The sequence below is a fragment of the Alishewanella agri BL06 genome (assembly GCF_000272005.1).
Taxonomy (GTDB): domain Bacteria; phylum Pseudomonadota; class Gammaproteobacteria; order Enterobacterales; family Alteromonadaceae; genus Alishewanella; species Alishewanella agri.
In genome coordinates this window covers 115,344-173,014 of record NZ_AKKU01000017.1, presented here as the reverse complement: position 1 = coordinate 173,014, position 57,671 = coordinate 115,344, and the positions used below count along the sequence as shown (strand labels likewise).

Annotated in this window: 46 protein-coding genes and 1 tRNA gene (2 of these 47 cut by a window edge); 27 read left to right on the top strand and 20 right to left on the bottom strand. The window is 50.5% G+C overall.

All coding sequences use genetic code 11. The features are described from left to right. Both AGRI_RS10605 and AGRI_RS10600 read right to left on the bottom strand, forming a co-directional pair. On the bottom strand, positions 1 to 1,297 hold the 5' portion of the coding sequence (locus tag AGRI_RS10605) for a Z1 domain-containing protein (RefSeq protein WP_008984937.1). 1,445 nt of this gene lie to the left of the window's left edge; the window shows 1,297 of its 2,742 coding nt (coding positions 1-1,297); it begins with the start codon at positions 1,295 to 1,297; the stop codon falls past the left edge of the window. Further along, positions 1,294 to 2,796, bottom strand: coding sequence for an ATP-binding protein (locus AGRI_RS10600; RefSeq protein ID WP_008984936.1), 1,503 nt, complete (start codon positions 2,794 to 2,796; stop codon positions 1,294 to 1,296). The genes AGRI_RS10605 and AGRI_RS10600 overlap by 4 nt, the downstream gene beginning before the upstream one ends. 158 nt (positions 2,797 to 2,954) lie before the next feature. Between AGRI_RS10600 and AGRI_RS10595 the strand changes: the two genes are divergently transcribed. The 4 genes from AGRI_RS10595 to AGRI_RS10580 all read left to right on the top strand — a co-directional run bounded on the left by AGRI_RS10595 (position 2,955) and on the right by AGRI_RS10580 (position 8,144). Further along, on the top strand, positions 2,955 to 3,413 hold the full coding sequence (locus AGRI_RS10595; RefSeq protein ID WP_040291807.1) for a very short patch repair endonuclease: 459 nt from the start codon (positions 2,955 to 2,957) through the stop codon (positions 3,411 to 3,413). A gap of 153 nt (positions 3,414 to 3,566) precedes the next feature. Continuing rightward, positions 3,567 to 4,889 (top strand): ATP-binding protein, encoded by a 1,323-nt coding sequence (locus AGRI_RS10590; RefSeq protein WP_008984934.1) that lies wholly within the window; start codon positions 3,567 to 3,569, stop codon positions 4,887 to 4,889. Positions 4,890 to 4,921: 32 nt separating this feature from the next. After that, positions 4,922 to 5,395 (top strand): methyltransferase family protein, encoded by a 474-nt coding sequence (locus tag AGRI_RS10585; protein WP_008984933.1) that lies wholly within the window; start codon positions 4,922 to 4,924, stop codon positions 5,393 to 5,395. Positions 5,396 to 5,555: 160 nt separating this feature from the next. After that, on the top strand, positions 5,556 to 8,144 hold the full coding sequence (locus AGRI_RS10580) for a TonB-dependent receptor (RefSeq protein ID WP_008984932.1): 2,589 nt from the start codon (positions 5,556 to 5,558) through the stop codon (positions 8,142 to 8,144). A gap of 75 nt (positions 8,145 to 8,219) precedes the next feature. Here AGRI_RS10580 and AGRI_RS10575 read toward each other — a convergent pair whose 3' ends face one another. The 3 genes from AGRI_RS10575 to uvrA form a co-directional block, all read right to left on the bottom strand. Further along, positions 8,220 to 8,591 carry a helix-turn-helix domain-containing protein gene (locus AGRI_RS10575; protein WP_008984931.1) on the bottom strand — a complete coding sequence of 124 codons (372 nt, stop codon included), beginning with the start codon at positions 8,589 to 8,591 and terminating at the stop codon, positions 8,220 to 8,222. Between the two features lie 17 nt (positions 8,592 to 8,608). Then, positions 8,609 to 8,911 (bottom strand): type II toxin-antitoxin system HigB family toxin, encoded by a 303-nt coding sequence (locus tag AGRI_RS10570; RefSeq protein WP_008984930.1) that lies wholly within the window; start codon positions 8,909 to 8,911, stop codon positions 8,609 to 8,611. Positions 8,912 to 8,979: 68 nt separating this feature from the next. After that, a complete protein-coding gene (gene uvrA, locus AGRI_RS10565) occupies positions 8,980 to 11,802 on the bottom strand; it encodes an excinuclease ABC subunit UvrA (RefSeq protein ID WP_008984929.1) in 2,823 nt (940 codons plus the stop codon). Between the two features lie 232 nt (positions 11,803 to 12,034). Here uvrA and AGRI_RS10560 point away from each other — a divergent pair, with 232 nt between their 5' ends. From AGRI_RS10560 to AGRI_RS10550, 3 genes are all read left to right on the top strand, one after another. Beyond that, positions 12,035 to 13,399 carry an MFS transporter gene (locus AGRI_RS10560; protein WP_237713067.1) on the top strand — a complete coding sequence of 455 codons (1,365 nt, stop codon included), beginning with the start codon at positions 12,035 to 12,037 and terminating at the stop codon, positions 13,397 to 13,399. A gap of 22 nt (positions 13,400 to 13,421) precedes the next feature. Beyond that, on the top strand, positions 13,422 to 14,006 hold the full coding sequence (ssb, locus tag AGRI_RS10555) for a single-stranded DNA-binding protein (protein ID WP_008606349.1): 585 nt from the start codon (positions 13,422 to 13,424) through the stop codon (positions 14,004 to 14,006). A gap of 98 nt (positions 14,007 to 14,104) precedes the next feature. Further along, positions 14,105 to 15,088 carry a cation diffusion facilitator family transporter gene (locus tag AGRI_RS10550; protein ID WP_008984927.1) on the top strand — a complete coding sequence of 328 codons (984 nt, stop codon included), beginning with the start codon at positions 14,105 to 14,107 and terminating at the stop codon, positions 15,086 to 15,088. Here AGRI_RS10550 and AGRI_RS10545 read toward each other — a convergent pair. Continuing rightward, complete coding sequence (locus tag AGRI_RS10545; protein WP_008984926.1) at positions 15,085 to 15,720, bottom strand: NAD(P)H-dependent oxidoreductase; 636 nt, start codon at positions 15,718 to 15,720, stop codon at positions 15,085 to 15,087. The two genes, AGRI_RS10550 and AGRI_RS10545, sit on opposite strands and share 4 nt — an antisense overlap. A 240-nt stretch (positions 15,721 to 15,960) precedes the next feature. On the opposite strand from AGRI_RS10545, the gene AGRI_RS10540 reads away from it, so the two are divergent. Genes AGRI_RS10540 through AGRI_RS10530 form a run of 3 tightly spaced genes read left to right on the top strand, consistent with a single transcriptional unit; the run spans position 15,961 to position 23,293 of the window. Continuing rightward, positions 15,961 to 17,163 carry an efflux RND transporter periplasmic adaptor subunit gene (locus AGRI_RS10540; protein WP_008984925.1) on the top strand — a complete coding sequence of 401 codons (1,203 nt, stop codon included), beginning with the start codon at positions 15,961 to 15,963 and terminating at the stop codon, positions 17,161 to 17,163. Beyond that, entirely contained in the window at positions 17,163 to 20,237 is a 3,075-nt protein-coding gene (locus AGRI_RS10535) for a multidrug efflux RND transporter permease subunit (protein WP_008984924.1), read from the top strand. The genes AGRI_RS10540 and AGRI_RS10535 overlap by 1 nt, the downstream gene beginning before the upstream one ends. Continuing rightward, positions 20,234 to 23,293, top strand: a complete 3,060-nt coding sequence (locus AGRI_RS10530; RefSeq protein WP_008984923.1) for an efflux RND transporter permease subunit — start codon at positions 20,234 to 20,236, stop codon at positions 23,291 to 23,293. Before AGRI_RS10535 ends, AGRI_RS10530 begins: the two co-directional genes overlap by 4 nt. Here the strand turns inward: AGRI_RS10530 and AGRI_RS10525 are convergent. The 3 genes from AGRI_RS10525 to AGRI_RS10515 form a co-directional block, all read right to left on the bottom strand. Next, positions 23,290 to 25,596, bottom strand: a complete 2,307-nt coding sequence (locus AGRI_RS10525) for a putative bifunctional diguanylate cyclase/phosphodiesterase (protein ID WP_008984922.1) — start codon at positions 25,594 to 25,596, stop codon at positions 23,290 to 23,292. The genes AGRI_RS10530 and AGRI_RS10525 overlap by 4 nt on opposite strands. Positions 25,597 to 25,707: 111 nt before the next feature. Then, positions 25,708 to 26,469: a DUF481 domain-containing protein gene (locus AGRI_RS10520; RefSeq protein WP_008984921.1), complete on the bottom strand. Its 762-nt coding sequence runs from the start codon at positions 26,467 to 26,469 to the stop codon at positions 25,708 to 25,710. A gap of 2 nt (positions 26,470 to 26,471) precedes the next feature. Beyond that, positions 26,472 to 27,296, bottom strand: coding sequence for a mechanosensitive ion channel domain-containing protein (locus AGRI_RS10515; RefSeq protein WP_008984920.1), 825 nt, complete (start codon positions 27,294 to 27,296; stop codon positions 26,472 to 26,474). Positions 27,297 to 27,454: 158 nt separating this feature from the next. On the opposite strand from AGRI_RS10515, the gene AGRI_RS10510 reads away from it, so the two are divergent. The 3 genes from AGRI_RS10510 (at position 27,455) to AGRI_RS10500 (ending at position 29,527) form a co-directional block, all read left to right on the top strand. Beyond that, positions 27,455 to 27,530, top strand: a tRNA-His gene (locus tag AGRI_RS10510). A 58-nt stretch (positions 27,531 to 27,588) separates the two neighbouring features. Further along, on the top strand, positions 27,589 to 28,128 hold the full coding sequence (locus tag AGRI_RS10505) for a DUF1285 domain-containing protein (RefSeq protein WP_008984919.1): 540 nt from the start codon (positions 27,589 to 27,591) through the stop codon (positions 28,126 to 28,128). Between the two features lie 109 nt (positions 28,129 to 28,237). Then, positions 28,238 to 29,527, top strand: coding sequence for a metal-dependent hydrolase family protein (locus tag AGRI_RS10500; protein WP_008984918.1), 1,290 nt, complete (start codon positions 28,238 to 28,240; stop codon positions 29,525 to 29,527). Positions 29,528 to 29,544: 17 nt separating this feature from the next. Here the strand turns inward: AGRI_RS10500 and AGRI_RS10495 are convergent, their stop codons facing one another. The 4 genes from AGRI_RS10495 to AGRI_RS10480 all read right to left on the bottom strand — a co-directional run bounded on the left by AGRI_RS10495 (position 29,545) and on the right by AGRI_RS10480 (position 32,483). After that, positions 29,545 to 30,021, bottom strand: coding sequence for a DUF2489 domain-containing protein (locus AGRI_RS10495; protein WP_008984917.1), 477 nt, complete (start codon positions 30,019 to 30,021; stop codon positions 29,545 to 29,547). Continuing rightward, positions 30,018 to 30,602, bottom strand: coding sequence for a Der GTPase-activating protein YihI (yihI, locus tag AGRI_RS10490; RefSeq protein ID WP_008984916.1), 585 nt, complete (start codon positions 30,600 to 30,602; stop codon positions 30,018 to 30,020). Before yihI ends, AGRI_RS10495 begins: the two co-directional genes overlap by 4 nt. 35 nt (positions 30,603 to 30,637) lie before the next feature. Next, complete coding sequence (locus AGRI_RS10485) at positions 30,638 to 31,279, bottom strand: class I SAM-dependent methyltransferase (protein ID WP_008984915.1); 642 nt, start codon at positions 31,277 to 31,279, stop codon at positions 30,638 to 30,640. A 577-nt stretch (positions 31,280 to 31,856) separates the two neighbouring features. After that, a complete protein-coding gene (locus tag AGRI_RS10480; protein ID WP_008984914.1) occupies positions 31,857 to 32,483 on the bottom strand; it encodes a c-type cytochrome in 627 nt (208 codons plus the stop codon). A 182-nt stretch (positions 32,484 to 32,665) separates the two neighbouring features. Here AGRI_RS10480 and yihA point away from each other — a divergent pair, with 182 nt between their 5' ends. After that, positions 32,666 to 33,289: a ribosome biogenesis GTP-binding protein YihA/YsxC gene (gene yihA / locus AGRI_RS10475; RefSeq protein WP_008984913.1), complete on the top strand. Its 624-nt coding sequence runs from the start codon at positions 32,666 to 32,668 to the stop codon at positions 33,287 to 33,289. A gap of 795 nt (positions 33,290 to 34,084) precedes the next feature. Here the strand turns inward: yihA and polA are convergent. Then, a complete protein-coding gene (gene polA, locus AGRI_RS10470) occupies positions 34,085 to 36,877 on the bottom strand; it encodes a DNA polymerase I (RefSeq protein WP_008984912.1) in 2,793 nt (930 codons plus the stop codon). A 555-nt stretch (positions 36,878 to 37,432) separates the two neighbouring features. Here polA and AGRI_RS10465 point away from each other — a divergent pair. Together AGRI_RS10465 and AGRI_RS10460 are read left to right on the top strand one after the other, a co-directional pair. After that, the gene (locus AGRI_RS10465) at positions 37,433 to 37,828 is read left to right on the top strand and encodes a c-type cytochrome (RefSeq protein WP_040291831.1); all 396 of its coding nucleotides are present in this window, start codon (positions 37,433 to 37,435) and stop codon (positions 37,826 to 37,828) included. Positions 37,829 to 38,008: 180 nt separating this feature from the next. After that, entirely contained in the window at positions 38,009 to 39,877 is a 1,869-nt protein-coding gene (locus tag AGRI_RS10460; RefSeq protein ID WP_040291802.1) for a sensor domain-containing diguanylate cyclase, read from the top strand. Positions 39,878 to 39,899: 22 nt separating this feature from the next. Here the strand turns inward: AGRI_RS10460 and rep are convergent, their stop codons facing one another. Continuing rightward, positions 39,900 to 41,915 carry a DNA helicase Rep gene (gene rep, locus AGRI_RS10455; RefSeq protein WP_008984909.1) on the bottom strand — a complete coding sequence of 672 codons (2,016 nt, stop codon included), beginning with the start codon at positions 41,913 to 41,915 and terminating at the stop codon, positions 39,900 to 39,902. Positions 41,916 to 42,032: 117 nt separating this feature from the next. On the opposite strand from rep, the gene ubiK reads away from it, so the two are divergent. Further along, positions 42,033 to 42,320, top strand: coding sequence for a ubiquinone biosynthesis accessory factor UbiK (gene ubiK / locus AGRI_RS10450; RefSeq protein ID WP_008984908.1), 288 nt, complete (start codon positions 42,033 to 42,035; stop codon positions 42,318 to 42,320). Between the two features lie 46 nt (positions 42,321 to 42,366). Here the strand turns inward: ubiK and AGRI_RS10445 are convergent, their stop codons facing one another. Both AGRI_RS10445 and AGRI_RS10440 read right to left on the bottom strand, forming a co-directional pair. Further along, positions 42,367 to 43,296, bottom strand: coding sequence for an SPFH domain-containing protein (locus AGRI_RS10445; RefSeq protein ID WP_008984907.1), 930 nt, complete (start codon positions 43,294 to 43,296; stop codon positions 42,367 to 42,369). 20 nt (positions 43,297 to 43,316) lie between these two features. Then, the gene (locus AGRI_RS10440) at positions 43,317 to 43,757 is read right to left on the bottom strand and encodes an NfeD family protein (protein WP_008984906.1); all 441 of its coding nucleotides are present in this window, start codon (positions 43,755 to 43,757) and stop codon (positions 43,317 to 43,319) included. Between the two features lie 141 nt (positions 43,758 to 43,898). Here AGRI_RS10440 and AGRI_RS10435 point away from each other — a divergent pair, with 141 nt between their 5' ends. Next, positions 43,899 to 44,768, top strand: coding sequence for a matrixin family metalloprotease (locus AGRI_RS10435; protein WP_193353435.1), 870 nt, complete (start codon positions 43,899 to 43,901; stop codon positions 44,766 to 44,768). On the opposite strand, the gene AGRI_RS10430 is transcribed toward AGRI_RS10435, so the two are convergent. The 3 genes from AGRI_RS10430 to AGRI_RS10420 form a co-directional block, all read right to left on the bottom strand. Continuing rightward, a complete protein-coding gene (locus AGRI_RS10430; RefSeq protein WP_008984904.1) occupies positions 44,761 to 45,828 on the bottom strand; it encodes a M20/M25/M40 family metallo-hydrolase in 1,068 nt (355 codons plus the stop codon). The genes AGRI_RS10435 and AGRI_RS10430 overlap by 8 nt on opposite strands. A gap of 116 nt (positions 45,829 to 45,944) precedes the next feature. Beyond that, on the bottom strand, positions 45,945 to 46,292 hold the full coding sequence (locus AGRI_RS10425) for a RidA family protein (RefSeq protein WP_008984903.1): 348 nt from the start codon (positions 46,290 to 46,292) through the stop codon (positions 45,945 to 45,947). Positions 46,293 to 46,418: 126 nt separating this feature from the next. Further along, positions 46,419 to 47,201, bottom strand: a complete 783-nt coding sequence (locus tag AGRI_RS10420) for a DUF2884 family protein (RefSeq protein ID WP_008984902.1) — start codon at positions 47,199 to 47,201, stop codon at positions 46,419 to 46,421. A 297-nt stretch (positions 47,202 to 47,498) separates the two neighbouring features. Between AGRI_RS10420 and AGRI_RS10415 the strand changes: the two genes are divergently transcribed. The 9 genes from AGRI_RS10415 to cysQ form a co-directional block, all read left to right on the top strand. Then, positions 47,499 to 49,313: an assimilatory sulfite reductase (NADPH) flavoprotein subunit gene (locus AGRI_RS10415; RefSeq protein WP_008984901.1), complete on the top strand. Its 1,815-nt coding sequence runs from the start codon at positions 47,499 to 47,501 to the stop codon at positions 49,311 to 49,313. Beyond that, the gene (cysI, locus tag AGRI_RS10410; RefSeq protein ID WP_008984900.1) at positions 49,313 to 51,031 is read left to right on the top strand and encodes an assimilatory sulfite reductase (NADPH) hemoprotein subunit; all 1,719 of its coding nucleotides are present in this window, start codon (positions 49,313 to 49,315) and stop codon (positions 51,029 to 51,031) included. Before AGRI_RS10415 ends, cysI begins: the two co-directional genes overlap by 1 nt. A 27-nt stretch (positions 51,032 to 51,058) precedes the next feature. Continuing rightward, the gene (locus AGRI_RS10405; RefSeq protein WP_040291829.1) at positions 51,059 to 51,796 is read left to right on the top strand and encodes a phosphoadenylyl-sulfate reductase; all 738 of its coding nucleotides are present in this window, start codon (positions 51,059 to 51,061) and stop codon (positions 51,794 to 51,796) included. 78 nt (positions 51,797 to 51,874) lie between these two features. Continuing rightward, a complete protein-coding gene (locus tag AGRI_RS10400) occupies positions 51,875 to 52,648 on the top strand; it encodes a substrate-binding periplasmic protein (RefSeq protein WP_008984898.1) in 774 nt (257 codons plus the stop codon). A gap of 297 nt (positions 52,649 to 52,945) precedes the next feature. Next, positions 52,946 to 53,512, top strand: coding sequence for an alkyl hydroperoxide reductase subunit C (gene ahpC / locus AGRI_RS10395; protein ID WP_008984897.1), 567 nt, complete (start codon positions 52,946 to 52,948; stop codon positions 53,510 to 53,512). Positions 53,513 to 53,690: 178 nt separating this feature from the next. After that, positions 53,691 to 55,235 (top strand): alkyl hydroperoxide reductase subunit F, encoded by a 1,545-nt coding sequence (gene ahpF / locus AGRI_RS10390; protein WP_008984896.1) that lies wholly within the window; start codon positions 53,691 to 53,693, stop codon positions 55,233 to 55,235. Between the two features lie 227 nt (positions 55,236 to 55,462). Then, the gene (gene cysG / locus AGRI_RS10385; RefSeq protein ID WP_008984895.1) at positions 55,463 to 56,884 is read left to right on the top strand and encodes a siroheme synthase CysG; all 1,422 of its coding nucleotides are present in this window, start codon (positions 55,463 to 55,465) and stop codon (positions 56,882 to 56,884) included. A gap of 58 nt (positions 56,885 to 56,942) precedes the next feature. Next, the gene (gene cysC / locus AGRI_RS10380; protein ID WP_008984894.1) at positions 56,943 to 57,566 is read left to right on the top strand and encodes an adenylyl-sulfate kinase; all 624 of its coding nucleotides are present in this window, start codon (positions 56,943 to 56,945) and stop codon (positions 57,564 to 57,566) included. A gap of 15 nt (positions 57,567 to 57,581) precedes the next feature. After that, positions 57,582 to 57,671, top strand: the 5' end (the start) of a protein-coding gene (cysQ, locus tag AGRI_RS10375) for a 3'(2'),5'-bisphosphate nucleotidase CysQ (protein ID WP_008984893.1). Its footprint extends 675 nt past the window's final position; 90 of the gene's 765 nt are visible here — the first part of the coding sequence; its start codon is at positions 57,582 to 57,584; its stop codon lies beyond the right edge, outside the window.

The window sequence follows — 57,671 nt, the reverse complement described above, 5'->3', positions numbered from 1 at the left end:
ACATTGAGCAGTGTTTGTGCTCCTCTCCCCTTAGATTACGAATAGTTCTTGCAAGCAAAAAAGATCTCACTGCTTTTATAAGTGAATTAGGTACACCATTTAAAATAAAATCTTGTTTGTGGTTTATCGGGAGAATGTCTTCGTTGTCTTGTATGGTTCGAAGCCATTGCGGCTCATCGTCATCAGGAAGACCATCAATAAACACTTTAGTAGCCCCAAAGTAGTTATCTGGTGCATCTAAGCCAATAATAAAATCTGCAGGAAATAAATCCTCACCATGCATATCATCGTCTTGGTCAGGATCTATAAAGATATTTGCGAAAGGTGTTGCAGTGTATGCGACATAACAGCTTCGATGAAAAAGCTTAAGAAGGTCACGGATTTGACCGTTTATTGTCGTTATGAGCTTCTTTCCATATTTAGTATTAATGCTTGCGTTATCAGCTTCATCGTCAATCAACAGCATAGGCTGTTCTATCATTTGCTGGTCACCAGAAGCACTATTGTCTTTTAACCAATCAAGCAAGTTCTGCAGGGTACGATGATTCTTTTTGATCACTAAAACAACTGGTTCGACATAATCACCAATTTGACTGCGATCACTATCAGCTCTGCTTTTATTAAAGTCATGTATTCTTGTAGTTAGCGTTACTGGCCTCCTTTCTGCACCAAAATTGCCTGCTCCAATAACATACTTTCTGCCACCAACCACACGCCCCCAGTCTTTACCTGAGTCGAACCCAATAAAACCTTCATCTATTCTTTCTTGAGTCTGATTTCTAAGGTTTGTATGGATACCAGCAATAATAATGATTAAGCGATAACCAGCATCTGCTGCTTTACAAATCAATCCTGTGTAATTCGCTGTTTTTCCGCTCTGAACATGCCCAACAACCATGCCACGACGATCCCATTGTTTTTCTAGGTAAGGATTTCCCAATCGGCTTAGAATAGTGTCTGTGACTTTGTCAGTGGTTCGAATTACGTCCTTAGGTAAGCCATTTTGAAGTAGCAGTTTTTCATATCTTGACCAGTAATATGGCGTTATCGAAGCTTTCGCATCATCCAACCACGGCTCGAACCCCTCTCCATCGACAACCGCTCCCAGCCCTGCCTTGATGCCCTGCTTAAACTCTATCTCCTTTGCTAGCTTTTCTAGCTCTTCGTCATTCAATCCTGGCGGAAAAACAGTCGCTACACTTTTAATAAACTCACGTAGCTCAGATTCGGATTTTCTAGGTTGGCTGAATAGCCCCATTTCCACCATATCTTTAACAGTATCAAAAATCGAACTCATGATTTCTTCCCTAAAAACTCTAAAAGTAATTCATTCGCTGATTCCCAGCGGTCACGAAGATACGGGTTAGCTTGCATGACGTTTTTAATGACGTCAGTGCTAACACCATTTTTTAATAAGGTTTCTGCAAGTGAATACACAAGATCCCGTAAATCTTCTATTTCCGCCTCAGCTGATACTACAGCTTCCGGGTTGCCTACTAATTCGGCATGAAGTGTATCGATAGGTAAGCCTGAACCTACCAGACGCAGACAGCGATAAAAGCCATCTTTAAGATCTTCGGGCAATTGATTGGCATAAGAGCTAAATACCGGGTGGACGAGATTGGGTTTAAAGCTTATTTGACCGTTGGCGATTACGCGATTCCATAGGGGGTGCAAATCCTCATCAACTAACTTTTTACCTCTGGCACTGTAGGTTCTTTTAGATGTACCAACAAAACGCTCAATGATCCGCTTTAATCGGTCGCGTACTTGCGGCGGTAACTGAGCTGAAGCTTTTTTAACATCAATCTTCCACTCTGAATCCATAGTGTTGGGAATATCAATAGCTATTCTGCAGAGTTTGGTAAGCTCCGTTTGCTTTGTAAGTCCAAGCCAGCCACCGGCAATGATTAATCTGTCTTCCCTGTATATATAAAGCCCCTGCGATTTAACATGACCTTCAGGCCCAGCTAATTCATCCCAGTCATCAGAATCCATTTTTCTGTGATGCGGCAATGTATGGCAGCGAATTCTGACATTACCCTTGTTAAGGGGAATTACCTCTTCAGGATCTTTTTGGGTTGCCGGGTGATCACTACAAAGTGGATCAAGCGGCTTTAGTTTTCGATCATTGAGGTACAAAGACAACCGTGGTTTGGTGCCTTCAAGAAAACGGTGGAAAACCTGGCATAAATGCCTTTCTGCTTTAACAAGCTCAGCGTTTGCATGTTCAATAGATTTACCCTGAGGCAGACTTGTCTCACCAAGAAGTCTGTCTAGCTTTTCCCAAATAACAGCAGACCCATTTGAAGTTAATAGTTGGTAATGAGTCAGTTTTTCGGGATTGTCTATGATGGTTAGTGTCCAGTCGTTTCTAGATGCAACGTGATCAAGATCCCACCTGGCACAGGTATCTTTACCATCTTTGCGGCTAATTACTGTAAGTTGTCTGCACTGTGAGAAACTGGCGCTTTTCATACCGAGACCAAAGCGGCCAAGATCCTTTCGTAACCTTGCGTGCGTAGGGTTTTTAGCTCCAAGCTTCATGGCCTCCACAAGCTCGGCTTCGGCCATACCACTGCCATTGTCAACTATCGCGATATAAGGTGAATCTGAGGAAGTGATTGCCGTAATTCTTATCTCTGATGCGCCCGCCGTAATTGAGTTATCTACGATATCAGCTAATGCGGTTTCAAGGCTGTAACCAAAATCTCTGTGCCCCTCAATAAGTGAAGATGCATAGGGTGCAGCCTGAATTTCTCTTACTTGGTATTCTGAATCAGTCACTAATTCCATTTATAACTCCGAAAGACCGTCCCAACTTCCATTTAATCGAGAGATTTATCCTAGTTAAGCTTGTCCTAAGTACTAAGCTCTATAACCTAACACCGAATTTAGAAACAATCTAGTCTCTTAGATATTTTGAAAAGTAGCTGAATTTAATCAGGATTAGTATGGCAGATGTCCACTCCAAGGCAGTCAGAAGTAAAAACATGACTGCCATCAAAAACCGGGATACCCGACCTGAAATGTTGGTACGCAGGTCCTTGCACCGGGCGGGATTTCGCTACAGGTTTCATGTCTCCAGCTTGCCGGGTAAGCCGGATTTGGTATTTCCGCGATACAAGGCAGTGCTCTTTGTGCAGGGCTGTTTCTGGCATCAGCACCAGTGCGCTATGTTCCACTGGCCGAAAACCCGCGCAGGTTGGTGGCGACAGAAAATCACTGCTAATCGTGCCCATGACGAAGCAGTGCAGGATAAACTGCGGGAGCTGGGCTGGTGGGTAATGTTGGTTTGGGAATGTGCGTTAAAAGGGAAAAATAAGCTGCCCAAGGAGCAGTTGGTCTTGGAAGTTTCAGACTGGCTGCGCACTGGTGGCAGTTTTGCAGAGGTCCCTGAAGTATTAGTATAAAGGTCTATTTTTTGAATCATTCTCGTATCTATTCACTTTTATGCGCACAAAAGTGTGGTTTTTAACATTTTTATGCGCACAAAAATGTTGATTTGTTTGTTTTTATGCGCATAAAAGTGTAGTGTTGCTGTGGTGTCCCAGCTGGAGCCTGTTATGCAACGTGAGCTACTGACGACCTTACTAGACTGGAAAGCCCGGCCTGAGCGCAAGCCACTGCTAATTGACGGCGCCCGGCAGACCGGTAAAACCTACTTACTGCAAACTCTGTTTGGTCAGCATTTCCCTAGAGTACTGCGTATCGATTTTTTGGAATCGCCACAGATGGCTGATGCCTTTGCCAGCTCTTTAGTACCGCAAGATGTACTGACCAATATAGAGCTGTTAACAGGCCAGCCGTTTAATCTGCAAACCGACTTATTAATCCTCGATGAAATTGGTGAATGCCCACGTGCTGTTACTGCCTTAAAGTACTTTGCCGAGCAAACCCCGCAGGCGTTTATTGCTGCTAGTGGCTCTAATATTGGTTTGCTGAATACTTTCCCGGTGGGTAAGGTGGAACAATACAATTTACGCCCTTTAACCTTTCGCGAGTTTTTGTTGGCCGCCAATGAGCCGGCCTTACTAAAGGTGTATGACGCAGCGCAAAACTCCGCGGCTGCGCACAGCAGATTGTTTGATAAGTTAACTGATTATTACTTTACTGGTGGTATGCCGGAGGCGGTGAGCCTGTGGTTTAAATTGGTTGACCAGAGCATCTTGCAGCGGGTTAAAGCGGTTTCAAAAGTACAGGCGGATCTGCTGGCTGGTTATCGTCGGGATTTTGGTAAATATGCCGGTAAAACCGATGCGGCGCTGATAGAAGCTATTTTTACAGCTGTACCGTCACAGCTGGCAGCTGTGGTAGATGAGTCGGTTAAGCGCTTTAAATTTAAAGATGTTTATGCGCGAAAATCACGTTATCAGGATCTGGAAACCGGCATTGCCTGGCTGGAAAAATGCCGTCTGGTATTAAAAAATTATCCGCTTGAAGGGTTGCCCCGCAGCCCGCTGGCTGCTTATAAAAAGGATAATATGGTAAAGCTGTTTCTGTTTGATGTCGGTCTGCTAAACCACATGCTTGGTGTAAGTTATCTGGAGCTTAAGCAGCAGAATTTTGAGTATAAAGGCTATATTGCAGAAAATTTTGTACAGCAGGAGTTGGCTGCGCTGGGGATCGATCCATGTTTTTCCTGGAATGATGCCAGAGCGGAAATTGAATTTATTCTAACTGATGCGACCGGCAATATTATTCCGCTGGAAGTGAAAAGCGGTAAGCGCACCCGTGCCCGATCGCTGCAATCCTTTATTGAAAAATGCCAGCCGCTAAAAACGATCAAATTAACGGGCACTCAGGGCTCTTCAGCGCTGGAACAGCAACATCTGGTGTACCCACTTTATTACACCGCGCATGCCGTTACTCAGCATCTGTTGACATAAAGGTTAGACGTTATCGCTACAGGGAGCCAACTATGTCATTTTTAGAACTTAAAATCCCACCGCTGCTTTTAATGTTGTTATTTGCGCTTGGGATGTGGCTGCTGGCACCACTTACTGCGCCATTCTCTGTGCAATTGGCGCTACCGGCGCTATATACCACAGTGTTAGCACTTTGTCTGGCGATGACCGGCATAGCGGTGGCATTGGCTGGCGTGTTGGCGTTTCGGCGCGCTAAAACCACGGTGGATCCGCGGGTGCCGCAACAAAGCTCCAGTTTGGTGCTGGTGGGCATTTACCGTTACAGCCGCAATCCGATGTATCTGGGGTTTTTATTGTTGTTGGCAGCCTTTGCCTGTTATTTGCAGAGCATACTGGCTTTGGCTTTGCTACCGCTGTTTGTATTGTATATGAACCGCTTTCAGATAATGCCGGAAGAGCGCTTTTTGCGGCAAAAATTTGCTGCTGAGTATCAGGTTTATTTACAAAACGTTAGGCGTTGGTTTTAAGCTACTACCTTTGTATTAGTTTATGTTGTTATATAAAATATATTTATATCAGTTATTTATATATATTTCTGTCTCGGTTCCTTGTTTGTTGGTTATTCGTATGCTAATTTTTTGATGGCTAATATGTGGCCATGTTAATAAGCATAAGAGAAGGATATCCATGAAGATCCCATTTAAACTCTCACTGTGCGCTGTGGCAACAGGTTCCCTACTATTACCTTTCGCTTCGGTGGCACAACAGCAAAGCACTGAAAACTCAGAACTGCAGCAAGTTGAACGGATTGAAGTAACCGGTTCCAGGATCAAACGTAATGATTTGGAAGGCGCTGTGCCGATTGCCGTTATTGATCGGGATGCTATTTCAAAATCGGGCTTTTCCAATTTACAACAACTATTAGAGCGGACGCCTGTTGCCGGTGTTGGGACTTTTTCAACCCGCGGCAATAACCAGGATTCCACTGCCAACGGTGGTGCAGCTATTAGTCTGCGCGGCTTTGGTGCTGATGCTACCTTAGTGCTGATTAATGGCCGGCGGGTGGCGGTAAGCGCTTTTGCCGAGAATATTGCTAATTCTTTCGTTGATATCAATAGCATTCCGGTTGCCGCTATTGAACGAGTAGAAATCCTGAAAGACGGAGCATCGGCGGTTTATGGTTCTGACGCTGTGGCGGGTGTAGTAAACGTAATTCTTAGAAAGGACTTTGAAGGTACCGAGGTAGCAATAAGCCATGGCGGTACGACGGGGCCAACTTATGATGAAACCTCTGCCAGCCTGGTTTGGGGTGCTCAGGCAAAAGAAGCAAGCGCGACATTAATTCTGGATTATTTTAAGAATACGACCATTTTGGGGTCAGAGATGGGGCGTTTCGGTACGGCCAATCAGGCACCTTATGGTGGTAATGACTTACGGTCGTCACGTGGCTATCCTGGTAACTTTATTGTCAATGGTGTTACCCGTATTGACCCGGGTTGTCCGGGAGATCAAGCCTTTGGTCAAACCTGTGTTTACGATTATGGTCCAGCGATTATGGCGGTTACGCCAGCCGAGCGGGTCGGTGCCGTATTACAGGCAAGTCAGAATATTGGTGCTCATACTCAGGCTTATGTCGAGTTGTCAGTACAGCATAACCGCTCAAAAGCTCAGGGCGCAGCGACGCCGCTGGATGGTGACGCTGGTTTGACCGTTCCCGCTTCTCACCCTAATAACCCCTTTGGCGTGGATGTTGGCATTAACCGCTACCGTACCGTTGATGCCGGACCCCGTATCTGGGATATTGAATCAGACTCGTTACGGTTAGTGCTGGGGGTTAAAGGCCAACTGAATGAGTTAGATTGGGATATTTCAGCGCAAAAAGGCCGCAGCGAATCGATGCAGACTGGCAGTAAGTCGCAAGGTTGGGTGCGCACCGATTTTCTGCAGCAACAAATCAATTTAGGTAACTATAACCCTTTTGGTGGCGTTACCAATTCACCTGAAGTGATTGACGCCATTACCACTAGTCTGGTTCGTCGTGGTGAATCCCATCTGACCGCTTTTGATGCCAGTATTAGTGGTGATGCCTTCCAGCTGGGTGACCAGATGGTATCTTTTGCTGCCGGTGCTGAGTACCGTAAAGAGGATGCGTTTGACCAACCCGATGATCAATTTCAGCGCGGTTTGATTTTCGGTACTGAGTCGGTATCTGCCCAGGCTGAGCGTGATCAGTATGCAGCTTATATCGAGTTTTTGGTGCCGGTGACTGACCAGTTAGAATTTACGTTGGCTGGCCGTTACGATGACTACAGCGATTTTGGCTCGACCACCAATCCTCAGGTCAGTATGAAATGGCGACCACTGGATAACTTCACAGTTCGTGCGTCTTATGGTCAGGGCTTCCGCGCGCCATCACTGGCCCAGATTGGTTTAGGGCCATCACAGGAGTCAGTATTCTTTACTGATACTTTCCGTTGTCCTACCCCTGATGCCAGTAACCCAGCCTGTGCTGCAACCGACTACACCATCGTCTTTGTTGGTGGTGGCGATCTGGAGCCTGAGGAATCAGAGACCTTTAATGTAGGCTTTGTCTGGCAGGTGACCGACCAGTTTGATATCAGTGCAGATGTCTGGAGTATCACTCAGGATAATAAAATTGACCAGAACGACTATGAAAATGTCTACGCTGCGGAGTGTAACCGTCAAAATAGTACTATCTGTGTGCGGCTAGCGCCGCTGCCTGGTCAGACACTGGGCGAGCTATCCCGCTTGTTCAACAGCTATATCAATATCAGTTCGCAAGAGGCTACGGGGGTGGATTTATCCACCGCATACCGGATGGATATGCAGCAGTATGGCGCTCTACGGTTAAGCCTCGATTATTCTTACACGCATAAGTTTGAGAAAAATAATATTGATTACGCGGGTGAATATAACTATCCACAACATCGTTGGCTGGCGACAGCTGACTGGAGTTTTGGCGAATGGGGCTTAGTTACCAGTTTGAACTATGTTGGGGCATTCGAGGATTATGCCGCACCAAATGAAGTGATGACGACCAAAACCCGAACTGTGAGTGCCCAGGCGTTACTGGATATTCAGGGCCGTTATAACCTGAACGATAACACTACGCTAATGCTGGGGATGAACAATGCGCTGGATAAGGATCCGCCATTTGCTATCGGTGATGGCGATGCCGACTTGTATGGCTATGCTTCTAAAGTGCACAACCCACGTGGTCGGTTTGTTTACGCAAAAGTGAGTTATCGCTTTTAATTCAGTGCCTGACCGAACTAAGGCAGTGCTTGCCGCCTTAGATTAATGACAAGCCCCGGTTTTTTGGCCGGGGTTTTAGTTTGAAAGGTTTACCGGCGGTTTGATTAGCGACTCTGCCGGAATGCCCAAGCCCTGATGCAGCCGCCATATCATTTTCAGGGTTAATGAGCGTTTGTAATTCAGAATCTCATAAACCCGGTTACTTTTGCCAATCATCGGTTCCAGATCTTTTACCGTTAAACCTTGGCGCTCCATTTCAAACTTAATAGCCTCAACCGGATCGGGTAAGTCCATAGGGAAATGTTTTGCTTCGTAGGCTTCGATCAGCGTAACCATCACATCAAGCTTTTCGCCCTCTGCCGTGTCTGGCTGCGCCAGCATGAGCTGCTCAACCTCTTGTAATGCCGCGCGATAGTCGGCTTCATTTTTGATAGGTTTAATATCCATCATTGCTACTCCGGCAGTTAAATGGTTTGCACATCAATTTCGTCATACTGACTGTGCGTACCGACAAACCTTACATAAACCACTTTGTAGGCATAATTTATCCACACGACCAGCCGGTACTTATTGCCGGCAATGTTGAAGACCACTCTGCCATCTTTGAGAATACTGGCGTGCCTGAAATCCAGTTTTACTTCTGCAGGCAACTGCCAGTTTGCGTTTAGTACGTGACGATGCCAGGCTAGAAGAGGCTCTTTGGCATCACTGTATTCCGGGTTATCTTGCCAGAATGCTTTTAACGTAGAGAGTGCAATAATTCTCATAGCGCGATCATAGTCCCGATTTGGGACTTTTGCAACAAGGCGCCTTTCGCCGTCACTATCATTGCGGTTTAACCCAACATCGGCTTTAAATATTTACCGGTATAAGACCGCTTACAGGCGGCTACCTGCTCCGGCGTGCCGGCAATCAGGATTTCGCCACCGCCGCTGCCACCTTCCGGGCCTAAGTCGACAATCCAGTCGGCGGTTTTAATCACATCCAGATTGTGTTCAATTACCACTATGGTATTGCCGTGATCACGCAGCCGGTGCAAGACATTCAGCAGCTGCTGGATATCGTAAAAATGCAGGCCGGTGGTGGGTTCGTCCAGAATATACAGGGTTTTACCGGTATCGCGTTTACTCAGCTCGCGTGCCAGTTTCACCCGTTGTGCTTCACCGCCGGATAAGGTGGTCGCCGACTGCCCGAGCTTAATATAGGACAGGCCAACATCCATCAGCGTTTGCACCTTACGCTTAATCGCCGGGATGGCGTCAAAGAAATCCAGCGCATCTTCCACCGTCATATCCAGCACTTGGTGGATATTCTTGCCTTTGTATTTAATTTCCAGCGTTTCGCGGTTATAGCGTTTGCCCTTACAAACATCGCAGGGCACATACACATCGGGTAAAAAATGCATTTCCACTTTAATGACGCCGTCGCCCTGACAGGCCTCACAGCGACCGCCTTTGACGTTAAAACTAAAGCGGCCGACCTGATAGCCGCGTGAGCGCGCTTCCTGGGTGCCGGCAAACAGCTCGCGTACGCCGGTAAAAATACCGGTGTAGGTCGCGGCGTTAGAACGCGGGGTGCGGCCAATAGGGCTTTGATCGATATCGATTACTTTATCAAAATGCTCCAGCCCGCTTACCGCCTTATAGGGCGCCGGATCGTCACCCTCGGCTTTATTTAATACCCGGTGGGCGATGCGGAACAGGGTATCGTTGATCAGTGTCGACTTTCCGGAGCCGGACACCCCGGTAACACAGGTCATCAGGCCAAAAGGAATGGCGAGATCGACGTTTTTCAGGTTATTGCCGCTGGCGCCGGTTAGCTTTAACCATTTATCATTCAGCGGCGTACGCTTCGCTGGCACCGCGATTTTGCGCGCCCCCGACATATACTGGCCGGTCAGCGACTCTTCTACTGCCATCACTTGCTGCAGCGTGCCCTGCGCTACGATATTGCCGCCATGCACACCGGCGCCGGGGCCGATATCAATAATATAATCCGCGGCCCGCACGGCATCTTCGTCATGCTCAACCACGATCACGGTATTACCCAGATCGCGCAGATGATTCAGCGTCGCCAGTAAGCGGTCGTTATCACGCTGGTGCAGGCCGATAGAGGGCTCATCCAGCACATACATCACGCCAACTAAACCGGCACCGATCTGGCTGGCTAACCGGATGCGCTGTGCTTCGCCGCCAGACAGGGTTTCGGCGCTGCGCGACAGGTTCAGGTAGTTAAGGCCAACATTCACCAGAAACTGCAGCCGATCCTGAATTTCTTTTAATACCTTTTCGGCAATTTTGGCTTTCTGGCCGGTTAAACTCAGTTGCTGGAAAAACGCCAGACAGTCGCCAATCGCCAGTTCTACCACTTGCGGTAAGGTGGTTTTACCGATAAAGACATGGCGGGCTTCGGTACGTAGCCGGGTGCCATGACAGCTGGGGCAAGGCTGGCTGGCCAGATATTTACTTAGCTCTTCGCGTACCGAGTTCGATTCGGTTTCGCGGTAGCGGCGCTCCATATTCGGCAAAATGCCCTCAAACGGATGGCTGCGCAGCACAATATCGCCACGGTCATTCAGGTATTTAAAGTCGATAATGGTATGGCCGCTGCCATACAGGATCACGTCCTGCTGCTTTTTGCTCAGGCTGTTAAAGGGCACATCCAGCTGAAAATCGTAGTGTTCAGACAGTGCCTTTAGCATCTGAAAATAATAGAAGTTACGTTTATCCCAACCCCGGATCGCCCCGCCGGCCAGACTCAGCTCATCACTGACCACCACTTTTTTTGGATCGAAGAATTGCTTCACACCCAAACCATCGCAGCTGGGGCAGGCGCCGGCCGGGTTATTAAAGGAAAACAACCGTGGCTCCAGCTCGGTCATGGAGTAACCGCAAGTCGGACAGGCATAGTTAGCGGAAAACACCAGCTCTTCAGCATCAGGCTGGTCCATCAGCGCCACCCGCGCCACGCCGCCCGACAGTTGCAGTGCGGTTTCGAACGACTCGGCCAGCCGCAGCTTAATATCATCCCGCACCTTAATGCGGTCTACCACCACTTCAATGGTGTGCTTTTTCTGTAAATCTAACTTCGGCGGATCGGACAGATCGCAAATCTCACCATCAATCCGCGCCCGCACATAGCCCTGTGCTGCCAGGCTTTCTAAGGTTTTAACATGCTCACCTTTGCGCTCCTGCACCACCGGTGCCAACACCATCAGCTTGGTGCCTTCCGGAAATTCGGTGGCTTTATCCACCATCTCACTAATGGTTTGCGCGGCGAGGGGCAGATCATGCTCCGGGCAACGCGGCTCGCCGACCCGCGCAAATAGTAAGCGCAGATAATCGTAAATTTCGGTAATGGTACCCACAGTAGAGCGCGGGTTATGGGAGGTCGACTTTTGTTCAATCGAGATCGCCGGTGACAAGCCTTCAATATGATCGACATCCGGCTTTTCCATCAGGCTTAGAAATTGCCGGGCATAGGCCGACAGCGATTCGACATAGCGGCGCTGGCCTTCGGCATACAGGGTATCAAAGGCCAGCGACGATTTACCGGAGCCGGATAAACCTGTTACCACGATCAGTTTGTCGCGTGGCAGGGTTAGTGAAATATTCTTCAGGTTGTGGGTGCGGGCGCCGCGGATCTCAATTTTGTCCATGGTGGTTCCATTTAGCCGGATAATGCTGTACAAATATACACTAGGCTGCGCAGTAATTGCCAGCTGCAAGCGGATTAAAGCTGCTTATACGCCGCCGATCTGGCTTTGGCCCGCCGCTGGCAGAATTTCACTGTCGCAATGGCAGCCATTGCTGCGGGCGCTGCCGCCGGCCGGCTTTTTTATGCTAAACTGCCGCCCTGTTTATTTTGAACCTCTGGTGTTAGCTGTTCGCATGCATCATTTGAATGCCCTGGAAAAGCGCGCCGCCGTTGCGCTGGCGCTGGTGTTTTCTACCCGTATGCTCGGGCTCTTTATGCTATTGCCGGTGTTTGCCCTGTACGGCGAGCAGCTGGCCGGTTTTTCCCCGCTGTGGATCGGGTTAGCGATTGGCGCCTATGGTTTAACTCAGGCGATTTTACAAATTCCTTTTGGTTGGCTGTCGGACAAAATTGGCCGGCATAGAGTCATGCTGCTGGGCTTAGCTCTGTTTGTGCTGGGTTCGGTGGTGGCAGCGCTGGCAGAGTCCGTTTATCTGGTGACGCTGGGCCGCGTATTGCAAGGTGCCGGGGCGATTTCCGGTGCGGTATTGGCACTGGCGGCCGATCTAACGCGCGAAGAGCAGCGACCGAAAGTGATGGCGATTATCGGCGCCACCATCGGCTTATCTTTTGCCTTGGCAATGGTACTGGGGCCATTACTGGCGAAGCTGGCCGGTTTAAGTGGCGTGTTCTGGTTTACCGCGGTAATGGCGGTGGCGGCCATGTTATTGGTTGCTTTCGTGGTGCCGAAAAGTGTCAGTAAGGCACCGGCTGCTGAAACCTTGGCCTTACCGCAAAGCCTGACTGCGATGTTCCGGCACCGGCAACTGTTACAGCTGGACTTAGGCGTATTATTGTTGCACCTGATGCTTACGGCGATGTTTGTTGCACTACCGCCGCTACTGGCGTCGCAGCAGTTCGCGGCAGAGCAGCATTGGCAGCTGTATTTACCAGTATTATTGCTGTCGTTTGTATTTATGGTGCCGATGATGATTATTGCGATGCGCCGGCAGCAGGAAAAACGGTATTTTTTAATAAATATACTATTATTAGTTATTGCGATGTTAATAGCTTGGCAGGCAAACAGCTTCTGGCTGTTGGCGCTGGCCCTGCTGGTATTTTTTACCGGCTTTAATTTTCTGGAAGCCAGTTTACCGGCAATGGTGTCGCGGGTGGCACCCGCCGGCCAGCGTGGCAGTGCGATGGGGATTTACTCCAGCAGCCAGTTTTTCGGTGCCTTTTTAGGCGGCTTGCTGGGTGGTGCTATCGCTCAGCACTTTGGTTTTATGGCGGTGTATGGCGCCCTAGCAGTAATTGGTTTAGTATGGCTTATCATAGCCAGCACCATGCAGGTGCCCGCCCGTGCCCAGCGCTTATCGCTACCGGTTGCTGTCAGCACTGAGCAGCAAGCAGGCCAGCTGGCAGCCAGGCTCAGTAGCCTGGCCGGGGTGCAGGAAGTCACGATTTTATTGGCCGATCAGCGCTGCTACCTGAAAGTCAGTTCGCAGCAGTTTGACATCGCACAGGCTCAGTCTTTGATTGCCGCTGGCAATCAGTAATAATTTTGCAGGAGAAATACGCATGGCGCGTGGAATTAACAAAGTCATTTTAATCGGTAATCTGGGCCAGGATCCGGAAGTCCGTTATATGCCGCAGGGCGGCGCCGTCGCTAACCTGAGCATTGCGACCTCTGAAAGCTGGAAAGATAAAGCTACCGGCGAAATGAAAGAGCAAACCGAATGGCACCGAGTCGTGATTTACCAGCGTCTGGCAGAAATTGCCGGCGAATATCTGCGTAAAGGCTCTAAGGTGTATATCGAAGGCAAGCTGAAAACCCGTAAGTGGCAGGATCAGCAAGGCGTAGAGCGTTACACCACTGAAATCGTTGCCAATGAGCTGCAAATGCTGGACGGTCGTGGCGAAGGCCAGGGTGGCGGCATGGGTGGTGGAATGGGCGGCGGCCAGCAAGGTTATCAACCGCGGGCGCCACAACAAGCCGCACCGCAGCAGGCAGCCTATCAGGGTGCACCACAACAGAATTTCCAGCCGCAAGGCAATTATCAAAAGCCGGCACAGCCACAAGGTGGCTTCCAGCAACAACCACCAGCGCAACAGCGCCCGCCGATGGAACCACCAATCGACTTTGATGACGATATCCCGTTCTAAGGTTGTTGACTAAGCCCCTGCTACGGGGCTTTTTTCTGCTTGCTATTCAACACCGTCAGTGTCTATAGTCAGAGTAGTGCTCAGCAGGAAGCGCCACTATGCCACCGCATTCACATCATCATTCTCACTCACATTCGCAGCACCCGCATTCGCAGCATCAGCACGGTCATGGGTCTCATCGGCATGGCCATGGTTTAGTATCGACAGAGGATAGCGGTAGCCGGCTCGGTTGGGCGTTTTTTCTGAATCTGGGTTTTACCATTATTGAGTTTATTGGCGGCTGGCTGACTAATAGCACGGCCATTATGGCGGATGCGATTCATGATCTTGGCGATAGTCTGGCGCTGGGCAGTGGCTGGCTGTTGTATAAGCTGGGTAAAAAAGCGCCCACTGCACATTACACCTACGGTTATCGCCGGCTTAGTTTATTTGGCGCCTTGTTAAATTGTTTCATTCTGATTGGTGGTTCAGTCTGGATCCTGGCCGAAGCCATTCCGCGACTCAGTGAGCCGGTGATGCCGCTGACTGAGGGCATGATGGCGCTGGCCGTGCTCGGCATACTGGTAAATGGTTTCGCCGCCTATAAACTCAGTGGCGGTAAAACCCTGAATGAGCGGGTACTGAACTGGCATTTACTGGAAGATGTGCTGGGCTGGGTCGCGGTGCTGCTTGCGGCGCTGGTGATGCAGTTTGTCGACTGGCCAATCATTGATCCACTGTTATCGATCGCCTTTACCTTGTTTATTTTGTTTAATGTACTGCGCAATTTACGCAGCACGGCGCGACTGTTTTTTCAGGCGGTACCCGATGCCGGCTTATTAGCCGGGATTGAACAACGCTTGTTAGCCCAATCAGAAGTACAAGAAGTGCATCATTTGCATCTGTGGTCACTGGATGGTGAGCAGCATGTGCTGAGTGCGCATCTGGTGGTGGCGCTGGACGATTTACGGCAATATCAGCAGTTAAAACGCCGCGTAGAGCAGCAACTGGTGGAGTTTAAGCTGTTAAATACTACGATTGAGATTGAGCTGGCCGGCGAAGCTTGCCGTGATCATACTCATCACGGCAAGCCGGCGCATTAACGATAGGAAATAAAGTCGTCTTTGGCACGACGTACTTTTTTCAGATTCACCAGCCAGTCGCCTTCAGCAGCGCGATAACCCAGCGGTAACAGTAATACCGACTTTAAACCCTGTTCGGCCAGACCAAGAATGGCATCGACTTTTTCCGGTTCGAAGCCTTCCATCGGCGTGGCATCAACTTGCTGTTCGGCAGCAGCCAATAAGGCTGAACCTAAACCAATATAAGCCTGGCGGGCGGCATGCTCGAAGTTTTGCTCTGCCGGGCGCTGCGGATAATAAGCCAGCAGTTTTTGCCGGTACGCTTCCCAGCCGTCGTTTTTAAAGCCGCGCTGTTCATTCACCAGATCAAACATCATATTGATCCGCTCGGCGGTGTAATTATCCCAGGCAGCAAATACCAGTAAATGCGAGCAATCTGTTACCTGTGACTGATCCCAGGCGACCTGGCGGATTTGCTGCTTTAACGCCGGATCGGTTATCACCAGCACCTGATAAGGTTGCAGGCCACTGGAGCTGGCACTCAGGCGGATTGCCTCCAAAATAGTGTCCAGTTTAGCGGCGGGGACTTGCTGCGCGGCATTCATCTTTTTCGTGGCGTAACGCCAGTTTAGTAATTGCACGATATTTGACATCATGTTCTCCGGTACGGGTTAAGCAATGGTGCTGAAATTGGTACTGCAGCGCGGGCTTTCAAGGTGCAAGCCCGAAACAAAACCTGCCGGGAACAAAACAGCAGCCGCCTACCGCTATAAAACCGCGCTTCGCCGAAAGCGTTGTCATCTTTACCAAATCTTGACGTAAAGCGCATTGAGCACTGACAGAGCGCGCATTATAGTGGCGCCAATCCGGATTTTCGTCGAAAAGGTTTTCTCATGGCATTGCAAAAAAAAGCCGTAACAATGGCAGTCGTAGCATTAATCGCAGCCGGTGCTGCCTGGTGGTTCTGGCCAACTGAACCCGCCCCTACAGCCGCTGCCCAGCGGCAAATGAATCCGTGGGCTATGCCGGTACCGGTGCGGGTGGTGCCTGCTACCGCTGCGGATTTACGGGTACAAATCAAAGCTATTGGTACCGTGACCCCGCTAAATAGTGTGGTGGTACAAAGCCGGGTTAGCGGCCCGCTACAGGCGCTGCATTTTAAAGAGGGCGATAAAGTCGAGGCCGGCCAGCTCTTAGCAGAGATTGATGCCGCTGATTATCAGATACAGCTGGCCCAGGCGCAGGGACAACTGGAGCAAAATTTGGCGCAGCTAAAAAATGCTGAGAATGACTTGGCGCTGTATTCGCGGTTGCGTGAGCAAAGCTCGATTTCTGCGCAACAATTTAACAACCAGCAGGCGCTGGTAGAGCAGTTAAAAGGCAGCTTGCGTAGTAATCAGGCGCAGCTGGATGCGGCAAAACTGCAATTATCTTATACCCAAATTAAAGCGCCAATTTCTGGCCGGCTGGGTTTACGCCGGGTTGACGTTGGTAATCTGATTCAGGCCAATAGCGCTGAAGGTCTGGTAACCATCACCCAAAGCTCGCCGATTAATGTGGTATTTGCTATCCCTGAGAATCAATTACAGCAGGTACGGCAAGCAATGCGCACTGGCGAGCCGTTAGTGGTGGAAGCCTGGGATCGCGCTGAGCAACAGCAATTAACGGCTGGTGTACTGACCACGCTGGATAACCAGATTGATATTGCTACCGGTACTTTGCGCTTAAAGGCCGAGTTTGCCAACCAGCAGGAAGAGTTGTTCCCGAACCAGTTTGTTAATGTGCGACTGAACGTGGCGGTGCGCAGTGGCGCTGTGACCATTCCGCAAGATGCCGTGCAATATGGCTCGGCTGGTACCTACGTCTATACCATCGAAGATAACAAGGCACAAATCCGCCAGGTGAAGCAGGGACCGGTCGACAATGGCATGGTAGCAATTGAAGAAGGGTTGAGCGTCGGCACGCCGGTGGTACTGGAAGGTTTAGATCGCCTGCGGCCGGGCCGCGCAGTAGAAATTATTACTGAACAGGGTAGCGCAGCTCCGGTAACACCGGCTGAGGACACGCCGCGGCGGCGGCCACAGAGGGCGCAATAATGAATTTTTCGCAGCCCTTTATTCTGCGACCGGTTGCTACCTCGTTACTGATGCTGGCGTTACTGGTTGCCGGTATTCTGGCCTGGCGGCAGCTGCCGGTGGCGGCCTTGCCACAGGTTGACTACCCGATTATTCAGGTATTTAGTTTTAACCCCGGTGCCAGCCCGGACATTATGACCCGCACCGTTACGGCGCCGCTGGAGCGGCGGTTAGGGCAAATTCCCGGTTTAAAGCAGATGTCATCCAGCAGCTCTGCCGGCGCTTCCGTCATTACGTTACAGTTTGCGCTGGAAGTAAATATGGGCGTGGCCGAGCAGGAAGTGCAGGCGGCCATTAATACCGCTTCTTCGTTACTGCCAAACGATTTACCCAGCCCGCCGATTTACCGTAAGGTCAATCCGGCTGATGCGCCGATCCTGACACTGGCCATCACTTCGTCCACACTGCCGTTACCGCAGGTGTATGACCTGACTGATACCCGGATGGCACAAAAACTGGCGCAATTACCCGGCGTCGGCATGGTCAGCCTGGCCGGTGGTCAGCGGCCGGCCATTCGGGTGAAAGCCAATCCTTCGGCACTGGCCAATATGAATCTGAGCCTGGAGAATTTGCGCGCTGCCATTGCTGCAGCTAACACCAACCAGCCTAAGGGCAGTTTCGATGGCCCCTTCCGCTCAACTATGCTGGATGCCAATGACCAGATCCGCGATGTCGCTGAGTACCGGGATCTCATTATCGCCTGGCGTGATAATGCACCGGTGCGGCTGCGGGATGTCGCCACTGTTGAGCAAGGCGCTGAAGATCGCTTCTTAGCCGCCTGGGCCAACGAGCAGCCGGCAGTATTACTGAATATCCAGCGTCAGCCCGGCGCTAACGTGATTGAAGTGGCCGATCGGGTACAACAATTACTACCGCAGCTGATGGCAACGATGCCAGCCGCGGTAGATGTGGTGGTATTGACCGATCGTACCCATAGTATCCGCGCCTCGGTGCGTGATGTGCAAAAAGAGCTGGTGTTTGCAGTCTGTCTGGTGATTTTCGTCACCTATGTGTTCCTGAAAACCATTCCGGCGACCATTATTCCGAGTTTAGCCGTACCCTTATCCTTAATCGGTACCTTTGCGGTGATGCTGTTACTGGGTTTCTCAGTCAATAACTTGACGTTAATGGCGATGGTAATTGCCACCGGCTTTGTGGTTGATGATGCTATCGTGATGCTGGAGAATATTGCCCGCCATCGCGAACAGGGCGCCTCGCCGCTGGAAGCCGCACTAAAAGGCGCGAAAGAAATTGGTTTTACGCTGATTTCACTGACTTTCTCGTTAATTGCCGTCTTGATCCCGTTGCTGTTTATGGCGGATGTGGTTGGCCGCTTGTTCTTTGAATTTGCGGTAACCCTGGCGGTAGCCATCCTGATTTCATTAGTCGTGTCGCTAACCCTGACGCCGATGCTGTGCGCCCGGCTATTAAAGGCAATGCCTGCCCATGATCAGCCGAATGATGTTATTCAGCGGCTGATTAACCGCTATGCATTAATGCTGCAGTGGGTACTGCGCCATCAGCGGTTGGCGCTGGCCAGTATGCTGGGTACAGTGGCGTTGACAGTGGGGCTGTATCTGGCGGTACCGAAAGGCTTTTTTCCGGTGCAGGACAGTGGCGTCATTCAGGTGATCACCGAAGCGCCACAGGATATTTCATTCCAGGCCATGGCTCAGCGGCAACAAGAGTTAGCTGCTAATTTACTGCAGCACCCCGATGTTGCCAGTTTGTCATCCTTTATTGGTGTTGATGGCAGTAACAGCAGCATAAACAGCGGGCGGATCTTGCTGAACTTGCAGCCGCATGCCAGCCGCAATAAAACGGCAGTAGAAATTATCCGCGAGCTGGAGCAACAGGTTACGGCAGTAGCGGGGATTAAAGGCTGGTTTCAGCCGGTACAGGAATTAAGTATAGAAGATCGGGTCAGTCGTACGCAGTATCAATTTACGCTAAGTACGCCGGACAGCGAGGTACTGAGCCTGTGGTTGCCGGAAGTCATGGCGGCACTGCAGCAGCGGCCGGAGTTATCCGAGGTCGCGCACGATCTGCAGCAGCAAGGTTTACAGGCCTTTATCGATATCGATCGCAATGCTGCCGCCCGGTTGGGCTTAAGCGTGGCACAAATCAGTGCTGTGTTGCAAAGTGCCTATAGCCAGCGCCAAATTTCTACCTTGTTTACCCAGGCTAACCAATACCGGGTGGTGCTGGAGGTCGATCCGGCGCAGGTGCAGGGTATTGAGGCGCTCGACAAACTCTATCTAACCAGTAATACCGGCGCTACCGTACCTCTGTCGGCCGTGGCGACAGTCAGCCAGCGTCCGGCAAAGCTGCTGATTAACCAGCAAGGACAATTCCCGGCAGTGACGCTGTCATTTAACCTTGCCGCAGGCTATTCATTGGGGCAGGCGGTTGCTGCCATTGAGCAGGTGCAAAGCCAGTTACAGTTACCCCCGGAGTTAGAGCTCAGTTTTCAGGGCGCGGCTGAGGCGTTCCGAGCCTCCCTTGGTAATACGCTGTGGCTGATACTGGCGGCGATTGTCACCATGTATATTGTGTTGGGCGTGTTGTACGAGAGTCTGATCCACCCGGTCACCATTTTGTCGACGCTACCGTCGGCTACTGTGGGAGCCTTGCTGGCACTGCTAATCACGGGCCGGCCGCTGGATCTGATTGCGGTAATCGGCATCGTGCTACTGATTGGTTTGGTAAAGAAAAACGGCATTATGATGGTCGATTTTGCCCTGGATGCGCAGCGCAATCAGGGCATGACCCCGGCCGAAGCTATCTATCAGGCGGCGCTACTGCGTTTTCGGCCAATTTTAATGACCACCTTGGCAGCATTATTTGGTGCCATTCCGCTGATGTTATCCACCGGCTCGGGTGCCGAGCTGCGCCAGCCCCTGGGTTTGGTGATGGTGGGTGGCTTGCTGGTTAGCCAGATACTGACGGTGTTTACTACACCAGTGGTTTATCTCTGGTTCGATAAGTTGGTACGTAAGCGCCAGCAAAGTCCGGTTGAGGTTGCCAGTCTATGAATCTGGCCCAGCCCTTTATCCAACGGCCGGTCGCCAGTGGTTTGCTGGCAACGGCGATTTTGCTGCTGGGCTTACTAAGCTGGCGCTTGTTACCGGTGTCACCGTTACCGGCAATCGATTTTCCGATGATAGTGGTCAGTGCCAGTTTGCCGGGTGCCAGTCCGGAAAGTATGGCGGCAACGGTTGCGACACCGCTGGAGCGGGCACTGGGCAGTATTGCGGGCATTCGGCGCATTAGTTCATCCAGTAATCAGGGCTCAACCCAAATCCGCCTCGAATTTGAATTAGACCGCAATGTCGATGATGCAGCGCGCGAGGTGCAGGCGGCGATTAACGCGGCGCGCAGTCAGCTGCCATCCGGGATGCCGGGTAACCCGGTGTACCGCAAGTTTAACCCGTCACAGGCACCGATCATGGCGTTGGCGCTTAGCTCCGATCATCTGGCGGGTAGTACCTTGTACGACAATGCCTCCACCATTCTGGCTCAGAAAATTGCCCAGATTAGCGGCGTAGGCGAAGTCGAGGTCAGTGGCTCGTCATTACCTGCGGTAAGGGTGCAACTGAATCCGGGCATGCTGGCGCAATATGGTGTAGCACTGGATGAGGTGCGCAGCGCTATCAGTACTGTTAATGCCTCGGTGCCGCTCGGTGTGCTGGAAACGGATAGCCATCGCTGGCAGCTGGCAACCAGTGAAACCTTACGCCGGGCCGCGGATTATCAGGATCTGATCGTTAAATATGTTGATGGTGCCGCGATCCGGCTGGCGGATGTGGCACTGGTCACAGATTCGACGGAAGATCGCTACAGTGCCGGTTTTCACAACGATAAAGACGCGGTGATCTTGCTGATCAGCCGTCGTACTGGCGCCAATATAGTGGCCACCATCGATGCGATTTATCAGCAGCTGCCCTTATTACAAGCCTTGGCGCCGGCAGGCGCTGAGCTGGCGGTAGTGATGGATCGTAGCCCGGTGATCCGGGCCACCCTGAGCGAGGCACAAATTAGCCTGACCTTAGCGGTATTGCTGGTGGTGCTGGTGGTCTGGGTATTTCTGGGAAACTTACGCAGTGCCCTGATCCCGAGTGTCACTATTCCGGTGTCGTTAATTGGCGCCTTTAGCGTGATGTATTTGTGTGGATTTTCGCTAAACAACCTGTCGGTGATGGCATTGATTGTTGCAACCGGGCTGGTAGTGGATGATGCTATCGTGGTGGTGGAAAATATCCGTCGTCATCTGGAACGCGGTCTGTCACCGCTGCAAGCGGCGCGGCAAGGGGCTGCCGAAGTTGGTTTTACCTTGCTAGCAATGAACCTGGCGCTGATCGTGATTTTCCTGTCGATACTCTTCATGGGCGGCCTGGTTGAGCGCTTGTTCCGCGAGTTTTCAATTACGCTGGTGGCGGCAATGGTGATTTCGCTGCTGATTTCGCTGACGCTAACACCCAGTATGTCGGCGATATTGTTAAGGGCGACGCCAGCGTCGGCAGCACCGGATCAAGCGGGTTTCTTCCAGCGCTTGCAGCAGGGTTACCGGCGCAGTATTGATTTTGGCCTGGACCATTATCGATGGTTACTGTTATTGCTATTGTTACTCTTTGGCGCCACCGCCTGGTTATACACTAAGGTGCCGTCAGGCTTACTACCCGAACAGGATACCGGACAGTTAAATGGTTTTGTGCGTGGTGACGACGGTGCCTCGTTCCAAATGATGCAACCGAAGATTGAAGCCTTCCGCCAGCATGTGCTGCAGGATCCTGCCGTCGCTGATGTCACCGGCTCTGCCGGTGGTAGTGGCGGGGTCAGTAACTCCTGGATGCGGGTACGGTTAAAACCCCTGGCGGAGCGACAGGTGTCGGCGCGGGCGGTGGTCGATCGTTTACGAGCGACGGCACCTAAGGTGCCAGGCGGCATTCTGTTTATGAACGTCGATCAGGATATTCGCCTGTCATCGCCGTTTGGGCGCAGTGATTATGAAGTGCAGTTACTGTCAGATGATTTAAGTTTGCTGCGCCAGTGGGGCAAGCGGGTGGGTGAGAAACTGCAAGACTTACCGCAACTAGTGGATGTGAACACCCCGGGAGGCGAGGACGCGCAGCAAATTGAGTTGAAAATCGACCGTGAAGCAGCGCAGCGGCTGGGTGTCGATATGCGCACCATCGCCAGCTTACTGAATAACTCGTTTTCACAGCGTCAGGTCGCGACTTTGTACGACCAGCAGAATCAGTACCGGATCGTGATGGAAGTGTTGCCCGGTTATACCGCCCAACCGGAGGTGCTGCAGCAGCTACAAATTGTTACCAGTAATGGCGAAAGAGTACCGTTGGCTGCTATTGCGACCTATCAATATGGGCTGGTAAATGACCGTGTGCAACATGATGGCCAGTTTGCTTCGGTGAATATTGGCTATGGTTTAGCGCCGGATGTCACGCTGGAGCAGGCATCGCAGGCGATTGACCAGGCTATGGCCGAACTGATGTTACCCGGTGCTATCGTCGCCGTTAGCGGCGAGAATCAGCGGAATGCGTTATTTCAGACGGCGGATCAAACCTGGTTGATTATTGCGGTCATTGTTGCCGTTTATCTGCTACTGGGCGTGCTGTATGAAAGTCTAATCCAACCGCTGACGATTCTATCGGTGGTGCCTTGTGCCGCTTTAGGCGCCCTGCTGGCGCTTTATCTCACCGGTACGGACTTTAATCTGATAGCGCTGCTGGGTCTGTTTCTCTTGATAGGTATAGTGCTGAAGAACGCCATTTTGTTAGTTGATTTTGCGCTGGCGGCAGAGCGGGAGCAGGGTTTGACGCCGCAACAGGCTGTTGCTCTGGCAGCCCAGCAGCGTTTAAGACCCATCTTAATGACGAACTTTGCCGCGCTGCTGGGTGCGCTGCCGTTGTTATTGGGTGTTGGTGAAGGTTCTGAGTTACGTCAGCCACTGGGTATTACCATAGTGGGCGGCTTATTGGTCAGTCAGTTGCTCACCTTATATACCACGCCGGCCGTGTACCTGTTGTTTAGCAAAGTGCGGTTGCGCCGGGCTAACAGTCCTAGCGCTTAGGCTGGCTGTTGTTGTAGCAGTAACCGGCGGAATTCCTCTGCCGGTACTGCCTTGCTGAAATAATACCCCTGGTAGTAATCACAAGCCATTTCCTGCAACAAGGCCAGTTGTTCAGCGGTTTCTACCCCCTCCGCCAGTACCTCGAAGCGCAGCGTGTGGCCAAGCTCGATAATGGCTTTGGCGATTTGGCGGTCATCAGTGTTGGCCGTCATATTGGCAATAAAACGGCGATCGACTTTCAGGATATCCAGAGGCAGGCGTTGTAAATACGCCAGTGATGAATAGCCGGTGCCAAAATCATCAATCGCCAGCCGGACCCCGGTTTCCCGTAACTGTTGCATGGTCAGTACCACTTTCTCTTCATCCAGCATCAGTGCGCTTTCTGTTACTTCAAGTTCCAGCAATCTGGCCGGGAAGCCGCTTTCTGCCAGTACCATCTTAACTTGCTGCTCCAGGTCACCACGGCCGAATTGCTGCACCGACACATTGACAGCCAAAGTGATGGGCGGCAAGCCTTCGTTCAACCAGGCTTGCCCCTGGATACAGGCTTGCTGCAACACCTGCTGACCAATAAGGTGTATTAAGCCGGAACTTTCAGCTAAGGGGATAAACAAGTCCGGACTGATAAAACCCAGTTCAGGATCCTGCCAGCGCAGTAATAGCTCAGCACCGATAATACTGCCGGTTTTGATATCGAGTTGCGGTTGGTAGTAGCAGCGTAACTGTTGCTTCTTGATCGCTTGCCGTAACCGGCTTTCCAATACCAGCCGTTGCCGGGCCTGAGCTGTCAACTGATCGCTATAGTAATAGTAGGTATTGCGGCCTTCCGATTTAGCTTTATACAGCGCAGAATCCGCCCCTTGCAACAATGCCTCAACGTTATCATGGTGGGTGGGGTATAAGCTGATCCCGATAGAGGCGGCCGTACTGAGCTCCAGGTCCTGTTCTAATAACATCGGTTGTTGTAAGTTTTGCAATAATTCCTGGGCAAAGCGGGCGGCATCTTCCGGCGTGTCCAGGTGTTCTATCAGGATGGCAAATTCATCGCCGCCAAGCCGGGCCAGGGAGTCTGTTTCCCGACAACAGATTTGCAGCTTTTCTGCCACCCGTTGCAGTAGCAGATCGCCAGTTTTATGGCCATAGGAGTCATTTATGTTTTTAAAATTATCCAAGTCCAGGATTAGCACGGCCAGTTGCAGATTTTCCCGGCGTGCCACTTTCAGAGCCTGGTCCAGTTGATTGGCAAAATAATGGCGGTTTGGTAAGTGGGTCAGCGGATCGTATTGGGCTAAAAATGCCAGTTGTGCTTCTTGTTGCTTGTAGTCCGTCAGATCAATATCGATACAGTAAATCTGTGGTTTTTTGTCAGGCAGGATAATGACGGCATGAGACGAATACACGGTAACGGGTGAGCCATCTTTACGCCTTAAGGTCAGTTCTTCAGCATGTCTGGCTTCGCCAGAGCTGGCCATCAGGTTAATTGCTTCGCGTACCCCATCCTGCATTTTTTCCGGAATAATCAAATCCAGTAAGTTACGGCCTACAGCTTCCTTTCGGCTATAGCCATACACTTTTTCACTGCCTTTATTCCAATACAGTGTTTTGCCCTCCTCATCATAACCCTGCACCGAGATGGTTGGCATACTATCCAGCAAAGTCCGGAATCTGAGTTCACTCTCTTCTAATTTCATCTGAGTCAGCTTTACATCAGAAATATCCTGAATCACTGACACAAAAAAGGGCTCACTATTTTCGGTTTCAGCGATTAAGGCTACCGATAAGCGTGCCCAGATAATTTGCCCATTCTTATGTAAATAGCGTTTCTCCAGCGTATAACTTTGCCGTCTACCCTGCAGTACTTCATGCAGCAACCCCTGATCCCGGGATAAATCCATCGGATGAGTTAACTGCTGAAAGCGCATGGTAAGAAGTTCTGTGGCGCTATAGCCAAGCAGGTTACAGAGTTCGTCATTAACGCGGATAAACTGGCCATCAGCGTTAACATGCGCGATTCCGGCTGCAGCACGGGCAATCGTCTGTTCTAACAGATATTCTGACTTGAGTAATGAGCGGGCGAAATGTAAACGCTGCTTAAGTAATAACCAGGCTAATAGCGCAGTCAGTAACACATAGGTATAGCCTTTATAACTCTGGTAACGGGTCAGGGTGGCCGCATCGGTAACCAGGGCTGATAGTAATTGGTCACTGAAAGTTATCCACAAAAAGCCCAGTACCAGATAGCAAAGCGCCCCTAACAATGGATAGTAACGAAGTTTCTTGCGGCGGGCGTCCAGTTGCTTCATGCGTGAAATCTTTCTACTCAGACTAGAGGTGAGTTCTAAGCATAGCGGAAATTTCAGTAAGATCAGAGGCAAACCAACAAAAACGGGCCAAGAGCCCGTTTTTCTGTTGTCTTAGAACGAATAGACCAGCGTCAGGGACGTCTGGGTATCAGTACTCTTTTTATCCACTGGGACATCGGAGTCATTTTGCACCAGAAAAGCCGCTTTCATTTGCATCGCACCATTAATCCGGGCACTAAGCGCGGTTTCGGCGATGGTACGGGTATTATCAGCACTGTATTCGACGCTCAGTGTTTGCGTGAAGGCGGCGGATTCGCTTAAAGTCCATTTATAGGATGCGGCGCCGCGGGCAAGTAAACCTTTTTCGGTTTCCCGGAGCAGGCCAGTTTCCGTTTCAACGGCTGCGCGCTTAGCGGTGTAATAACCCGGACCGACTTCGACATCCAGTGATTGATTTTCCAGATTGAGTAAACGGGTACCGTAACCGGCAGCTAGAGTGGTGTATTGGGTGTAGGCACCAAACTTGTCATCGGTGTAAGAGCCGAGCACGAAAACGTTGTCGTGTTCCTGCGTCAGTTTATAGGCGCCCTTGGCTGACACCAGGTAGCGTTCTGCGGAACGCTCCTTCACACGGCTGCCGTCAGCGCCCTCTTTTTCATCCTCTTTAAAAAAGGCGCTCAGAATATACTGATTACTCCAGTTGGTCAGATCTTGCTTGGCGTCAATTTTACCGGTGATAGAGGTGCCCTCAGTGTTACCGGTAGTGGTGATGGCACCCAACTCGGCTGACGTAGTCCAAACTTTTTGCTCTTCAGCTTGTGCCTGCGCGCCAGCAGCCAGCGCGATCGCGACAGCAAGGGTTACTGTTCTCATACTTACTCCTTGGAATCTTGCTTGATATGGACATCCATCTGTGGGAACGGAATGCCGATGCCGTGTTCATCAAACGTCAATTTAACTTTTTCCAGCGTATCCCAGTACACGCCCCAGTAGTCATCTGTGTTAACCCAGGGACGGACAATAAGATTGACTGACGAAGCAGCCAGCTCTGAGACCCGGATATTCGGTGCCGGTTCCGCCAATACACGTGGGTCTTCACTGATAATTTGCTCCAGCAGCGCTTTGGCTTTACGCAAATCTGAGTCATAACTAATACCGATAACCAGATCGACACGGCGCGTACTTTCAGCCGAGAAATTCGTGATGTGACCGCCGGTTATTTTAGCGTTCGGCACTATTACTCTTTTGTTATCCGGCGTTTTCATAATGGTCTGGAAAATTTCAATTTTATCAACGGTTCCGGTGATGCCGCCGGCATCAATAAAATCACCTGATTTAAACGGCCGGAACAGAATGATCAGCACGCCGGAGGCAAAGTTGGCTAAAGAGCCCTGCAACGCCAGGCCTACTGCTAAACCGGCTGCACCCAGAATGGCGATAAAGGACGTCGTTTGTACGCCGACCTGTGACAATGCCATCAGGGCAGTCGCAATCATTAATATGGCGTACAGAATACTGGATAAGAAAGACACGACGGCCTTATCAATATTGCGTGACAACAGGCCTTTTTCTAACAACGCTGAGATGCTGCGGGCGATAATCCGGCCAACATAAAAAATCACAATAGCCGCGATCAGCTTTAAAAAGTAACCTAGCAAAACCTCATGATTTTGCTGGAACAATTCGTTAATTTGCTCCATATGTTCACTCCCGTGAGATAAATGAGAATCGCAATCATATCATAAAAAACTGCCGATTTCGGTTAGTAACTGGCCAGTTGCGGCTATACTTGGGCAAAAGCGGCAAAAAAGGGCTTGGTTGGCTGCCGGCTTTTTGGTTAAAATATTGCACTGTTGTGGTGACTGTAGCTCAGTTGGTAGAGCCCCGGATTGTGATTCCGGTTGTCGTGGGTTCGAGCCCCATCAGTCACCCCACTCCTTTCTCCTGCCCTGCTATACTGCCTGTATTATTGTTTTTATCGTCAAATATCTGATGGATTTAACGTCTTTACAGCAACAGCTTGAACAACCCCGGCTAGCCCCGGTTGAACAATGGGATCCCCCTTTTTGTGGCGATCTGCCGCTGCGGATCGATGCACAGGGACGCTGGTGGTATCAGGACGGCGAAATTGCCCGCCCGGGGCTGATAAAGCTTTTCGCGTCGGTGATGCTGTGTCAGGGCGGAGCGTATTTTTTACAAACACCGGCGGAGAAAGTACGGATCCAGGTCGAGGATGCGCCCTTTATCGCCATTGCCAGTCGCTGGCAGCCAACAGCGACTGGCCCGCAGCTGTGGTTTACGACCAATTTGCAGGACAGTGTGCCGCTGAGTCAGGATTATCCACTGCTGTTGCGTCGGTATGCCGGACAAAGCTTGCCTTATCTTAGTTTGTGGCGTGGTTTGTCAGCACGCTTACATCGCAATCTGTACTATCAGCTACTGGATGAAGCAGAGCTGAGGCCAACCGAAAGCGGCACTGATGCGATTCTGCACAGCGCCGGCGCAGCCTATTTGCTGGCGCAGGCAGAATAAAACCGAGCCAGCGCGCTTTATCGCAAAAACAGGTCAGGTATCGCAAGCGCATTGCAGAGTCTGCGGGTGCCGTTGATAGTAAAGTTCCCCTAAGCTGAGGATAACTAAAATGAATAAGACGCTCTCTGTGTTGTCGCTGGCCTGTCTGACCGCTTTGACCTTGCCGCAGGGTTATGCCGCTACCTATATCCACGCCGGTAAGCTGATCACTGCCGAAACCAACCAGATGCTCAGTGAACAGACGATTATTGTCGACGGTAACAAAATTATTGCCATTGAAGGCGGTTACAAAACGCCGGCCGCTGGCGATACCTTAATCGACTTACGCCAGCATACGGTGCTGCCGGGTTTAATGGATATGCACACCCATTTCTCCAGTCAGATCAGTGCCACCTCTTATGGTGAGGGGCAGCGGCTGAATGAGGCTGACTATGCGTTACGTGGCGCGGTGTTTGCAGAAAAAACCTTAATGGCAGGTTTTACCACAGTACGCGAACTGGGTGACAGCCATCATGTCAGTGTCGCGCTGCGTAAAGCCATTGCTCAGGGCTTTGTTAAGGGGCCGCGTATTTATGCTGCGGGTAAGTCCTTAGCCACCACGGGCGGGCATGCAGATCCGACAAATGGTCTGGCCTATTTGCTGCAGGGCGATCCCGGTCCGAAAGAGGGGGTGATTAATGGCCCGGATGAAGCACGTAAAGCAGTACGCCAACGCTATAAAGATGGTGCTGACCTGATAAAAATTACTGCGACCGGCGGTGTGCTCAGCGTCGCCAAAAGTGGGATGAACCCGCAGTTTACCGATGATGAGTTAGCAGCGATAGTCAGCACGGCCCGTGATTATGGCTTTAAAGTGGCGGTGCATGCGCATGGCAAAGAGGGGATGCAGCGCGCGATTAAAGCCGGTGTGGATTCGATTGAGCATGGTACCTTTATGGATAAAGAGACCATGGCGCTGATGAAAAAGTACGGTACCTATTATGTGCCGACCATTAGTGCCGGTAAGTGGGTACAACAAAAAGCTGAAATTGATGGTTTTTTCCCGGACTTGGTACGCCCCAAAGCGGCTAGCATTGGTCCACTAATCCAACAAACCTTTAGTGAAGCTTATAAAGCCGGCGTGAAAATTGCGTTTGGTACCGATGCCGGTGTGGGTGCGCATGGCGACAACTGGCTGGAATTTGTTTATATGACAGAAGCCGGTATGCCGGCCATGGCTGCCATCCAATCGGCAACGATCGAGGGGGCCCGGTTGTTGGGGATGGAACAAGAGCTGGGGTCAATTAAAGCCGGTAAGCTGGCAGATATTATCGCGGTGCCGGGTAATCCGCTGGACGATATCAAAACGCTGGGTCAGGTCAGTTTCGTGATGAAGGATGGTCAGATCTACAAGCAATAATCTTGTCGCAGCAGGCATTAAGCCTGCTGAAACCGTTCCAGAATCAGCCGCAGGTCGACTTCGATCTGCGCTTTTAAATCCTTTTCCGCACTGAGTCGTACTTTATCCTGCTGCCGGGTAAGCTTTTTGTCCTGATCTTTGCGGGCCTGGTGGGTCGGCATATCTTTTACGGTCAGATACATCTGATAAATACCGGGGTAACTGCTTACGGCGTCCGGTTTATCTGCGACCGGCCAGTGGTCTAGTAATACCCAAAGTCGCAGAGCACCTTCCGAGAACTCGCATTGTTGCTCCAGCATGGCACGGCTAATCAGAACAATGCTTTCTTGCAGATACGCTTTCTTTTCCTGCTGTTGCTGGCGGGCTTTCTGTTCAGCCAGCTGCTGTTGTTGTTTTTGCTGCTGCAGCAACCATAGCAATCTGCCGGCATAAAATGCCAGGCCAGCAACAATCAATACCGCTGTCGTCAGGAGTAATATCAACCACCAGGTCACGCCGGATCCTCATCGCCTAACAAATCTTTACGCCAGTCAGTACGCTCGAAGCGGCTTAGCGGATCCTCGTCTTCTGCTGTCGCATCAGCGGCCGGTTCTTCGTCATCCAGCCCTAACAGCGTCATTAGCTCGCTGATGCGTGCGGTTTGACGGTTAAAGTACTTAGCGTCTTTACCGGTGAGCAGCTCATCGCGCTCTACCCGCTCCAGTAATTGCTGTAGCTTAGGATCGTTTTCCAGCTGTAATAGCTCTTGCTCCGGGCTTAATGTCTCGGGTTTAGCCGCCTTTAACTGCACCTTTGGTAACGGTGCCGGAGCGGCTACCGGCAGCAGTTCCGGCTTGGCTTCCGGTAGTAACGCTATAGGTTTTTTACTGCCCAGACGCGGATCTTTTTTGGCTTTGTTGGCAACCGGATCCTGGTTGACGTTAGCTTGTTGCATACTGTTGCGGTTACCAGATTTCAGACCAGCGCCTTTTTTCTTGGTTTCATCCTTTTGCTCACGGATTTTACGGATTTCTGTGGCCGGTAAATGGCGTTGTCCGTTATCGCTGGCCTTACGGGATTTTTTTTGACGCGTCATAGTAATCTGGATACCTGTAAAAAAGGGCGCACATTTTAACCAGCTTTGCGTAAAAGCACCACATCCTTCGCAGGAAAACTTAGGCTTAACTGATCGCGTTGGGCTAAAAACGCAAAAGTGCGCTGATGAAAGAAGCGGATATGCGTTGGATCACGTTTATAGTGCCAGTTGGCAAAGTGCGCCGCATCCAGGTAGTGGCTGGTCATAATGGCCAGAACGCCGCCAGGCTTCAGTAAACCTAACCAACATTGCCATTCTTGCGCCGGGTGCACGAAATGCTCTATTGCTTCGCTGCAGCTGATGAAATCATAAGATTGCGCCAGTGCTGCCGGATTGTTGGCGAAAAACGGATCCCATAACTGCATCTGATGGCCCGCTTCGGCTAGCATTTTCGCCAGCAAAGGTCCCGGACCACAACCAAAATCGAGACCCTGTAGCTGACCTGGTGGCAAGGCCGCTAATAAGGGGCTGGCCAGGCGTTGTAAGAATTGACGGTAGCCGGGATCATCGAGATCATTATTGTGTAGCTGATAGTGTTGCTGTTCCTGTGCTGGGCTCAGCAACTGAGCACTCGGTACATACACCAGCTGACATTGCAAACATTGCCGGTATTCACGTTGCGAATCTGAGCTAAATAAGATGCTGTCAGCATGCTGACAAAGTGGACATGGCTCCATTAAACCTTCCTGCAAATCGACATAAAAACAAAGGGCGATAAGATTACCTTATCGCCCTGTTTATTTGTGCCTAGTGGTGGACACTTCTCTCGAATCGCTTAAATCATCCTGAAGCGCAGCCAACATCGTGTTGCAAGTTATCCCTATATTATTATTTGCTGTCCATGCCAGCTCTTTTATTCTTTACGACCATCCTGGTAACTTTCGTAATCATCCTTGCGCGCTTGTCGCGCCTGACACCATCCGGGCATCTCAAAATACACTGCACCCAAGGGTGCTTTACCTTCCTTTGCCGCAATTCCCTGTTGTTTTATCGCCTGCGGACAACGCTTTAAATTTACTCTGATCTTCGAATATGGCAAGCCCTTGAGGTAAAAAAACCTGAAAAAAATTCGACTTTAGTCTACATTTTTATTTTTTTCAGTAACTTATTGCGTATAAATTATGGCCAAAAAGTTCCATACGAATGAAAGAAACGCAAAAGTCTTACAGCTTGTGTGAGAGATCTCTTACAGCAACATAAAAAAACCGGCGAGGTCGCCGGTTTTTGTTAGCAGCTGTTACAGCTTATCGCTGATTAATGCAGACCACCCAGGTACTGCGACAGCACCCGAATATCTTCGTCAGTCAGTTTTTTCGCAACTTCACGCATCATGCCGTTCATATCGTTGGCCCGGGTACCGGCGCGGAATTCTTCCAGTGTTGTTTTGACATAGTCCGCATTTTGGAAGCCAATGCGCGGAAAACCTGCCAGGCTGGTGCCTGCGCCCCGAGGACCATGACAGGCGATACAGGCAGCGATACCACGCTCAGCATCACCACCGCGGTACAATTTTTGACCTAATTCAATCACATCTTCTGGCGTTGTACCTGGCTTCACGCGTTGTGAAGAGAAGTATGCGGCCAGATCTTTCATATCCTGATCCGATAATGCGGCAACCATACCAAACATAATGGCATTCGAGCGGCCTTCTTTTCCGCCTGAGGTCATGCCCAATTTATAGTCAGTTAATTGTTTATACAGGTACTCAGCGTGCTGACCAGCAATTTTAGGATAAATAGCCAGCGGACTGTTGCCGTCCGGGCCATGGCAAGCCGCACAGGTGGCTGATTTTGCCTTGCCAGCTTCGGCATCACCATCAAAAGCGTTTGCTGCACCGATTAATCCGAATAACAGCGTCAGAGGTAATACGAGTTTTTTCATGTTTGATCCGTCTCAGTCCGCATTCAAACGCCAGCGATCTGGCTGCAATGAATTATATTAAGGTGATTTTTGCTCTATTTTACACGAAACTGCCCAAAGTAAAATCCCATCCTTTAGTCAAAAGCTTCTTCCGATCCTTCAGATCCGCTACAATAACCTCAATTTACCAGCCGGAGTAGCTTGTGTCACAGCCAAAGTTCAATTTTCAGCAGGTCAGTTTTCTGACCAGCGCCCCTGATATCAGGGCTTTGCCCGCCGATACCGGTACTGAGGTCGCGTTCGCCGGCCGCTCAAATGCCGGGAAATCCAGCGCGCTGAATACGCTGACCCGACAGAATAATCTGGCTCGTACCAGTAAAACACCTGGCCGGACCCAGTTAATTAATACTTTTGAGCTGGCGCCGGATAAACGACTTATCGATTTGCCCGGTTATGGTTTTGCCAAAGTACCCTTGGCAGTAAAAGAGAAATGGCAGCAATCGTTATCGGAATATCTGCAAAAGCGGCAGAGCTTAAAAGGCTTGGTGGTATTAATGGATATCCGGCACCCGCTGAAAGATTTAGATCAACAGCTGATTTTCTGGGCGGTAGAGAGTAAGTTACCGGTATTGCTACTGTTAACAAAAGCCGACAAGCTTGGCCCGGGCGCACGGAAAAAGATTTTGTTGGAAGTACGCGAAGCAGCATTAGCCTTTATGGGTGATGTGCAGGTGCAGCTCTTCAGCTCACTGAGCAAATTGGGGTTACCTGAGTTTGAGCAAGTACTGAACGGCTGGTTTACCGATCTGACAGACGAAACAACCTGACCTTACTGTATCCTGATTTCCACCCATAAGCGGCTGGCTATCTGTAAAGAACCAGCCGTTTTTTATTGCTGATTTCCAACAGGCAAAAAAAACCGACCCCTGAGGGTCGGTCATAGCAATCGGGGAGAAGCTATATAAAATCAAATCAACAGGGTGTCTTATCGCTAAGACGTGTGCAGTATAACAGCAATATTGCACCGTTTGAAGTATTTACTCTAAAAAATGTTATTGGGTAACACAGACGGTCTACTGCAATATGCTCTGGCGCGCATTCTGTTTTGTGTTGCGGGCTTCAAACACAAATAAAAAAAACGCCCCGCTGCAAGCAGCGGGGCGGCTAAATAAAGCCTACTTTCATAATCCGGAGTGAAACACCCCGGGTGAAAGATAGAATATCTTACCTCTGTACCCTACGACTCAAATTCTAGTCATTTTCTGAGCGATTGCAAGGTTTTTTTGTAATAAAACTACATAAAAGTGTAGGTGCTGCATTTTTAAGGCTTTTTATGTAATTAAATTACCATCTGCTTAGGGCGTGTTGACGTTTTCTGCTTAGATTTTGTTCGCACTGGCGGCGCTTTGATCGCGAAACGAGGAGCGCAGTTTAGTTATTCTAAATAAGTGACGAGTGACAAAGAGCAAAGCGCCGCCAGCGCGAACCCTTCGGGCAGCGTTTGGCTGGCGTTTCTACTGCGTTATCGCTTGTTCATGTAGAATAACTACACATCACAAGCTCTGCCTTGTATAAACACCAGCCAAACGGCTGCAAAAACAAGCAGCAAACGTCAACACGCCCTAGTGTGCTTCATCCCAGTTTTTGCCATAGCCTACTTCGGCGAGTAAAGGCACATCCAATTTGGCTGCGCTGGCCATCAGCTGTTTCAACTCGGTAGCTAACCAACTGACATCTGCCGCCGTCACTTCGAACACCAGTTCGTCGTGTACTTGCATAATCATGGCAGCTTTATCAGCAGCATGCTGCTGTAGCCATGTCTGTACCTTAATCATTGCCAGTTTGATAATATCAGCCGCCGTGCCTTGCATCGGTGCATTAATCGCAGCCCGTTCCGCCGCTTTTTGTCTGCCAATATTTTTAGCATTAATATCAGGCAGATATAAGCGACGGCCAAACAGGGTTTCAACATAGCCCTGTTCATGCGCCTGTTTGCGGGTGCGCTCCATATAATCGAGTACACCTGGGAAACGCTCGAAATAGCGGTCAACATAGTGCTGAGCTTCACCGCGGCCAATACCAAGTTGCTTGGCTAAGCCAAAGGCTGACATGCCATAGATTAAACCAAAGTTTACGGCTTTGGCACTTCGCCGCTGCTCGGCGGTAACCTGCTCCAGACTGACGCCAAATACTTCGGCGGCGGTTGCCCGGTGTACATCCAGTCCCTTGGCGAACGCATCCAGTAACGCCTTGTCCTGCGACAGGTGCGCCATAATTCTCAGCTCAATCTGCGAGTAGTCGATGGCCATCAGTAATTTGCCTTTGGGCGCGATAAAGGCTTGTCGGATCCGGCGCCCTTCTTCGGTGCGGATCGGAATATTCTGCAAGTTCGGCTCGGTGGAGCTTAAGCGGCCCGTGGCAGCGACCGCTTGGTGGTAGGAAGTATGCACCCGGCCCGTCGCCTTATTAACCATCTTCGGTAATTTTTCGGTATAGGTGGAACGCAGTTTACTCAGGCCGCGGTGCTCCGTGATCAGTTTTGGAAATTCATATTCCAGTGCTAACTCTGCCAGCACTTCTTCTGCTGTTGATGGCGTGCCGCTGGGTGTCTTTTTCAGTACCGGCAACTTCATCTGCTCGAACAGAATTTCTTGTAACTGTTTCGGGGAGGCCAGATTAAATTCTTTGCCGGCTTGCTGATAAGCCAATTGCTCCAGCTCGGCAATCCGCTGACTCAACTGCTGGCTTTGCTCAGCCAATAATTGGCTGTCTATCAGTACTCCATGACGTTCAATATCTGACAGAATGGCAATCAATGGCAGTTCAATTTCATTGAAAACCTTAACCAATCCGGCGCTCTGCTGTAGCTGAGGCCATAATGTCTGATGCAGCCGTAATGTCACATCGGCATCTTCTGCGGCGTACTCAGCAGCCTTTTCCAATTCAATTTGATTAAAAGTGAGTTGCTTGGCGCCTTTACCGGCCAAATCTTCAAAGCTGATAGTGCTATGTCCAAGATATTTCAACGCCAGGCTATCCATATCATGGCGGCCGGCAACGGAGTTAAGTACGTAGGACTCCAGCATGGTGTCAAACTTGACACCCCGCAGCGCAATCTTATAGCGTGCCAGCACACTTTGATCGTACTTCAGATTCTGACCTACCTTGGCTTTAGCGGGATTTTCCAGCCAGGGTGTTAAGCGTTGCAAACAGTGCTGGCGATCCAGTTGCGCCGGCGCGCCCAGATAATCATGTGCCAGCGGCAAGTACCAGGCTTGACCGGCGGCGGTAGCAAAAGATAAACCAACCAGCTCGGCCTGCATATAATCCAGACTGGTGGTTTCAGTATCAAAAGCCGTTAATTCTGCCTGATCCAGGATTATCAGTAACTGCTCGAAATCCTCTGACGTCAGAATGGTTTGATATTGCTGACGATCAATCACCTGCCGCACTTCCGTTGGCGTCTTATCGGCTGTCTCGCTTGCGCTGGCATCCTGTGCCGGACTCTCTGACGCTCCGGCACTGTGCTGGCTACTGGCTAAGACTTCAGCCAGCCAGCGTTTAAACTCACATTCACGATATAATTCAGCTAGTTGTGCCTGATCAGCTGGCTGGATTTGTAATTCATCCAGTGTGCAGGGTAGCGCTACGTCGCATTTAATCGTTGCCAGCTCGTATGACAGTTTCAGCTGGGCTTCAAATTCCTGCAGTTTGGCTGCCATAGTTTTGGCGCCGCGGAAACTCAGTGCTGCAACCTGATCCAGCTGTTGGTAAATCTGTTCAATTGAACCCAACCCCTGCAGCAGAGCCGCTGCCGTTTTCTCACCTACTCCGGGCAGACCCGGGATGTTATCCACCTTATCACCCATCAGCGCCAGATAATCGATAATCAACTCCGGGCCAATACCGAATTTTTCCAGCACCGCAGGGGGATCGAGCAGCGTATTGGTCATGGTATTAATTAGCGTGACATGCTCATCGACCAACTGCGCCATATCCTTATCGCCAGTTGAAATCAGGGTGTGCCGTCCGGCCGCGCTGGCCTGCCGCGCTAGCGTACCAATCACATCATCAGCTTCCACACCACTGATACATAACAACGGCAAACCCATGGCCCGGATAATATTGTGCAGAGGTTCAATCTGGCTACGTAAGTCATCAGGCATCGGTGGCCGATGGGCTTTGTACTCGGCATACATCTCATTCCGAAATGTTGGCCCTTTGGCATCAAACACGACCGCCATTTGTGTTGGTTGGTACTGTTTGAGCAAGCTCTTCAACATATTGACCACGCCATAAATGGCACCTGTGGCTTCGCCACGCGAATTCGTTAAATGTGGTGGCGCGTGATAAGCACGAAATAAATAAGAAGAACCGTCGACCAAGATCAGCGGATTTTTGGGGATATAGACCATGATGATTGCCCTGCGCGGAGTTTGAGATATAGGATGCCATAGCTACACGGATCCGGCTAGCTGAACAAGTCGGGTTGCGGCAGTCAAAATCGGGAGTAAGCTGTGGATAACTTTGTGCAAAAAAATAGCTAACCGACACGCTGTAGTAAACAGCATGAGGCTGGTGTAATTCTAAGTGTTTGTTTTATAAAGAAAGGAACGAAACTGCAAGTGCCCTTATTCTTATTTTTTCAGCATTGCGTAATGTGGAAAACGCTTGAGCTTTCGCCCGGAGTCCATTCACAAAAAGCTGCCTGCAACTCCATGCAGGTGGAACAGACTATCACAATCAGCGGCTTTGCCCAGAGTAAATTTTAAAAAATTTTGCTCCTAAAAATCCTATTTGCTGTATAAAACGGCATAAAGCAAGTTTGATAAGGCTTAGCACGCTATTGTCAGGATCATTTGACAAAATTAAGGCGTTAAAAGCCTGCTGCGGCTAACTCTTCCGTTCTGCCGCAAAGGCAGGCTATAATGCCAGCAAATCAGTATGGCTTTCAGCACGGGATCGACATTATGAAGAAATTGACACTTGCAGTAGCAATGCTGCTGACAACACTAGGTTTGCAGGCCAGTACCGAACAGGAAGCTGACGCTATCGCTAAGCGGATCGCGCCAGTGGGTCAGGTTTATGTTGCTGGTGCAGCGGCAGCCACAGAAGCCGTCGCAGCGGGTCCACGCAGTGGTGAGCAAGTGTATAAGTCGGCCTGTTTTGCTTGTCATGGTACCGGCGCACTGGACGCCCCCAAGCCTAATTCAGAGGCCTGGAAGCCACGTTTAGCGCAAGGATTCGACGTGCTGCTGAAACACTCTATGGAAGGTTTTAACAATATGCCAGCGATGGGCACTTGTACTACCTGTTCTGAGGATGAAATTGCTGCCGCGATTCGCTTTATGACAGACGGTGTTTAAATCATCGTTAAAGCGCTTTGGAAAACCGCAGCTTGCTGCGGTTTTTTTATCTCTGCAGTGTTTAAAGATCTTCTTTAACTAATTTAGTGATATTTCCTTGCTATCTCTTCCCTGCGTCTAAACTTTGTGCATAATAACACTTTATTATTATTGCTCTGACCAGTGTTTATTCGCAACGGAATGGCGGGATTGAACAACTTAGAAACACTTCAGCATCAACTTAAACGCGCTTCCACCAAAATACGGCGGTTGCTAACCCTGATTGAGCGCTTTAAAGAAGCCTACACCATTCAGGGGGCTTTGTTGCAGCTCTCAGAATTAGCCAGCAGCATCAGCGACATGGCTGAATTTTATCCGGCCATCCACAAGATGGTGTCGGAACAACTGCACGCCGAAAATTTTTATGTTGTGTTGTATGACAGTGAAACGGGTCAATATAGCCTGCAATATTTTTCAGATGAAAAAGATCAACAGCTGATTGCTTCGGTACCGTCCAGTGCTTTTTCACGGGGTTTGACAGGTTATGTCGCCAGAACTGAGCAGCCTTTGCTCTGCGACGAAGCGCAATTTGATGCTTTGGTGCAAAGCGGCGAAATTCTGGCACAAGGCTCACCGTCTGCCCATTGGATGGGTATTCCGCTATGGCGGGATGATAAAGTTATCGGGGTGATGGCAATCCAGTCCTACGATAGCCAATACCGTTATAACGAACATGATTTAAAATTGTTCAACAGCATTGGCAGTAATACGGTGATTGCACTTGATCGGGTAAAGAGCCGTGAGTTACTGGAAACCACAGTAAGACAACGCACCTTGCAGTTACGCCAGACTAATGAGTCTTTACAAAAAGAAATTAAAGAACGCACGCACGCTGAAAAACTGCAAGCCGCACTGTATAAGATCTCGGAACTGACCGCCAGCAGTCAGGATATGCAAGCTTTTTACCGCGCCATGCATAATGTGCTCTGTGGTTTGATGGCAGCAGACAATTGCTATATTGCTTTGCTAAGTCAGGACGGCACTAAACTGAACTTTCCGTTTTACCTTGACCAATACAGTCCGGCGGCAGTTGACCGGCCGCTGGGTAAAGGTTTTACCGAATATGTGATTCGGTGTGCCGAAGCGCGCTTAATTAATAATGATGAAGCACAGCAATTGGTTGAACGCGGCGAAATCCGCCGCGGCATAAGTAATCTGGGCGGGCCTTCTAAATATTCCAGCAGCTGGCTGGGTGCGCCACTAAAAATTGACCAGAAAGTGATCGGAGTGATAGCGGTGCAATCCTACGAGGCTGGCTATCAATACACTGATCAGGAGCTGACCATTTTGCGTTTTGTGTCACAGCATATCGCTGTCGCCATTCAGCGCAAGTTAGCGGCAGAGCGGCAACGCCAGCATCAGGAAGAACTGGAACGCAAAGTGTTTGAAAGCACCCGGGAGCTGCGCCAAACCAATTTGTTTTTACGCTTGCAGGTAGAAGAGCGGAAAAAAGCTGAGCAAAAACTGTTTTATGATGCTAATCATGACGTATTAACAGGGCTGGCGAATCGTCAAATGTTCTTGCAGCAATTAAAACAACAATTTGCGCTAAGTAAACGTCAGGCTCATCCGGGTATGGCGTTGTTATTTCTGGACTTGGACCGCTTTAAGTTAATTAACGATACGCTCGGCCACCATATTGGCGATGCCTTTCTGGTGGAAAGCAGTAAACGTTTGCTCAGTGCGATTCGCGAGCATGATCTGGCTGCGCGCTTCGGGGGGGACGAGTTCGTGGTGATGCTGGTTAATTTACAGCATGCCCAGGATGCCGAAGAGGTCGCACAGCGGATTATTGATAAGTTCCGCCAACCTTATCAATTAGACGGTCATAAAACCCAGTCTGGCGTCAGCGTCGGCATAGCACCACTGACGCTCGAATATCACCACGCCGATGCGCTGTTACGCGATGCCGATGCGGCTATGTATCATGCCAAGGCGCTGGGCCGGGGCCGCTACGCGGTATTCCAGCCGGAAATGCGCGACCAGATGTTAAAGGCGCTGAGTAATTAAGTGCCGGTCATCCGGTAACGACTTAGTTTTTATTTAATAATTGCCGTAAGCGGGCAATATTCGCTGCGGCGGTTTGTTGGCGCTGCTCAGCCGTTTTCGGCTGCTCCGGCTTTTGCCATTCCAAATCATCCTGCGGTAACTCCTGTAAAAAGCGGCTGGGCTCTGGCTTAATGGTTTCACCGTATTGCCGGCGTTCGCGGGCGTAGGTAAAGATCAACTCACGCTGCGCCCGGGTAATGCCAACATAGGCCAGCCGGCGCTCTTCCTCGACATTATCTTCATCGATACTGGTTTGGTGCGGCAAAATACCCTCTTCCATCCCAACCATAAACACGTAGGGAAACTCCAAACCTTTTGAAGCATGCAGGGTTAACAATTGCACCTGATCGGCCTGATCTTCCTGTTCCTGGCGCTCTAACATATCGCGTAAGCAAAGCTTACTAACGACTTCGTTAATAGTCATCGCCGGCTCGTCATCTTTGCCTTCCAGCATTTCGACTATCCAACGGTACAGCTCGTTGACATTTTTCAACGCCATTTCCGCCGCTTTCGGGCTGTTGCTGGTTTCAAATAGCCAGGCTTCGTAATGGCTTTGCCGGATCAAATCGCGAATCGCTTCGCTGGCCTCAGCGCGCTGGGCATTATCTGCCAGCTGATTAATCCAGTCAGCAAATCGCGTTACCGTCTGCAGGCTACGCGCCGGTAAGACCTGTGCCAGCTCTGGGTGACAACAGGCGGCGAACAGGCTGATCTGTAGTTGATTAGCAAGATTACCGATTTTCTCCAGCGTGGCATGGCCGATTTCCCGCCGCGGCACATTAATAATCCGCAATAGCGCGTTATCGTCATCCTGATTGACCAGCAAGCGCAGATAAGCCATTACATCCTTAATTTCGCTACGGGCAAAAAAGGAGGTGCCACCGGAAATGCGGTAGGGGATACGGTTAGTCATCAGCGCCTTTTCAAATACCCGCGCCTGATGGTTGCCGCGATAGAGGATGGCATAATCTCGGTATTGGCTGCGGTTACTAAAACGGTGCGAGATAATTTCGGCTACGACCTTGTCGGCTTCATCGTCTTCATGTTTGCAGGGCAGTACTTTAAGTGGTACGCCATAGCCATTGACGCTAAACAGCTTTTTCTCGAATTCATGCGGGTTATTGGCGATCAGAATATTCGCGGCTTTCAAAATGCGTTCAGCGGAGCGGTAGTTTTGTTCCAGCTTGATGACCTGCAGCTCAGGAAAGTCTTTTTTCAACAGCACCAGATTTTGCGGCCGGGCACCGCGCCAGGAATAGATTGACTGGTCGTCATCGCCCACCACGGTAAAGCGGCGCCGCTCGCCAACCAGCCATTTCACCAGTTCATACTGACTGGTATTGGTATCCTGATATTCGTCGACTAACAAATAGCGGATTTTTTGCTGCCAGCGTTCGCGGGTTTCGGTCTGATGCTGAAATAACAGGGTCGGTAGCAGGATAAGATCATCAAAATCAAAGGCATTACAGGCTTTTAGCATCTTACTGTACTGCAGATAATAATTCGCCAGGCTAATGGTCTCAGCATCCTGCGTTTGTTGCAGCGCCAGTTCGGGTAGCGTCAGGTCGTTTTTCCAGCTGCTGATCCGGTTTTGTAGCTTGCGGATCAGCTCTTTATCACCGTTATACTCGCCAGCGGTCAGTTCTTTTAACAGCGCAAAGCTATCCTGATCGTCAAACAAACTGAAGTTAGCTTTGTAACCAAGCTGGCGATATTCTTTTTTCAGAATCTCCAGCCCCAGGGTATGGAAGGTCGAGATGGTCAGGCCACGGGTGGCACTTTTCGGCAATTGGGCGTTAATCCGCTCCCGCATTTCACGCGCGGCTTTATTGGTGAAGGTCACGGCGGCGATATGTCGTGCCGGCAACTCGCACTCCTGAATCAGGTAAGCGATTTTATTGATAATGACCCGGGTTTTACCGCTGCCAGCGCCTGCCAATACCAGACAGGGGCCGCCAATAAATTTTACCGCTGCATCTTGCTGTGGATTTAATTTCATCTAACCTGCCTTTCGTTCCGGGTTGGCATTGTAAGGCCTGCCGCCAGAAATTTCATTCGCGTTCTGCCATTTAGGCCGTAGAATAGACCAACATCATCGAAAACCCTGGAGAACGAGATGCTGGATCCAAAAAAAATTGAAGAGATCGCCCGCCAGATTGGGGCTGTTATTCCTCCACAGCTCAAACAGTTTGCCGATGAGCTGGAAGGCAAGGTTAAGCAGGTATTGCAAGCTAAGCTGGCCGATTTAGACTTTGTTAGTCGGGAAGAGTTTGATGTACAGCGTCAGGTACTATTGCGTACCCGTGAGAAAGTTGAAGTGATGGAGCAACAATTGGCGGCATTATTGGCTGAAAAAACCCAAGACTTCCGTCAAAACGAGTTACCCAGCTCAGATCAGCAGTAATGCAACCCTAAAAGCTGCGCCGGTGTTGGCCGGCGCAGTTAATTGTTTATTTTTGTACAGATTTCAGGATTTCTGTTAAACCGGCTACCGCGCCACCGATATTCGCCAGCTCTGCTGGTACAATCATCGTGTTATTGGCTTTAGCCAGGTTGCCAAACTCTTTCACGTATTGCTCAGCTACCCGCAGACTAACCGCTTCCTGACCACCTGGCTGGTTAATCGCCTCGGCGATCTTACGCAGACCCTCTGCTGTGGCGACGGCAATCAGTTCAATTTCCCGTGCCCGGCCCTCAGCTTCGTTAATTTGCCGCTGTTTGTCGGCTTCAGACAGGTTGATCACTTCCTGTTTCTGACCTTCAGAGACGTTGATCATTGCCTGACGTTCACCTTCTGACTTGGCAATGGCTGCGCGTCGCTCGCGCTCGGCGCGCATTTGCTGTTCCAGCGCATCTTTAATGCTGATCGGCAGTTCGATATCAGCAATTTCATAACGTAACACTTTCACACCCCAGGGGCCGGCGGCTTCGTCCAGTGCCCGTACTACTTCTTCGTTGATTTTGGCCCGCTCTTCAAAGGTTTTATCTAAGTCAGTTTGACCAATCACCGAACGCATGGTGGTTTGAGCCAGCTGTGCCGCGGCGTAGCGATAATCATTGATGCCGTAACTGGCCTTCATCGGATCGATCACCTGTAGATATAAAATGCCATCAATTCCGACCTGAATGTTATCCCGGGTAACACAGGTCTGACGGTTAACGTCGATCACTTCTTCTTTCAGCGTTTGGATATAAGCCACTTTATCGATAAACGGGATCAGAATATGAAAGCCGGAATCCAGGGTGCGCGAGTACTTGCCGAGGCGCTCAATGACAAAGTTGCTCCGTTGAGGGACCACCCGGGCCGACTTGAAAATGGTAATCACCACCGCCAGCGCAAAGCCGAAGGTCAGAATGGTTTGAATATCTAATTGTTCCATAAGTTACGATTCCTTTTTCGTTAATGAACTTTGACAACGGTCAGATGAATACCCTCATTAGCAACGACCCGCGCCAGATCGCCGGCTTTTAACGGGTCACTGGATTGGGCATCCCACTGCACACCGTTTAATACAACCCGGCCACGGCCGTGCTGAAAGTCGGCTAACACGGTAACAGTGTCGCCAATGTCTTCGGTAAAGCGTGATGGATGTTCGCCTTTGTCGGCGGTATAGCCAACAAACCAGCGTTTAAAGCGGCCACGGGCGGTAAATAGCAGTACCAGACTGACGATACCGAAGATACTGTACTGGGTACTGGCGGCTTCAATCCAACCGAGCTGCAGTAAGATACCGACAACGATAGCGGCCAATCCCAGAAAGACAGCGACAATACTGGTGGCTAATAATTCGCTGAGAATTAGCACCACACCAATAATGATCCAAATCATTGCAGCGCTCAAAGTTCTCTCCTGTTAACGAGCTGATTTTACACTACAGTGTAGTGTGAAAAATTTAATTTGGTAACTGTTAATTTACAACTAATTGTAACCGTGTATGTCACACTAAGTTATGAGTTGCTTGTGGCAAAGAACAATAGATTTATGCTCAGAACGCTTTTCCGTTTAGTGTTTTGGTTGGGATTGGCCTGGTTGCTTTGGAGTAGTTTTAGTCACCGGGAACAGCAATCTACCACCAGGTCAGCAGTTAACGGGTCTTTGTGTCAGACGCCGGTTGCCTGGCGTCTGGCAACGCTGGATCCGGCCTTCCGGTTGTCGGAAGCTCAGGCGTTGGCATTGATCACCGAAGCGGCTGAGCAATGGAACCGGATTACTGGCCAACAACTGTTTACTTATGACGCCGCGCAAGGCTTTCCAATCCACTTTCAGTACGATGAGCGGCAGCAGCAATTAGCGCAACGTTTGCTGTTACAGCGTAATGTGCAGCGCTATGACGAACATCTGGAGGTGCTGCAGCGGCAGTATCAGCGCCAGTTAGTACAGGTGCAGCAACAAAACAGCCGGGTACAGCAGTTGCAGCAGGAGTATCAACAACAGTTACAAACTCTGGAGCAACAAGGAGCACGAACTCTCCCGGCTGCTCTGCAGCGACAGTGGCGGCTCCTGGAAGAAGAACAAAGAGTGCTGATGCAGCAGGCGGATGAGCTGAACGCCGAGCAACAGCGTTTGCAGCAAATGGTGACCCAACGCAATAATTTGCTACCGCAGCAGCAAGTGATCGGCAGCCACGAGCTTGGTGTGATGAGTATCCGACAGGCGCAGCGCCAGATGGTGATCTATGCTTTCGCGGACCAACAGGATTTACTGGTTACGCTACAACACGAGTTTGGCCATGCGCTGGGCTTACCACACAGTGACGATCCGGCGGCGGTAATGCATGCTCAATTACATGGCGGTCAGCAATGGCTGACCACCACCGATTTTAAGTTATGGCAGCAATATTGTGTTAATTAAGCCGATCTTTTTCGGCTAGCTGTTGATCCAGAACCTGTAAAAAGTTCAGCACGGTTTCCACCACCTGATGATAAAACGCCACATCCACCTTATCAGCCGTGTCTCTCGGGGTATGGTAGTCCGCGTGATCCGCCACCCCAAAATAGATAAAAGGGATACCCTGTTGGTGAAAGACACCGTGATCCGAGCTAAGTGTCCAATCCTGAGTATGCCCAGCTTTGTACCAAGGTCGGTCGTGGGCCGCAATCAGCTTGACCGCACTCTGTTGTTGCACTTGCTGTAGCAGAGGCTGTAACCATGGATGATGATAACTACCAACCGCAAATAGCTGCTGCTCTGTATCACGGCTTAGCATATCAATATTGATATTAAAGCGCAGTTGGTCAGCATCAAACAGGCCGGTGCGAAACAGCGCTACTGCGCCTTGTAAGCCTTTTTCTTCGCTATCTAACGCGACAAACAGCACAGAGTGACGCAGTGGCTGTTGCTTAAGGTAACGTGCCAGTTCTAACATGGCGGCGACGCCAGAGGCATTATCGTCGGCGCCATAGAAGATGGTATCGCCGTGCATGCCGAGGTGATCATAGTGGGCGGTGATAATCAGTGGCTTTAAACCCGGTTCAGTACCAGCTAACAGTCCCAGTACGTTGGCCGCATCTGCTACGCCGGGGATCACCGCGTTTTTACCCCTGAACCAGCGGCGTAACGAAAAATGCTCGGTTACGCTATAGGGGTGCAGATAACCCTCGCTGCCGGCGGGAGCTAAACCGATAGTCGCAAATTGTTCGGCAATCCAGAGTCTGGCGGCAATACCACCGGCAGTACCGGGAGCCCGCCCTTGCCGCTCAGCTGCCGCTAACCAACTCAGGTCGGCCATCATTCTTTCAGCATCAAGGCGTTGCAGTGGTGCTGCCGGTACGGCCTGTTGCTTCAGCGTGATAATTCTGGCACTTTCCTGCTGGGTTAACTGTGTTAGCCAGTAGGGTTTCAGGCCGTAGTAAGCCAGGGTAGCAATAACTACAAGGGCCAGTGGCCAGCGTAGTTTTTTCAGTAGCACCATCTGTGTTTCCCGTTATATCTAAGAGAGCCGCACGGCAGCGGTGGTGGCTACCGTGTCATTGAATGCAAACATCATACGGATAATGACCGGCAAAGCCGTCATTTTTCGACTAGACCTCACTGGGCAGCGACGACTTTAATTTCGACTTTCCAATGCGGATCGGCCAGTTTCGCTGCTACTGTGGTGCGGGCAGGCGCGGCACCGACGGGCAGCCAGGCATCCCACACCTGATTCATCGCGGCATAGTCGGCCATATCGGCCAGAAAAATAGTCACGTCGACCAGTTTTTTGCTGTCACTAAAACAGCGCTCCAGTAAGGCATCCACCTGAGACAGCACATTTTGGGTTTGCTGGCTAATATCGGTAGCATCTGTATCAGGTACCATGCCGGCACAAAAGATCAGCCCATTGGCGATCACGGCTTCTGAATAACGCACTGTCGGATCAATACGTTGGATTGTCATAACCACTCCTTTTTCAGCTTAACTGTTGCAGGCTACCTCGCTTTGTAAAAAAGTACCAGTCGCACAATAAAAAAGGGCGTACTGTCATGCGATGCAGTACGCCAAGGCCGTGGTTAGGAATGGGTGTTAATTTTTTGCCGTTTTCTGAGTGTTAAACAAATCAAAATCTTGCATCACCGGCAAACGTTGTTGAATTTGACTTTCCAGTTGATCCAGTTGCTCTACCTGCTGGCACATGGCTTCACCGCGCTGCTCCAGCACACTGGCTTTTTGCTGCATATTTTGCTCTAACTGCTCGCCAAATTTTTCCATGCGTTGGCCAAAGGCTTCCATCCGCTGCTCGAAGTTGCCCTGACCATTGACCATGGCTTTACCAATTTGCAGCATAATATTGCCCATGCTTTCCTCGACCAGGTTTTCAATTGCTGCATCAAACTCCGGACCAAAAGCCTGATCCAGTGTCGACATCTGGCTGCCACGTAACTCCAGCGTATCGCCATTACGGATAATAATATTGTCGGTACTGAGCTGAATTTTTGCCATCACCTGCTGCAGCGCCGGATGGTCTTGCAATGATTTTCCGGTCAGTTCAGTTAATACCTGCCCTACCGCAGTACTCGCCAACAGCATGGCATCCGTCACTAACTCCACCGTAGAGTTAGCTTGCTGGCGAATGCCAGCCTGATATTGCTGTAACAGCGCCCGGCTTTCGGCATCCGTTGTTTGCTCTTTGTCTGCTAACCAAAGCCGGCCTTGTGGGTCAATACGCCACAGAGGCTGCTGTTGTTGTTGCAAAACCAGTTGGGTGGGTGAGATCAGTAAATCGTGTTCAAGTTGAAACTGGCAGCTTTGCTCAGCTACCGCCGGGTTAGAGATAGTAACAGCGGCAGTTAACAGTAATGCTTTCATTATTTTATCCTTCTTGCTGATTTGACCCTGTTAGCAGAGCAAAGTGAATGCCAACTATTAATACGCTGATTTTAAACAATAAAATTATTTTATTAGTGACGGGCTTAGGAAGTTTATTGTTGGATTTGCTAAAAAGTAGTGAGTTTGACTAAGTGGTTGTTACTGTCTTTAGAAAGAACTTATTCAGGCCGCCTGAGTTTTTAATTCCTTTCTGGAATAACCAAGAGAGATCCATTCTTTTACCAGTAGTCATCTGGATGGCTAAAATGTGGGTAATTAATTTAAGCAGGGTTTGTTATGCTGTTATCGTCACTGGTCGCTCAGGCCAGCCCGCTGTCTGAACAGCAGGTAAAACAATTACAGGGGCTGGTAAGCCAGCTTAATCCGATCCAGCAAGCCTGGGTTAGTGGCTATCTGGCGGCCAGTGCCCAATTGGCCGGTCAGAGTGTGGCAGTTGCTCCTTCGGCGGTAGCGGCACCTGCCGCGACTTTAACAGTGCTATATGGTTCACAAACCGGCAATGCCAAGCATGTTGCGCAAGATCTGGGCAAGGCCGCCAGTGGCAAAGGCTTTACGGTTAAGGTGCAGGACCTGGCCGAATATAAAGCGGCTAATCTGAAAAATGAGCGCTTTTTAGTGATTGTCACCTCGACCTATGGTGAGGGAGAGCCGCCGGAAAATGCCATCAGCTTTTATAACTTCCTGTTTAGTAAAAAAGCGCCACAGCTGCCAGAGCTGCGTTATGCGGTATTGGGCTTAGGCGATACCAGCTATGAATTTTTCTGCAAAACAGCACAGGATTTTGATCAGCGCCTCGCCGAATTAGGCGGCAAAGCTATTATTGCCCGGGCCGATCTGGATGTCGACTACGGCACTGCCGCCGCAAACTGGCAGCAGCAGCTAATCACTACCTTAGAGCCGGAATTTGCGCAGGCGCCGGCGGCAACGGCTGATGTTATTAGCTGGCCGGGTGTCAGCCAAACGGCGGCGGCAGAGAGCAGTTACAGTAAACAACAGCCGTTTAGCGCTGAGCTGTATACCAATCAGAAGATCACTGGCCGTGATTCGAGCAAAGATGTGCGGCATATTGAGATTTCGCTGGCGGGCTCCGGGCTGCGTTATCAGCCGGGTGACGCCCTGGGTGTTTATTTCAGTAATGACCCACAGCTGGTAAAAGAGCTCTTACTGCTCACTGGCATTGCCGCTACTACCCCGGTATTACTGGGTACAGAGCGTCTGACCATTAGTGATGTCCTGACTGAACAGCTGGAGCTAACCCAGTCCTATCCCGCCTTCGTCGATAAGTATGCCAAAGCCAGCGGCAGCGCCGCGTTACAAGCTTTAGTGGCCGATAAAACCGCGCTACGCAGCTATCTGAGCGAGCGGCAGATTATCGATATCGTACGTGAACATCCGGCGCTGATTAGCGCGCAGCAACTGGTGGATGCGCTACGTAAGCAGCAGCCACGCTTATATTCTATTGCGTCCTCACAGGCCGAGGTAGAGGACGAAGTGCATTTAACGGTGGGTGTGGTGCGTTATGAAGCCTATGGCAAACCGCATCTGGGTGGCGCTTCCGGCTTTTTAGCCGAGCGGTTAGCAGAGGGTGGCAGCATTAAGGTGTTTGTTGAAACCAATAACAACTTCCGCTTGCCGGAAAATGATGACACCCCGGTAATTATGATTGGCCCGGGCACCGGCATTGCGCCGTTCCGCGCCTTTTTACAAGAGCGGGATGCCCGTGCCGCCAGCGGTAAAAACTGGCTATTCTTTGGTAACCCACACTTTACCCAGGACTTCCTGTATCAGGTGGAGCTACAGAATTACTTAAAGCAAGGCTTGCTGACCCGGCTCGACGTTGCCTTTAGCCGTGATACGGCGGAAAAAGTCTATGTGCAGCACAAGCTGCTGAAACATGGCGCTGAGGTCTGGCAATGGTTAGAGCAGGGTGCACACCTGTATATCTGCGGTGATGGCGCCCGGATGGCGAAAGATGTGCATCAGGCGTTGTTGACGATAGTGCAGCAGCAAGGCGGTAAAGATGAAAAGGCCGCGCAACAGTATTTAGATCAGTTACGGATAGCCAAACGCTATCAGAAGGATGTGTATTAATGAGTCAGTATCCTGTTAATCCTGAATTTGTCGCGCCGGGCAAGCTGTCGGACAACGAGCGCTTAAAGGCTGAAAGCGACCATTTACGTGGCACTATCACCAGCGACTTGCAAAATGAGATTACCGGTGGTTTTACCGGCGATAACTTTATGTTGATCCGTTTTCACGGCATGTATCAGCAGGATGACCGTGATATCCGCGCGGAGCGCGCGGCGCAAAAGCTGGAGCCGCTGCACAATGTAATGCTGCGGGCGCGGATGCCCGGCGGCATTATTACACCAACGCAATGGCTGGCTATCGATAAGTTCGCGGCCGAGCACACCTTATATGGCAGTATCCGCCTGACCACCCGCCAGACTTTTCAGTTTCATGGCGTGTTAAAGCCGAATATTAAACCGATGCACCAGTTCTTAAACAGCATTGGCATCGATTCGATTGCCACTGCCGGAGATGTTAACCGTAACGTGCTTTGCACCTCTAACCCGGTCGAGAGCGAGTTACATCAACAGGCGTATCAGTGGGCGATTAAGATCAGCGAACATTTGCTGCCGAAAACCCGCGCCTATGCCGAGATCTGGCTGGATGAGGAAAAAATTGAAACCACCGAGACCGAACCGGTGCTGGGTGATACCTACCTGCCACGTAAGTTTAAAACCACAGTGGTGATCCCGCCGCACAATGATGTTGATGTGCATGCCAACGATCTGAATTTTGTTGCCATTGCCGAGCACGGCCAGTTGATTGGCTTTAATGTGCTGGTTGGTGGCGGCCTGGCGATGACCTTTGGCGATACCTCGACTTATCCGCGCCGGGCGGAAGAGCTGGGCTTTATTAGCCTGGAGCATGTACTGAAAGTGGCCGAGCATGTGGTCACCGTGCAGCGCGATTATGGTGATCGGGTGAATCGTAAAAACGCCAAAACCAAGTACACCATCGATCGCATCGGCGTCGACAATTTCCGTAGTGAAGTAGAAAAGCGCGTTGGCGTGGCTTTTGAACCGGTGCGTCCTTATGCCTTTACCAGCCGCGGCGATCGCTTTGGTTGGGTCGAGGGCATTGATGGTAAACATCACCTGACGCTGTTTATCGAAAATGGCCGGGTGCTGGATTTCCCCGGCAAACCATTAAAAACCGGCTTAGCGGAAATCGCGAAGATCCATCAGGGCGATTTGCGGATGACGGCAAACCAGAACCTGATTATTGCCGGCGTGCCGCTCGAGCAAAAAGCGCAAATCGAACAACTGGCACGTCAATACGGTTTGCTGGATGACAGCCACAGTGAGCAGCGTAAAAACTCGATGGCCTGTGTGTCGTTCCCGACCTGCCCGCTGGCAATGGCGGAAGCGGAGCGTTATCTGCCTGAACTGGTGACGAAAGTTGAAGGCTTGCTTAGCAAAAACGGCGTTGCCGACGATCATATCGTGCTGCGGGTCACCGGCTGTCCGAATGGCTGTGGCCGTGCGATGCTGGCCGAGGTCGGCTTAGTGGGCCGGGCGCCGGGTAAATACAATGTCTATCTGGGGGGTAACAAAGTCGGTACCCGGATCCCGAAACTGTTTTTAGATAACGTTGCAGAAGCGGAGATTTTAGCTCAGCTTGACCAGCTTATCGGGCGTTGGGCCACCGAACGGCAGGCCGGCGAAGACTTTGGTGACTTTGTGATCCGCAGCGGTGTGGTCGCAGAGGTCAAAGTGTCTAAAACCGATTTTCACGCCTGAGCCGGAGTAAGCAGCATGGGGCAAGTACTGAATGATTACCGGCAGATCCTGCAGCAGAGCACCGAAGTGCAGCAAGCCTGGCTGGCGGAGCTTAATTCGCTGCTGGCGCCTCTGTCGGCGGCTGAGCGGGTGGCCTGGGCGCTGCGTCATTTACCGCAGCAACCGATGCTCAGCTCCAGTTTTGGCATTCAGGCCGCGGTGATGCTGCATCTGGTCAGCGTGCAAAAACCGGATATTCCGGTAGTGCTGACCGACACCGGCTATTTATTTCCGGAAACCTATCAGTTTATTGATCAGCTGACTGAGCGACTGGGACTGAACTTGCAGGTTTATCGCGCTGCTCTCAGTCCACAGTGGCAGGAAGCCCGCTATGGCCAGCTCTGGTTAAGTGCTGAGGGTATCAAGCAATATAATCAGCTTAATAAAGTCGAGCCCATGCAGCGAGCGCTACGCGAGCTAAAAGTGGGCACCTGGTTTACCGGCTTGCGCCGCAGCCAGAGCAGCACCCGTGCCGATAAAGCCATAGTGGAAATCAGCCGCGGGGTGGTTAAGGTGCAGCCTATTATCGACTGGAGCAATAAGGACGTCTTTTACTACTTAAAACAGCATAACCTGCCTTACCATCCGTTGTGGGAGCAGGGCTATCTGTCGGTTGGTGATACCCATTCCACTGCGAAATTTGAACCGGGCATGAGTGAGGAGGATACCCGCTTTAATGGCTTTGGCCGCGAATGCGGTTTGCATATGGACGGTGACGGTATCTAATTTTTCTGAAAGCGCTATCGCTTTGCTGAAAATTCAGCCATATTAAGTTACATCTAAGGGTGTGGTGCTAGCTAAGTAATGAAATTTCTGGCTGTCAGCTGTCTGTTGTTAATGCCGCTATGGCTGCGGGCGGAGTCGCTGGTGATGTATACCGAGCACTTCCCGCCTTATAGCTACGAAAAAGACCAGCAAATTACCGGTCTGAACACTGAACTGGTGCGGCGTAGCTGTCAAATTGCCAAGATCCAATGTGAATTCCGCTTATTGCCCTGGTTACGCGCTTATGAAGCGGCGCAAAATGATCCCAAATCCGGTTTGTACTCCACTTCACGCAATCCGTTACGGGAAGACGCTTTTCAATGGGTTGGGCCACTGGCCCATGCCAGTGCCAGTATGTATTGGCTAACATCCCGCCTTGATGCGCCGCCCCGCACTCTGGAGCAGGCGAAGCAATATATTGTTGCGGTTGCCCGTGGCGACGTTTATGAGTTGTATCTGCAAAGCCAGGGCTTTGAAGTGGATGTCAACTTACTACGTTTTAATAGTAAATCTGATGCGGTGTTACCCTTTTTACATGGCAAGGTTGATCTGTTAATTGCGTCAGAGCTTATTTTGCCGGTATGGCTGGCTGAGCATCAACAGCTGCGGACTGTCGTGCAACCGGTGATTGATTTGTCTGCAGTAGGTCATAATTATCTGGCGTTGCACCCTGAAATGCCGCCAGCACTGGTAGAACGCCTACAACAGGCGCTGAACGAGCTTAAAGCCACGGGCGAGTATCAACAATTAATGGAGTACTTTCTGCAACCCAAGCGCTTGCAGAGTGATACCTTACCTGCAACTCAAGGCTAAACAGCCTGCATCTGTTGTCACCCCTGCGTCATCTTCTGTTGTTATGTTGTGGTCTAATTCGCTGTTACAGCATTGAAATCAGCTGCCCTAGCCCTAACCTTAGTGCAGAGTAATACAGGCGAACTTTTATCGCCGTCGTTGGTCTGTTTTGGCGCCCAATCGTATAACTGTGAACTGGGCTTTATCAATTAAAGCGATTAGTATGATTTGTTTTATTCGTTTTAAAAGCTGATGAGGCTTGGCTACACTAGTCAGCGTTGAAACATTAACTGTTTTATTAACTGTAAGGAGCAACACATGTCTTCATTAATCAATACCAAAATCAAGCCGTTTAAAGCAACTGCGTACCATCAGGGTAAATTCGTACCAGTAACTGATCAGGACTTACTGGGCAAGTGGTCTGTAGTGTGCTTCTACCCAGCTGACTTCACTTTCGTCTGCCCAACTGAATTAGGTGACCTGGCTGATTTCTACGCTAAGTTCAAAGAAATCGGTGTGGAAGTGTATTCTGTTTCTACTGACACCCACTTCACTCACAAAGCCTGGCACGATGCTTCTGATACCATCAAGAAGATCGAATACCCAATGATCGGTGACCCAACCGGTGCTATCACCCGCAACTTCGGTGTGATGATCGAAGAAGACGGTCTGGCACTGCGTGGTACTTTCGTGATCAACCCAGAGGGTGTGATCAAAGTATGTGAAATCCACGACCTGGGTATCGGCCGTTCAGCTGCTGAGCTGTTCCGTAAAGTACAAGCTGCTCAGTACGTTGCTAACCACGACGGCGAAGTGTGCCCAGCTAAATGGACACCAGGTGAGAAGACGTTAGCACCTTCTCTGGATCTGGTTGGTAAGATCTAAGTTTGATGCAACTTGCAGGCAACTGCAGTGTTGTAAGCTGATTACAGCCCCTCTGTGAAGCTGTAATCCAGCTTCACACTGCCAAAGGAAACTTTGGTGTCTGGCCGGTGGAAACACCGGCCCGATCCTCCCTTGCCTTGCTGCGCCGCGACTTTCAGTTTTTAAGGACTTATTCTCTATGTTAGATACTAACCTGAAGCAACAATTACAAACCTATCTGCAAAACCTGAAAACCGAGGTTGAGCTGGTGGTATCTTTAGATGATAGCGCCAAAGCAGCCGAGGTAAATGAACTGGCAACTGAGATTGCCGAATTATCGAATTTAGTCACCTATCGTCGCGACGATAGTCAGGCCCAGCGTAAACCCGCCATGTTGGTGCGCTCTGTGGCCAAAAATACGCAAATTACCTTTGCCGGTGTCCCACTAGGCCATGAATTTACGTCGTTAGTACTGGCCTTACTGCATTCTGGTGGTCACCCGATCAAGGTCGAAGCCGATCTGATTGAGCAAATTAAAAATATCAGCGGCAGCTTCCAGTTTGAGACCTATGTGTCCTTAAGCTGCCAGACCTGTCCGGAAGTGGTACAGGCGCTGAATATTATGTCGGCGATTAACCCGAACATCACTAACGTGATGATTGACGGTGCCATGTTCCAGGATGAAGTTGCAGCCAAAAATATTATGGCAGTGCCCTCTGTATACCTGAATGGCGAGTTGTTCTCGCAAGGTGCCATTACGCTGGAGAAAATTATCCAGAAAATTGACGTTAACGCCGAAAAACGTCAGGCCGAAGCACTGAAAAACAAAGCGGAATTCGATGTGTTAGTGGTCGGCGGTGGCCCGGCTGGCGCAGCGGCGTCAATCTATGCCGCCCGTAAAGGTTTAAATACCGGTATTGTGGCCGAGCGCTTTGGTGGTCAGGTGGCAGATACCGTCGGCATTGAAAACTTTATTTCGGTGAAGTACACCGAAGGTCCAAAGCTGGTCGCTGGTTTAGAAGCCCATGTGCGTGAATACGATGTGGACATTATGAATAACCAGCGGGCGGTGAAGCTGCGCAAAACCGATAAGGTTGAGCTGGAGCTGGCCAATGGTGCGGTACTGAAAAGTAAAACCCTGATTTTAAGCCCTGGCGCCCGCTGGCGCGAAATGAATGTGCCGGGTGAACAGGAATACCGTGGTAAAGGTGTGGCTTACTGTCCGCACTGTGATGGCCCGCTGTTTAAGGGCAAGAAAGTCGCCGTGATCGGTGGTGGTAACTCCGGTATTGAAGCGGCCATTGACCTGGCAGGTATCGTTGAGCACGTGACAGTACTAGAATTCGCCGCCGAGCTACGGGCCGATGCGGTACTGGTGAAAAAAGCCAACTCCATGGGCAATATCACCATTATTACCGAAGCCCAGACCACTGAAGTGACAGGTGACGGCACCCGTGTGAACGGTATTAACTATACCGATCGTAAAACCGGAGAAGCGAAACGGATTGAACTGGCAGGTATTTTTGTGCAGATCGGTCTGGTACCTAATACTGAGTGGTTACGTGGTGCAGTGGAATTATCGCCGCGTGGCGAGATTATCGTGGATGAGCGTGGTCAAACCTCGATCCCTGGCGTCTTTGCCGCCGGTGATGCCACCACAGCGCCCTATAAGCAAATTATTATTGCGATGGGTGCCGGTGCTAATGCGTCTTTGGGCGCGTTCGATTATCTGATCCGTCACTAAGCAACCGTTTTACATAGCCTGGGATACTCTCTCATCCCTGTTTGGCGGCACGTTTGGTTGCCGCCTTTTTTATGTCTGAAATATACCGCCACCTTATTAGCTTGAGTATAAATAACGCTATTTTTGATAGCCTTTGGTTATAACTGAGCGCAAATTGCTATTTCCGCTTTGCCGCACTGCTGGGTAAGCTGTCAGCCTGATGATAAAGGCTGCAACCCGAGGCGACTGTGCAGTATCTGCCACTTTTTGTAAAACTAACCGATAAACCGGTGCTGATTGTTGGCGGCGGTAGTGTAGCGCTGCGTAAAGCCGGTACCTTATTGAGCGCCGGCGCCCGCTTAACCGTGGTAGCGCCGGATTTTGCGCCGGAATTTCTTCAGTGGCAACAGCAGGGCAAAGCCGAGTTGTTAGCCGGTTTTTTTACTCCTCAGCTGCTGGATGGCAAGTTGCTGGTGATTGCCGCCACCGATAATGACGAGGTGAATGCGGCGGTTTATCAAGCCGCTACAGAGCGCAATATGCTGGTTAACACCGTTGATGATCAGCCAAAGTGTGGCTTTATTTTTCCATCGATTATTGATCGCAGCCCGATCTTAATTGCTATTTCCAGCTTTGGTACCGCCCCGGTATTAGCCCGTCGGCTAAGAGAAAAGTTAGAAACGCTGTTACCGCAACATCTGGGGCCACTGGCTGAATTGGTTGGGCGTTTTCGTGACCAGGTCAAAGCGAAAATTCAGGGTTTTGCGGCGCGACGTCAGTTCTGGGAGCGGGTATTTGACTCAGATGTGGTACGGCAACTGGAGGCGAACCGGCCACAGCAAGCGGAGCAACAGTTAGCAGAGATGCTACAGAGTGAACAACCACGGCAGGGCGAAGTATGGATTGTCGGTGCCGGCCCGGGCGATCCGGAGTTATTAACGTTAAAAGCCTTACAACTGATGCAGCAAGCCGATGTAGTGGTTTACGATTATCTGGTGTTGCCACAGATTATGGAGCTGGTACGCCGTGATGCAGAGCGGATTTGTGTCGGCAAAAAAGCCGGTGCGCATTCCATGCCACAACAGGATACCAATGCGCTGCTGGTACAACTGGCGAAACAAGGTAAAAAAGTCTGTCGCTTAAAAGGCGGCGACCCCTTTATTTTTGGCCGCGGTGGCGAGGAAATTGAAGCCCTGTTGCCAGAGCAGATCCCGTTTCAGGTGGTGCCGGGTATTACTGCCGCGGCCGGTTGCGCCGCCTATGCCGGTATTCCGTTGACCCATCGGGATTATGCGCAAAGTGTGCAGTTTGTGACCGGCCATTGCCGTAAAGCTGGCGATGAGCCAGACTGGCACAGTATGAGCCGGCCGCATCAAACGCTGGCGATTTATATGGGTATTCTAAAAGCAGCCGATATCCAACAGCAGCTGCTGACTTACGGCCGCGATCCGGCAACACCGCTGGCGATTATTGAAAATGGCACCCGTCGTGAACAGCGGGTGATCACCGGCACCTTGTCTGAATTAGCGCAATTGGTCGAGCAGCAACAGGTGGTTTCACCAGCCTTATTAGTGATCGGCGAAGTGGTAGCGTTACAATCGCAGTTGCATTGGTTTGGGCAAAGACCTGCGGCGGCAGTCTTTGCCCAGCCGTTAACCCGGCTGGCTTAAGTGGCTGATCTTTCTCGGGGATGCTGATACAGTAACCAAAATTCCAAAGGCAGGCGGTATGACAGAAAGCAACAAAGCGAGTCACATTCAATGGCAGCCGTATCAGATTGATGCGGCGGCACGAGCCCGGCTAAAGGGCCATCAAAGTACAGTATTATGGTTTACCGGTTTAAGTGGTTCGGGTAAATCGACCGTTGCCAATGCCCTTGAACAAGCTTTACTGGCGCGTGGTGTGCACACCTATTTGCTGGACGGAGATAATGTCCGGCATGGTTTATGTGCAGATTTAGGCTTTAGCGCAGCCGATCGCAGTGAAAATTTACGCCGGGTTGCTGCTGTCGCTGACTTAATGGTCGATGCCGGTTTAGTCGTACTCAGCGCCTTTATTTCGCCGTTGCGCGAGCAGCGTGAGCGGATAAAACAGATGTTGCCGCCGGGGAAATTTCTGGAAATTTATATCGCCACGCCGCTTGAAGAGTGTGAAAAGCGTGATGTTAAAGGCTTATATAAAAAAGCCCGCGCCGGCGAAATTCAGCAATTCACCGGTATCTCGGATCCCTACGAGGCGCCAGAGGCTGCCGATTTAGTGCTGAATACCGCAGAATTCTCGTTAGAGCAAAGTGTACAACTCTTGCTCGATTTACTGCTCGCCAAGGCAGTTATTGCCCCTGCCGCCACCTGATTAATGGAAAAGTCTATGTTATATCTGCAACAGGTTATTACCATAGCCGAACAAGCCGGCCAGGCAATCTTAGAGATTTATCAGCAGGATAGCAGTCAGTTTAAT

Excerpts from the sequence above, each read along its gene's own strand:
- cysC (WP_008984894.1), top strand. The coding sequence starts at position 56,943 with ATGACAGAAAGCAACAAAGCGAGTCACATTCAATGGCAGCCGTATCAG.
- AGRI_RS10415 (WP_008984901.1), top strand. The coding sequence starts at position 47,499 with ATGCTGTTATCGTCACTGGTCGCTCAGGCCAGCCCGCTGTCTGAACAG.
- rep (WP_008984909.1), bottom strand. The coding sequence starts at position 41,915 with ATGAAATTAAATCCACAGCAAGATGCAGCGGTAAAATTTATTGGCGGC.
- yihI (WP_008984916.1), bottom strand. The coding sequence starts at position 30,602 with ATGACGCGTCAAAAAAAATCCCGTAAGGCCAGCGATAACGGACAACGC.
- AGRI_RS10435 (WP_193353435.1), top strand. The coding sequence starts at position 43,899 with ATGCTCAGAACGCTTTTCCGTTTAGTGTTTTGGTTGGGATTGGCCTGG.
- AGRI_RS10595 (WP_040291807.1), top strand. The coding sequence starts at position 2,955 with ATGGCAGATGTCCACTCCAAGGCAGTCAGAAGTAAAAACATGACTGCC.
- AGRI_RS10570 (WP_008984930.1), bottom strand. The coding sequence starts at position 8,911 with ATGAGAATTATTGCACTCTCTACGTTAAAAGCATTCTGGCAAGATAAC.
- AGRI_RS10540 (WP_008984925.1), top strand. The coding sequence starts at position 15,961 with ATGGCATTGCAAAAAAAAGCCGTAACAATGGCAGTCGTAGCATTAATC.
- AGRI_RS10425 (WP_008984903.1), bottom strand. The coding sequence starts at position 46,292 with ATGACAATCCAACGTATTGATCCGACAGTGCGTTATTCAGAAGCCGTG.
- AGRI_RS10500 (WP_008984918.1), top strand. The coding sequence starts at position 28,238 with ATGAATAAGACGCTCTCTGTGTTGTCGCTGGCCTGTCTGACCGCTTTG.
- AGRI_RS10445 (WP_008984907.1), bottom strand. The coding sequence starts at position 43,296 with ATGGAACAATTAGATATTCAAACCATTCTGACCTTCGGCTTTGCGCTG.
- AGRI_RS10545 (WP_008984926.1), bottom strand. The coding sequence starts at position 15,720 with ATGTCAAATATCGTGCAATTACTAAACTGGCGTTACGCCACGAAAAAG.
- ahpF (WP_008984896.1), top strand. The coding sequence starts at position 53,691 with ATGTTAGATACTAACCTGAAGCAACAATTACAAACCTATCTGCAAAAC.
- AGRI_RS10525 (WP_008984922.1), bottom strand. The coding sequence starts at position 25,596 with ATGAAGCAACTGGACGCCCGCCGCAAGAAACTTCGTTACTATCCATTG.
- AGRI_RS10575 (WP_008984931.1), bottom strand. The coding sequence starts at position 8,591 with ATGGATATTAAACCTATCAAAAATGAAGCCGACTATCGCGCGGCATTA.
- AGRI_RS10485 (WP_008984915.1), bottom strand. The coding sequence starts at position 31,279 with ATGGAGCCATGTCCACTTTGTCAGCATGCTGACAGCATCTTATTTAGC.
- AGRI_RS10590 (WP_008984934.1), top strand. The coding sequence starts at position 3,567 with ATGCAACGTGAGCTACTGACGACCTTACTAGACTGGAAAGCCCGGCCT.
- AGRI_RS10515 (WP_008984920.1), bottom strand. The coding sequence starts at position 27,296 with ATGGAGCAAATTAACGAATTGTTCCAGCAAAATCATGAGGTTTTGCTA.
- AGRI_RS10600 (WP_008984936.1), bottom strand. The coding sequence starts at position 2,796 with ATGGAATTAGTGACTGATTCAGAATACCAAGTAAGAGAAATTCAGGCT.
- ubiK (WP_008984908.1), top strand. The coding sequence starts at position 42,033 with ATGCTGGATCCAAAAAAAATTGAAGAGATCGCCCGCCAGATTGGGGCT.
- AGRI_RS10560 (WP_237713067.1), top strand. The coding sequence starts at position 12,035 with ATGCATCATTTGAATGCCCTGGAAAAGCGCGCCGCCGTTGCGCTGGCG.
- AGRI_RS10400 (WP_008984898.1), top strand. The coding sequence starts at position 51,875 with ATGAAATTTCTGGCTGTCAGCTGTCTGTTGTTAATGCCGCTATGGCTG.
- AGRI_RS10585 (WP_008984933.1), top strand. The coding sequence starts at position 4,922 with ATGTCATTTTTAGAACTTAAAATCCCACCGCTGCTTTTAATGTTGTTA.
- ssb (WP_008606349.1), top strand. The coding sequence starts at position 13,422 with ATGGCGCGTGGAATTAACAAAGTCATTTTAATCGGTAATCTGGGCCAG.
- AGRI_RS10580 (WP_008984932.1), top strand. The coding sequence starts at position 5,556 with ATGAAGATCCCATTTAAACTCTCACTGTGCGCTGTGGCAACAGGTTCC.
- AGRI_RS10480 (WP_008984914.1), bottom strand. The coding sequence starts at position 32,483 with ATGAAAAAACTCGTATTACCTCTGACGCTGTTATTCGGATTAATCGGT.
- AGRI_RS10520 (WP_008984921.1), bottom strand. The coding sequence starts at position 26,469 with ATGAGAACAGTAACCCTTGCTGTCGCGATCGCGCTGGCTGCTGGCGCG.
- uvrA (WP_008984929.1), bottom strand. The coding sequence starts at position 11,802 with ATGGACAAAATTGAGATCCGCGGCGCCCGCACCCACAACCTGAAGAAT.
- polA (WP_008984912.1), bottom strand. The coding sequence starts at position 36,877 with ATGGTCTATATCCCCAAAAATCCGCTGATCTTGGTCGACGGTTCTTCT.
- AGRI_RS10530 (WP_008984923.1), top strand. The coding sequence starts at position 20,234 with ATGAATCTGGCCCAGCCCTTTATCCAACGGCCGGTCGCCAGTGGTTTG.
- AGRI_RS10535 (WP_008984924.1), top strand. The coding sequence starts at position 17,163 with ATGAATTTTTCGCAGCCCTTTATTCTGCGACCGGTTGCTACCTCGTTA.
- AGRI_RS10465 (WP_040291831.1), top strand. The coding sequence starts at position 37,433 with ATGAAGAAATTGACACTTGCAGTAGCAATGCTGCTGACAACACTAGGT.
- AGRI_RS10505 (WP_008984919.1), top strand. The coding sequence starts at position 27,589 with ATGGATTTAACGTCTTTACAGCAACAGCTTGAACAACCCCGGCTAGCC.
- ahpC (WP_008984897.1), top strand. The coding sequence starts at position 52,946 with ATGTCTTCATTAATCAATACCAAAATCAAGCCGTTTAAAGCAACTGCG.
- AGRI_RS10430 (WP_008984904.1), bottom strand. The coding sequence starts at position 45,828 with ATGGTGCTACTGAAAAAACTACGCTGGCCACTGGCCCTTGTAGTTATT.
- AGRI_RS10460 (WP_040291802.1), top strand. The coding sequence starts at position 38,009 with ATGGCGGGATTGAACAACTTAGAAACACTTCAGCATCAACTTAAACGC.
- AGRI_RS10550 (WP_008984927.1), top strand. The coding sequence starts at position 14,105 with ATGCCACCGCATTCACATCATCATTCTCACTCACATTCGCAGCACCCG.
- AGRI_RS10420 (WP_008984902.1), bottom strand. The coding sequence starts at position 47,201 with ATGAAAGCATTACTGTTAACTGCCGCTGTTACTATCTCTAACCCGGCG.
- cysI (WP_008984900.1), top strand. The coding sequence starts at position 49,313 with ATGAGTCAGTATCCTGTTAATCCTGAATTTGTCGCGCCGGGCAAGCTG.